Source organism: Bifidobacterium sp. RTP21102st3_E2_RTP21102_210122 (assembly GCF_040916945.1).
Taxonomy (GTDB): Bacteria; Actinomycetota; Actinomycetes; order Actinomycetales; family Bifidobacteriaceae; genus Bifidobacterium; species Bifidobacterium longum.
In genome coordinates this window covers 63273-120943 of sequence record NZ_JBCPAN010000003.1, presented here as the reverse complement: position 1 = coordinate 120943, position 57671 = coordinate 63273, and the positions used below count along the sequence as shown (strand labels likewise).

49 protein-coding genes (1 of these 49 only partly in view) are annotated in these 57671 nt (G+C 61.2%); 18 read left to right on the top strand and 31 right to left on the bottom strand.

The annotated features are described in order from the left end of the window. From AB5287_RS04355 to AB5287_RS04265, 19 genes are all read right to left on the bottom strand, one after another. Positions 1-301, bottom strand: partial view of a prephenate dehydratase domain-containing protein gene (locus tag AB5287_RS04355; protein ID WP_008783121.1) — the 5' end (the start) only. It extends 677 nt beyond the left edge of the window; 301 of the gene's 978 nt are visible here — the first part of the coding sequence; its start codon is at positions 299-301; its stop codon lies beyond the left edge, outside the window. Between the two features lie 79 nt (positions 302-380). Next, positions 381-827: an alcohol dehydrogenase gene (locus AB5287_RS04350; protein ID WP_007052607.1), complete on the bottom strand. Its 447-nt coding sequence runs from the start codon at positions 825-827 to the stop codon at positions 381-383. Between the two features lie 99 nt (positions 828-926). Beyond that, a complete protein-coding gene (gene typA / locus AB5287_RS04345) occupies positions 927-2858 on the bottom strand; it encodes a translational GTPase TypA (RefSeq protein WP_007052606.1) in 1932 nt (643 codons plus the stop codon). 314 nt (positions 2859-3172) lie between these two features. After that, positions 3173-4522, bottom strand: coding sequence for an MFS transporter (locus AB5287_RS04340; protein ID WP_007052605.1), 1350 nt, complete (start codon positions 4520-4522; stop codon positions 3173-3175). A gap of 31 nt (positions 4523-4553) precedes the next feature. Next, positions 4554-5801, bottom strand: a complete 1248-nt coding sequence (locus tag AB5287_RS04335; protein ID WP_007054451.1) for a cysteine desulfurase family protein — start codon at positions 5799-5801, stop codon at positions 4554-4556. A 2-nt stretch (positions 5802-5803) separates the two neighbouring features. Then, positions 5804-6697: a carboxylating nicotinate-nucleotide diphosphorylase gene (gene nadC / locus AB5287_RS04330; protein ID WP_007052603.1), complete on the bottom strand. Its 894-nt coding sequence runs from the start codon at positions 6695-6697 to the stop codon at positions 5804-5806. 3 nt (positions 6698-6700) lie between these two features. Beyond that, positions 6701-8332, bottom strand: a complete 1632-nt coding sequence (gene nadB, locus AB5287_RS04325) for an L-aspartate oxidase (RefSeq protein ID WP_007052602.1) — start codon at positions 8330-8332, stop codon at positions 6701-6703. Between the two features lie 91 nt (positions 8333-8423). Then, complete coding sequence (nadA, locus tag AB5287_RS04320; RefSeq protein ID WP_007052601.1) at positions 8424-9704, bottom strand: quinolinate synthase NadA; 1281 nt, start codon at positions 9702-9704, stop codon at positions 8424-8426. Positions 9705-9763: 59 nt separating this feature from the next. Next, the gene (locus AB5287_RS04315; RefSeq protein ID WP_007052600.1) at positions 9764-10591 is read right to left on the bottom strand and encodes an NUDIX domain-containing protein; all 828 of its coding nucleotides are present in this window, start codon (positions 10589-10591) and stop codon (positions 9764-9766) included. Positions 10592-10722: 131 nt separating this feature from the next. Next, positions 10723-11439 carry an SMC-Scp complex subunit ScpB gene (scpB, locus tag AB5287_RS04310; protein ID WP_368220739.1) on the bottom strand — a complete coding sequence of 239 codons (717 nt, stop codon included), beginning with the start codon at positions 11437-11439 and terminating at the stop codon, positions 10723-10725. Between the two features lie 12 nt (positions 11440-11451). Further along, positions 11452-12366, bottom strand: coding sequence for a ScpA family protein (locus AB5287_RS04305; RefSeq protein ID WP_368220737.1), 915 nt, complete (start codon positions 12364-12366; stop codon positions 11452-11454). Positions 12367-12384: 18 nt separating this feature from the next. Beyond that, positions 12385-13224 carry a ParA family protein gene (locus AB5287_RS04300; RefSeq protein ID WP_007052597.1) on the bottom strand — a complete coding sequence of 280 codons (840 nt, stop codon included), beginning with the start codon at positions 13222-13224 and terminating at the stop codon, positions 12385-12387. Between the two features lie 261 nt (positions 13225-13485). Beyond that, positions 13486-16332, bottom strand: coding sequence for an ABC transporter ATP-binding protein/permease (locus AB5287_RS04295; protein ID WP_007054447.1), 2847 nt, complete (start codon positions 16330-16332; stop codon positions 13486-13488). A 127-nt stretch (positions 16333-16459) separates the two neighbouring features. Further along, positions 16460-17386 (bottom strand): site-specific tyrosine recombinase XerD, encoded by a 927-nt coding sequence (xerD, locus tag AB5287_RS04290; RefSeq protein ID WP_012471804.1) that lies wholly within the window; start codon positions 17384-17386, stop codon positions 16460-16462. Between the two features lie 69 nt (positions 17387-17455). Beyond that, positions 17456-17839, bottom strand: coding sequence for a 50S ribosomal protein L20 (gene rplT, locus AB5287_RS04285; RefSeq protein WP_007052594.1), 384 nt, complete (start codon positions 17837-17839; stop codon positions 17456-17458). Positions 17840-17891: 52 nt separating this feature from the next. Further along, entirely contained in the window at positions 17892-18086 is a 195-nt protein-coding gene (gene rpmI / locus AB5287_RS04280; RefSeq protein WP_007052593.1) for a 50S ribosomal protein L35, read from the bottom strand. Then, positions 18067-18789: a translation initiation factor IF-3 gene (gene infC, locus AB5287_RS04275; protein WP_032682519.1), complete on the bottom strand. Its 723-nt coding sequence runs from the start codon at positions 18787-18789 to the stop codon at positions 18067-18069. The genes rpmI and infC overlap by 20 nt, the downstream gene beginning before the upstream one ends. A 284-nt stretch (positions 18790-19073) precedes the next feature. Next, entirely contained in the window at positions 19074-20057 is a 984-nt protein-coding gene (locus AB5287_RS04270) for a spermidine synthase (protein ID WP_225090007.1), read from the bottom strand. Then, positions 19993-20208: a hypothetical protein gene (locus tag AB5287_RS04265; RefSeq protein WP_131223952.1), complete on the bottom strand. Its 216-nt coding sequence runs from the start codon at positions 20206-20208 to the stop codon at positions 19993-19995. Before AB5287_RS04265 ends, AB5287_RS04270 begins: the two co-directional genes overlap by 65 nt. A gap of 101 nt (positions 20209-20309) precedes the next feature. Between AB5287_RS04265 and AB5287_RS04260 the strand changes: the two genes are divergently transcribed. The 3 genes from AB5287_RS04260 to ybaK all read left to right on the top strand — a co-directional run bounded on the left by AB5287_RS04260 (position 20310) and on the right by ybaK (position 22937). After that, positions 20310-21035, top strand: a complete 726-nt coding sequence (locus AB5287_RS04260) for a thiamine diphosphokinase (RefSeq protein ID WP_007054441.1) — start codon at positions 20310-20312, stop codon at positions 21033-21035. 240 nt (positions 21036-21275) lie between these two features. Continuing rightward, on the top strand, positions 21276-22334 hold the full coding sequence (gap, locus tag AB5287_RS04255; protein ID WP_007052589.1) for a type I glyceraldehyde-3-phosphate dehydrogenase: 1059 nt from the start codon (positions 21276-21278) through the stop codon (positions 22332-22334). Between the two features lie 93 nt (positions 22335-22427). Further along, positions 22428-22937, top strand: a complete 510-nt coding sequence (ybaK, locus tag AB5287_RS04250; protein WP_007054439.1) for a Cys-tRNA(Pro) deacylase — start codon at positions 22428-22430, stop codon at positions 22935-22937. 39 nt (positions 22938-22976) lie between these two features. Here ybaK and AB5287_RS04245 read toward each other — a convergent pair whose 3' ends face one another. Beyond that, on the bottom strand, positions 22977-23990 hold the full coding sequence (locus AB5287_RS04245; protein WP_254992155.1) for a 4-hydroxy-3-methylbut-2-enyl diphosphate reductase: 1014 nt from the start codon (positions 23988-23990) through the stop codon (positions 22977-22979). Positions 23991-24259: 269 nt separating this feature from the next. Here AB5287_RS04245 and AB5287_RS04240 point away from each other — a divergent pair, with 269 nt between their 5' ends. Both AB5287_RS04240 and AB5287_RS04235 read left to right on the top strand, forming a co-directional pair. Then, complete coding sequence (locus AB5287_RS04240; protein ID WP_007054437.1) at positions 24260-25216, top strand: aldose 1-epimerase family protein; 957 nt, start codon at positions 24260-24262, stop codon at positions 25214-25216. A 124-nt stretch (positions 25217-25340) separates the two neighbouring features. Next, entirely contained in the window at positions 25341-26285 is a 945-nt protein-coding gene (locus tag AB5287_RS04235) for an aldose 1-epimerase family protein (protein WP_007054436.1), read from the top strand. Positions 26286-26550: 265 nt separating this feature from the next. On the opposite strand, the gene AB5287_RS04230 is transcribed toward AB5287_RS04235, so the two are convergent. Continuing rightward, positions 26551-26871 carry a hypothetical protein gene (locus AB5287_RS04230; protein ID WP_007052582.1) on the bottom strand — a complete coding sequence of 107 codons (321 nt, stop codon included), beginning with the start codon at positions 26869-26871 and terminating at the stop codon, positions 26551-26553. Further along, complete coding sequence (locus AB5287_RS04225) at positions 26871-27659, bottom strand: sigma-70 family RNA polymerase sigma factor (protein ID WP_007054434.1); 789 nt, start codon at positions 27657-27659, stop codon at positions 26871-26873. Before AB5287_RS04225 ends, AB5287_RS04230 begins: the two co-directional genes overlap by 1 nt. Positions 27660-27797: 138 nt before the next feature. Between AB5287_RS04225 and AB5287_RS04220 the strand changes: the two genes are divergently transcribed. Together AB5287_RS04220 and AB5287_RS04215 are read left to right on the top strand one after the other, a co-directional pair. Then, positions 27798-29351 carry a UDP-N-acetylmuramoyl-L-alanyl-D-glutamate--2,6-diaminopimelate ligase gene (locus AB5287_RS04220; protein ID WP_007054433.1) on the top strand — a complete coding sequence of 518 codons (1554 nt, stop codon included), beginning with the start codon at positions 27798-27800 and terminating at the stop codon, positions 29349-29351. A gap of 121 nt (positions 29352-29472) precedes the next feature. Continuing rightward, entirely contained in the window at positions 29473-30468 is a 996-nt protein-coding gene (locus tag AB5287_RS04215; RefSeq protein ID WP_115797243.1) for a GNAT family N-acetyltransferase, read from the top strand. A gap of 118 nt (positions 30469-30586) precedes the next feature. Here AB5287_RS04215 and smc read toward each other — a convergent pair whose 3' ends face one another. Together smc and AB5287_RS04205 are read right to left on the bottom strand one after the other, a co-directional pair. Next, entirely contained in the window at positions 30587-34264 is a 3678-nt protein-coding gene (gene smc, locus AB5287_RS04210) for a chromosome segregation protein SMC (protein ID WP_007052576.1), read from the bottom strand. A 60-nt stretch (positions 34265-34324) separates the two neighbouring features. Then, positions 34325-35920, bottom strand: coding sequence for a folylpolyglutamate synthase/dihydrofolate synthase family protein (locus AB5287_RS04205; RefSeq protein ID WP_007058593.1), 1596 nt, complete (start codon positions 35918-35920; stop codon positions 34325-34327). 1254 nt (positions 35921-37174) lie between these two features. Between AB5287_RS04205 and AB5287_RS04200 the strand changes: the two genes are divergently transcribed. The 3 genes from AB5287_RS04200 (at position 37175) to AB5287_RS04190 (ending at position 40495) form a co-directional block, all read left to right on the top strand. After that, positions 37175-38026 (top strand): hypothetical protein, encoded by an 852-nt coding sequence (locus tag AB5287_RS04200; RefSeq protein ID WP_007057256.1) that lies wholly within the window; start codon positions 37175-37177, stop codon positions 38024-38026. A 303-nt stretch (positions 38027-38329) separates the two neighbouring features. Next, positions 38330-39925, top strand: a complete 1596-nt coding sequence (locus tag AB5287_RS04195; protein WP_015713723.1) for an aminopeptidase P family protein — start codon at positions 38330-38332, stop codon at positions 39923-39925. Positions 39926-39973: 48 nt separating this feature from the next. Beyond that, on the top strand, positions 39974-40495 hold the full coding sequence (locus AB5287_RS04190) for an NUDIX domain-containing protein (RefSeq protein WP_007054427.1): 522 nt from the start codon (positions 39974-39976) through the stop codon (positions 40493-40495). Between the two features lie 49 nt (positions 40496-40544). Here the strand turns inward: AB5287_RS04190 and AB5287_RS04185 are convergent, their stop codons facing one another. From AB5287_RS04185 to nagB, 6 genes are all read right to left on the bottom strand, one after another. Then, positions 40545-42254, bottom strand: coding sequence for an ABC transporter ATP-binding protein (locus AB5287_RS04185; protein ID WP_013410742.1), 1710 nt, complete (start codon positions 42252-42254; stop codon positions 40545-40547). A gap of 3 nt (positions 42255-42257) precedes the next feature. Next, a complete protein-coding gene (locus AB5287_RS04180; protein ID WP_007052567.1) occupies positions 42258-43427 on the bottom strand; it encodes an ABC transporter permease in 1170 nt (389 codons plus the stop codon). A 1-nt stretch (position 43428) separates the two neighbouring features. Then, positions 43429-44520 carry an ABC transporter permease gene (locus AB5287_RS04175; protein ID WP_007052566.1) on the bottom strand — a complete coding sequence of 364 codons (1092 nt, stop codon included), beginning with the start codon at positions 44518-44520 and terminating at the stop codon, positions 43429-43431. Between the two features lie 164 nt (positions 44521-44684). Beyond that, positions 44685-46319 (bottom strand): ABC transporter substrate-binding protein, encoded by a 1635-nt coding sequence (locus tag AB5287_RS04170; RefSeq protein WP_368220728.1) that lies wholly within the window; start codon positions 46317-46319, stop codon positions 44685-44687. Positions 46320-46598: 279 nt separating this feature from the next. Further along, positions 46599-47882, bottom strand: coding sequence for an N-acetylglucosamine-6-phosphate deacetylase (locus AB5287_RS04165; protein WP_065444256.1), 1284 nt, complete (start codon positions 47880-47882; stop codon positions 46599-46601). A 55-nt stretch (positions 47883-47937) separates the two neighbouring features. Further along, entirely contained in the window at positions 47938-48750 is an 813-nt protein-coding gene (nagB, locus tag AB5287_RS04160; protein ID WP_007052563.1) for a glucosamine-6-phosphate deaminase, read from the bottom strand. Positions 48751-49087: 337 nt separating this feature from the next. On the opposite strand from nagB, the gene AB5287_RS04155 reads away from it, so the two are divergent. Beyond that, entirely contained in the window at positions 49088-50212 is a 1125-nt protein-coding gene (locus AB5287_RS04155; RefSeq protein WP_368220726.1) for an ROK family protein, read from the top strand. Positions 50213-50351: 139 nt separating this feature from the next. Here the strand turns inward: AB5287_RS04155 and AB5287_RS04150 are convergent, their stop codons facing one another. Beyond that, the gene (locus tag AB5287_RS04150; protein WP_041473870.1) at positions 50352-51266 is read right to left on the bottom strand and encodes an ROK family protein; all 915 of its coding nucleotides are present in this window, start codon (positions 51264-51266) and stop codon (positions 50352-50354) included. Between the two features lie 226 nt (positions 51267-51492). Here AB5287_RS04150 and AB5287_RS04145 point away from each other — a divergent pair, with 226 nt between their 5' ends. The 7 genes from AB5287_RS04145 (at position 51493) to AB5287_RS04115 (ending at position 57604) form a co-directional block, all read left to right on the top strand. Then, a complete protein-coding gene (locus AB5287_RS04145) occupies positions 51493-52707 on the top strand; it encodes an ROK family transcriptional regulator (protein WP_011067997.1) in 1215 nt (404 codons plus the stop codon). Positions 52708-52779: 72 nt separating this feature from the next. Continuing rightward, positions 52780-53676: a carbohydrate kinase gene (locus tag AB5287_RS04140; protein WP_007054420.1), complete on the top strand. Its 897-nt coding sequence runs from the start codon at positions 52780-52782 to the stop codon at positions 53674-53676. A 76-nt stretch (positions 53677-53752) separates the two neighbouring features. Continuing rightward, positions 53753-54142, top strand: a complete 390-nt coding sequence (locus AB5287_RS04135; RefSeq protein ID WP_007054419.1) for a VOC family protein — start codon at positions 53753-53755, stop codon at positions 54140-54142. A gap of 107 nt (positions 54143-54249) precedes the next feature. After that, positions 54250-54360 carry a hypothetical protein gene (locus AB5287_RS04130; protein ID WP_007054418.1) on the top strand — a complete coding sequence of 37 codons (111 nt, stop codon included), beginning with the start codon at positions 54250-54252 and terminating at the stop codon, positions 54358-54360. 66 nt (positions 54361-54426) lie between these two features. After that, positions 54427-54729 carry a hypothetical protein gene (locus AB5287_RS04125; RefSeq protein WP_007054417.1) on the top strand — a complete coding sequence of 101 codons (303 nt, stop codon included), beginning with the start codon at positions 54427-54429 and terminating at the stop codon, positions 54727-54729. A gap of 274 nt (positions 54730-55003) precedes the next feature. Further along, a complete protein-coding gene (locus AB5287_RS04120; protein WP_196003722.1) occupies positions 55004-56302 on the top strand; it encodes a glycoside hydrolase family 125 protein in 1299 nt (432 codons plus the stop codon). 66 nt (positions 56303-56368) lie between these two features. Continuing rightward, positions 56369-57604 (top strand): AGE family epimerase/isomerase, encoded by a 1236-nt coding sequence (locus AB5287_RS04115; protein WP_015713728.1) that lies wholly within the window; start codon positions 56369-56371, stop codon positions 57602-57604. The last annotated feature ends 67 nt before the right edge of the window (positions 57605-57671 follow it).

The following is a 57671-nucleotide window of genomic DNA, read 5'->3' as shown; positions in this document are numbered from 1 at the left end:
TGTGGCCGCGCACGGTGAAGGCGTTGAAGGCCACGTCCACACTGATCCGGGCGAAGCCGGCCGCGTTGGGGGCGTCGATCAGCGCGTCGAGATTCGGGACCACATAGCCTTCGACGTTGTTTTCCCATGCGATGACGCCCCAGCCTTGGCGCGACTGTACGGCCTGCATGATCGCGGGCACGTCGGGCAGAGCGATGAGGTCGAAGTCGCCGAGTGTGGCGAACTGGTCGGCGGCCGTCATTGCCGCCTGATGGGTGAAGGTGCCCTCCGGGCCCAAGTAAAACAGTTTCATGCGTGCCATAAAGTTCTATGGTAGCGGCCGTAATCCCCTACGCCCGCCGATACGCGACGCATTCCCGGGAATGTATCGCCATATATAGTTACGCGCGCGATTCAGAATGAGTGGGAATGACGAACCAGCGGGCGGGAAGAATGAGCAGGACGACTTGGACCAGTATCAGGCCGTACAGCCAGATGTAGCCGGCATGTTGGGAGAAGAACGGCATGTCGCCTTGGAATCCGGCGACGATGAGCGCTTTGCCGGATGTGGTGGTCAGCGCCATGCCCCATGCGGTCAGTGAGGAGGCGATGAGGTGCAGGGCCAGTCCGACCGCGCCCATGCGCGAACGGGCGCACCATGTCGATAGGCCGATCAGCAGAAACGCCAGCACCAGACCATACGGAATATTCAGTTCCGCACCCATACGGTGGGCGAACGTGCCCACAAAGGCGGAAGCCACGCCCGCCGCAATCGTGATCAACGATTTGACCAGCGCGTTCTGGCGATACGACCACGGACGCAATTCAGTAGTGCTCTTCACAGTCATGCGTTTCAGTATAGGTGGGGATATGACTTGGTGAGGAATAAACTTAGCTCCCCTCAGAGAGGGGAGCTAGAGAGAATGGTCGGCTACAGCCGCACCAAATCACTTACCCTGCTGGGCGGCGTTCTGGCGGCGCTGCTTGGCGCGCCACTTGTACCAGTCCTCACGGCCGAGGATGATCTTGCGCACGCGGATGGACTCCGGGGTGACTTCCACGCACTCGTCCTCGTTGGCGAAGTCCAGGGACTCCTCAAGGCTCATCTTGATCGGCGGGGTCAGGGTTTCGAGCACGTCAGCGGTGGAGGAACGCATGTTGGTCATGTGCTTGGCCAGCGTGATGTTCACGTCCAGCTCGTCGGGCTTGTTGTTCACACCCACGACCTGGCCTTCATACACCGGGGACTGCGGTTCGACGAAGAAGTTGCCACGGGCCTGCAGACGCTGCATGGCGTACGGGGTGGCGATACCCTTGCGATCGGAAACCATGGAACCGTTCTGGCGAATGGTGATGGCGCCAGCCCACGGCGCGTAGCCGGCAGAGATGGAGGAGGAGATGCCGGTGCCACGAGTGGCGGAAAGCAGCGCGGTGCGGAAGCCGATCAGACCACGGGACGGCACGGTGAACTGCAGACGGACCCAGCCGGAGCCGTGGTTGGTCATGCCATCCATACGGCCCTTACGGTCGGCCATGAGCTGGGTGACGGTACCCATGTACTCTTCCGGCACGTCGATGGTGGTGTTTTCCATCGGCTCGTTGATCACGCCGTCGATCTTCTTGGTGACCACCTGCGGACGGCCGACGGTCAGCTCGTAGCCTTCGCGGCGCATCTGCTCGGCAAGCACGGCCAGCGCCAGCTCGCCACGGCCCTGGACTTCCCAAGCGTCGGGACGGTCGGTGGGCAGCACCTTGATGGACACGTTACCGATGAGCTCGCGGTCCAGACGGTCCTTGATCATGCGGGCGGTGAGCTTGTGGTCCTTGCCCTCGGTGCCGGCCAGCGGGGAGTCGTTGGTGCCGAAGGTCATGGAGATGGCCGGATCGTCCACATGGATGAGCGGCAGCGGCTTCGGGTCGTTGGGGTCGACGATGGTCTCGCCGATCATGATGTCGTTAACGCCGGCAACGGCCACGATGTCGCCGGGGCCTGCGGATTCGACCGGGATACGCTCGAGGCCCTGGGTGCGCAGCAGTTCGGAGACGCGGAAGTTCTCGAGGGAGCCGTCCACACGGGACAGGCCGTAGGTCTTGCCCTTCTCAAGGGTGCCGTTGTAGATACGGACCAGACCGAGTCGGCCGAGGAAGTCGGAGGAGTCGATGTTGGCCACGTGAGCCTGCAGCGGGGCGCCCTCCTCGTATTCGGGGGCCGGGATGGTGGAGATGATGGTTTCGAACAGCGGCTCGAGGTTGTCGTTGTCCGGCAGGCCACCGTCGGCGGGCTGGTTCACGGAGGCGTAGCCGGCCTTGGCGGCGCAGTAGATGACCGGCATTTCAAGCAGCTGGTCAAGGTCCAGGTCGATGCCCTCGTGCTGCACGTCGTCGGCCAGGCCGAGCAGCAGGTCGGAGGTTTCGCCGACGACCTCTTCGATACGGGCGTCGGGGCGGTCGACCTTGTTCACGCACAGGATGACCGGCAGCTTGGCTTCGAGGGCCTTGCGCAGCACGAAGCGGGTCTGCGGCAGCGGGCCTTCGGAGGCGTCCACGAGCAGCACGACGCCGTCAACCATGGAGATGCCGCGCTCGACCTCGCCGCCGAAATCGGCGTGGCCGGGGGTGTCGATGATGTTGAGGGTGATGCCCTCCGGGTGGCCGTACTTGGCGGCCAGCGGACCGGTGTATTCCACGGCCGTGTTCTTGGCGAGGATGGTGATGCCCTTCTCGCGTTCCAGATCGTTGGAATCCATTACACGATCCGGCACTTCCTCACGCTCGGAAAACACGTGCGACTGCTGAAGCATGGCATTGACCAGGGTGGTCTTGCCGTGATCGACGTGAGCCACAATCGCCACATTACGGATATCTCCACGAACCGCCATCGAAACCTCTCTTAATACTGATTCTTTTGCGTAATCGTTCGGTACTTGCGTTCTCGAGTACTTAAGTACTTACTCTGAGGTGTTTATTCATACCTACACACAAACCGTCACGATGGTACTCGCACACCTTGACTATGTCGGAACATAGAAAAGCACCTCACAACGGCAGAACTCCCGCGTCTCGACGAACCCCTCGCGGGATTTCTGCCGTTTTTACGGCCTTCAAACGGCAGAACCCCCGCGTCCCTTTCGCCGGGACGCGGGGGTTCTGCCGGTAATCAGGCAAATATCTGTTCTCCCGTCATCGACTTCCGTCAGTCTTCGAGATCGAGGCCTTTGCGTTCGGGCAGGCAGAGGGCGGCGACGCAGGCGATGATGAAGGCGGCGGCGAAGATGATGAAGGCCACGGCCTTGTTGCCGCCGGACAGGGTCAGGAACCACGGCATGAGGAGCGGCGCGATGATGGCGGCGATGCGGCCCACCGCTGCGGCGGCACCGGCGGCCGCGCCACGCAGGCGGGTCGGGTAGATTTCCGGGGTCACGGCGTACAGCACGCCCCACGCACCGAGGTTGGAGGCGGACAGCAGCATGCCGAACACGAGCACGAGGGCCACAGATCCGGCCTGCGAGAACGCGAAGGCGGCCACGGCGGAGACGGCCAGGAAGATGCTCAGCGTCTTGCGGCGGCCCCAGACCTCCACCAGCCAGGCGGCTAGGAAGTAACCGGGCAGCTGGGCGATGGAGATGGCGAGCGTGTAGCCGAATGACTTGGTCAGGGAGCCGAACTGGTCGGCGAGCAGCGACGGCATCCATGTGAACGCGCCGTAGTAGGAGAAGTTCACGAAGAACCACGTGGCCCAGATGGCGATGGTGCGGGCCAGGTACTTGGAGCCGAACAGTTCGCGCGTCTTGATCTTCGGCAGCGGCTTGCCCTTGGGAGAGGTTACCGGGGCTACTCCCCCGGCTTCCTCGAAGTAGCGCACGGCCTTTTCGGCTTCGTCTTCGCGACCCTTGGCTTCGAGGAATCGCACGGATTCTGGGATGTGCACGCGGGTGACGATTGCGTAGAGCAGTGGCAGCGCGCCGATGGCCAGCGCCCAGCGCCAGCCCCAGTCGCCGGTGTTCGGGATCACGAAGTAGCCGATCATGGCGGCGACGATCCAGCCGACGGCCCAGAACGATTCCAGCAGCACAGTCATGCGGCCGCGCTGTTTGGTCGGCGAAAACTCGGAGACCAGCGTGGAGGCGACCGGCAGTTCCGCGCCCAAGCCCAGTCCGATGATCAGTCGGGCGCCGAGCAGCATGCCGAGTGACCAAGATAGGGCCATGGCACCGTTGGCGATGCCGAAGATAATCAGTGTGGCGGTGAACACGGTTTTGCGGCCCACGCGGTCGGCGATGAAGCCGCCCACTGCCGCGCCGATGGCCATGCCGACGAAGCCGATGGACAGCACCCATGACTTTTCGGTCGGGGTGAGGTTGAAGTGCGGGTCGGCGGCGATGGCGGCGACTACGAAGGAGACGAGGCCGACGTCCATGGCGTCGAATGCCCAGCCGATGCCGGAGGCGACGAGGAGTTTGCGGTGCGCCTTGTTGAAGGGCAGCCGGTCGAGGCGCTCGTTGCGGGTGAGCTGCGCGGGTTGCGCTGAAGTGGTGGTGCTCACGTCGTTTCCTTTCTGGTAAGTGGCGTCAGATTTAATGGCGGGTCAGGTCGGTGTAGGACTCTTCGATGGCCAAGCTGATGCGTTCGACTTGTTCGCGGGTCAGCGGCTTGCGGAAGGTCATGCGTAATGCCGATTTGGCGATGGACGGTTCGAGGCCCATCGCCAGCAACGTGGCAGGAATCTCGTGGCGCCCGATGGCGCAGGCCGAGCCGGATGAGGCAGCGATGCCGCGCGCGTCCAGGTCGACGAGCAGCGCTTCCCCGGTGACGCCGGGGAAGATGAAGGAGGCGTGACCGGGCAGACGGCGTTCGGGGTCGCCGGTCAGGTCGGCGCGAGGCGCGACCCGGCGAACCGCGTCGATGAGCATGTCTCGGGACGCGACCAACTCACGGTACTGCGCCTGCATGCGCGCATTCGATTCGTTGAGTCCGATGGCGAGCGCCACGGCACCGGCCACGTTCTGCGTGCCAGAGCGCAGGCCGCGTTCCTGCCCGCCTCCGGACAGCACCGGTTCGATGGGTGTGCGGCCGCGTACCAGCAGCGCTCCCAGACCTTTGGGGGTGCCGAATTTGTGTCCGGATACGGACAGGGCGTCCACATCCCAGTCACGAAAACGAATCGGAATCTGCCCGGCGGCCTGTACGGCGTCTACATGGATGGGCACGCCGTGCGCGTGGGCGATGCGGACCAGTTCCTCCACGGGTTCCACGGTGCCGACCTCGTTGTTGGCCAGCATGGTGGAGACCATCGTGGTACGTTCACTGGCCTCGCCGTCGAGCTCGCGTTCAAGTGCGTCGAGATCGAGATGTGCTTGCGCATCCACGGGAATGCGCACGACTTCGAAACCGAACCATTCGTGCAGCCATGCCGCCGATTGGGCCACGGCCGGGTGCTCGATAGCGGAAATGATAATGCGCGGGCGACAATTTGCCGGCTGTTTGCCATCGGCTTCGGCGAATCCGCAGACCGGCCGCAAGCCCAGTTTGCGCATGCGCGCCATGGCGATGCCTTTGATGGCCAGATTGTCCGATTCGGTGCCGCCTGAGGTGAAGATCACGTCATCCGGCCGGGCGCCCAATGCCGCGGCAAATGATGCGCGAGCCGCGTCCAGCGCGCGGGCCGCGGTTTTGCCGGGCTGGTGCACGCTGGCCGGATTGGCGTAGGCCTCAGTCAGGAACGGGGTCATGGCCTCGATGACTGCCGGGCTCACTGATTCGGTGGCGGCGGCGTCCAGGTACAGTTCGCCGGGTTCACCGGATGCGTTGGGGGTATCGGCCATGACTAGTTCCAATCCAATCCGAGGTCGATGCTGCGCACAGAGTGGGTGAGCGCGCCCACGGAGATCACGTCCACGCCGGTGACGGCCACGGCTGGCACTCGCTCCAGGCTCATGTTGCCGCTGGCTTCCACGATGGCCTTACCGTCGATGAGCTCCACGCCGCGACGGGTGTCGTCGAGCGAGAAATTGTCCAGCATGATGGTGTCCGCTCCGCCGGCGAGCACGGCGGGAATCTGGTCAAGGCGGTCGACTTCCACTTCGATATGCGTGGTGTGGCCCACCTGTTCGCGCACGTGGCGGATCGCGCCGGCCAGGTCGATGCCGCGCGCGGCGAGCGCCGCCAGATGGTTGTCCTTCATCATGACCGCGTCGGACAGTCCGTAACGATGGTTGTGGCCGCCGCCGCAGACCACGGCGTATTTCTCGAACGGGCGCAGGCCGGGCGTGGTTTTGCGCGTATCGACGATGCGGGTGCGCTCGTAGCGGCGCGGCCGGGTGACGGGTCCGTCATAATCATCGCCGTAGATGGCGTTCACCGCGTCCACGAAGGCGGCGGTCATGGTGGCGATGCCGCTCATGCGCTGAGTGAAGTTGAGGGCGATGCGCTCGGCGGTGAGCAGGTCGCGTACCGGGCCTTTCACGGTGGCGAGTATCTGGCCGCGCTGGAATCGCTCGCCGTCCTTGATGGCGGCGGTGACGGTGACGGCCGGGTTCTGTGCGGCGAAGGCTGCGGCGAACACGTCGATGCCGCTCATCACGCCGTTTTCGCGCGCGGTGAGGTGGGCCGAGCCGGTTTCGTCCGCGGGGATGGTGGTCTCGCAGGTGATGTCGCCGTAGGGCGCGTCTTCGGCGAGCGCCGCTTCGACGGCGACGCGGATGATGTGTGATGTGAGCATGGGTCAGTCCTTGATGTAGGCGACGGAGTGGGCCCAGTTGTCGACTGGCTCGCTGTGGTCGGTGCGGGCGTGGGCGCCTCTCGACTCGGTGCGGGCGAGCGCGGCGGTGGCGGCCACATAGCCTACGGTGAGCATGTTGCGGTTCTCCAAAGCCTCAACGCTGCTTGCAGCACCATCGGCGTTTACATCAGCCTGGGCGTTTGCGGCGGCGAGGCCTTGGCCGAGTTCGGCGATGGCGGTTTTCAGTCCGGCCTCGTCGCGCAGCACGCCGACGCCATGCCACATGGTGTTCTGGATGCGGGTACGATTCCACACCTTGTCGGCGGCGGTATCGTCAGCAGCAGCCGTAGCGGCAGGGGCGGCCAGCGCGATCGGCGCATGGTCGAACACGGAACCGGTGGCGGAGTTCAGGAACGGTTCGGGTGCCCAGACCGCGTCGTCACCGTCCGCGACGGCGGCCAGACCGGCGCGGCGTCCGTAGACGAGCCCCTCGAGCAGCGAGTTGGAGGCAAGACGGTTGGAGCCCATGACACCGGTACGAGCGCATTCGCCGGCCGCATACAGGCCGGGAATGGAGGTCCGGGCGTTCAGATCGGTGCGAATGCCTCCCATGTAGTAGTGCGCGGCGGGCGCCACCGGAATCGGCTCCTTGCTCCAGTCGAAGCCAAGCGAACGCGTATAGGCGTCGATGGTCGGGAATCGGTGGGCCAGGAAGCTGGCCAGGTCGGGGTTCTCGCGGGCCATCGGCGAGACGTCGAGCATCACGGGCTTGCCGCCTTGCGCCTGCATCACGCGGAAGTTCTCGCGGGCCACGACGTCACGCGGCGCGAGTTCGGCGCGCGGATCGATGTCCTTCATATACCTGTGGCCATGCTCATCCAGCAGCACCGCACCTTCGCCGCGCACGGCTTCGGAGACGAGGAAGTGCTCGCCCACGGCCATGGCGGTGGGATGGAACTGGTAGAACTCCAGATCGGCGACCTGGGCACCGGCACGCCATGCGACGGCGAGGCCGTCCGCAGTGGCGACCGGCGGATTGGTGGTGTACGGGTACATACGGCCTGCTCCACCGGCGGCCAAGATCACCCGGTCGGCGGCCAGATCCTTGTCCTGCCCGTCGATCAGCAGGTGGACGCCGGCGATGTGGCCGCCCCGCACGATGAGATCTTTGAGGAAGGCGTTCTCGATGATGTGGATGCGCGGGTTCTTGCGCACCATGGCGGAGACGTCCAGTTCAAACACTTTGCCGGTGGCGTCTCCCCCGGCATGCACCACGCGGGCGCGCGAATGAGCCGCTTCCAGGCCGCGCAGCATGTGTCCATGCGCGTCGCGGTCGAAGTGGACGCCGGCCGCGGCGAACTCGCGGACGCGCTCCGCACCCTCACGGGTGAGGATGTCCACGGCCTTCGGGTCGCACAGGCCGTGGCCCGCGGCCATGGTGTCGGCGGCATGCAGCTTCGGGTCGTCGTCGGAGAAGATGGCTGCAGCGATGCCGCCCTGCGCATGATAGGTGTTTGATTCCACCAGTTCGGCCTTGGTTACCAAGGTCACGTCGTGTCCGGTGCCGGCCACGGCCAGTGCCGCGGACAGTCCGGCGACGCCGGCGCCCACGACGACGATTTCAGTGTTGCTCATTGTGTTGCTTTCCTCTGTTTTTGCGTCATCTGCTCCCTTCAGTCCGCTACGCGGACAGCTCCCCTCATGTACGAGGAGCGCCAGGGACGAATCACGGGTGAACGCGCAGCATGCGCTCCAGTGCCACCTTGGCTTCGCGGGCGGTGTCTTCGTCCACGGTGATGCGATTGACCACGTTGCCGGCTTCGAGGTTCTCCAAAGCCCAAGCCAGGTAGGCCGGGTGGATGCGGTACATCGTGGAGCAGGGGCAGACCACGGGGTCCAAGCAGAACACGGTCTTGTCCGGGTACTGCGCGGCCAGACGGTTCACCAGGTTGATTTCGGTGCCCACAGCAATGGCGGATCCGGCGGGCGCGTTGGCGATCTCCTTGACGATGTACGCGGTGGAGCCAGTACCGTCGGCGGCATCGACCACCTGCATCGAGCACTCGGGGTGCACGATCACCTTGACGCCCGGGTATGCCTTGCGGGCACGTTCGACCTGTTCGACGGTGAAACGCTGGTGCACGGAGCAGAAGCCCTTCCACAGAATCATCTTGGCGCGGGCGTAATCGGCCGGATCGGCGGCGCCGCCCTGTGCCTTGAACGGATCCCACAGCGGCATCTCGCTCAGCGGAATGCCCATCGCGCGGGCGGTATTGCGGCCCAGATGCTGGTCCGGGAAGAACAGCACGCGCTTGCCGCGGGCGAACGCCCATTCCAGCACGGCGTGCGCATTGGAAGAGGTGCATACGATGCCGCCGTTGCGTCCGCAGAACGCCTTCAGCGCGGCGGATGAGTTCATGTAGGTGACCGGAATGATCTGCTGCAAGCCATCGGAGTCCGGCTGGGTGCCGCAGATCTCGCCGAGCTGGTCCCAGCATTCCTGGACCTGGTCGATGTTGGCCATATCGGCCATCGAGCAGCCGGCGGACAGGTTGGGCAGGGTCACGCTCTGTTCGGGCGTGGAGAGGATGTCGGCGGTTTCGGCCATGAAGTGCACGCCGCAGAACACGATGTGGTCGGCGTCCGGGCGTTCGGTGGCGTTCTTGGCCAGCTGGAAGGAGTCGCCCACGAAATCGGCGTGCTTGATGATCTCGTCACGCTGGTAGAAGTGGCCCAGAATCAACAGTTTGGAGCCGAGACGCTGCTTGGCGTCGGAGATGCGCTGCTGCAGTTCCTCGTCGGAGGCCTTGCGGTATTCGTCCGGCAACACCTGCTGGCGCGGCGCGTTGGCGGGCAGACGGTCGAGCATCGAGGCACCGGGACCGTAGCTGGGTGTGGTGGTGTCGAAGTGCCATGGGTCCTGGGTCAGTCCTGCATCGCAGGTGCTTTGCGCGCCCAGCTTGGCGATGATCTCGTCAACGGACGGCGCAGTGAATAGTGCGGTCATAGTGGTTCCTTTCCTATATACGTCTGTGATACCGGCCCGAAGCGGGTCGGCGGGAAAAATCAGATGCGCGCGGATGGGATCAGCGCGTCGAGAGCGTCTTCACGCTCGCCTTGTCTGGACAATTCCACGATGTCGTCACCATCGGATTCGTGGGGCGTACCGTTCTCGACAGGTCGTTTGGGGATGTAGCGGTAGACGGTGGCCGGTCGTTGGCGGCCTTCGCGCATCTTCTCCCCGGTGTCTTCAAGGTCGCCCGAGGCAAGCATTTTGCGGCGGAAGTTCGCCAAGTCGAGGGGTTCGCCGCCAATCGCCTCATAGACGCCGTGCAGTTGGCGCAGGGTGAACGTGGGGCCGAGCAGTCGGGTGGCCACGTCGGAGTATTCGATTTTGGAGCGCAGGCGGAGCAGCGCGTAGTCGATGATCTGGCGATGGTCGAACGCCAGCTCGGGCAGTTCGTCTTCGGGGAACCATCGTACGTTGTCACCGTCCTCGAAGCCCGCGGCCTCGGTCTGGCCGACGAGCGCCCAGTACACGACGGATACCATGGGCAATCCGCCATGGGACCGGGTCGGGCCTCCAAAGGTGTACAGCTGTTCGAGGTATCGCGGGTGCAGGTCTGTGGTCGATTCGAGGGCCGCGTAGGCGGACTGTTCCAACGACCGGTCGGAGCGCAGGTCACCGCCGGGCAACGCCCAGCAGCCCAGGAACGGCTGACGGACGCGCTTGACCAGGGGCAACCAGAGACGGGAATGGGCCGAGTTCGCGGCGTTGCCGGAATCGGCGGCACTGTTGCCGGTATCGTCTTCCGGGCCGAGTGCCAGAATCACCACTGACACGCCGACCTGTGGCGGTGCGCTGCGGCGCTCGGACACATTGCCGAATCCCATGCCATGCCTCTTTCCATACCGGTTGTTCTCCCTGCATTGAGAGCATAGCACTACTTATAGTCACAATGACCATAAATCACATATCGGATGGTCTAGCGCACGAATATTGGTCAGGCAGCGGGCCCCAATCGCTACGAAATCACGTCCGTATCTTCCGATTTCGACTGTGTCATTTCGGCGACGGACGGGAGGAATGGCGCTAGGGAGGGTAGTTCGTCGAGACTCTTCAGACCCATTTGGTCGAGGAAGAATTCGGAGGTGACCAAGAGGGCCGCGCGGGATTCGGGGTCCACGCCGTCTTCCTTGATAAGGCCGCGTACCGTGAGCGAGCGAATCACTCCATCGGAGTTGACACCGCGGATCGCGGCCACTTGGGCTCGGGTGACGGGTTGGCGATAGGCCACGATGGCAAGCGCCTCCAGTGCGGCCTGACTGAGTCTCGCAGTCTGGCCGTCGGTGACGAATGATGAGACGACCGGCTCGAACGCGGCGCGACTGGCGAACTGCCAGCCACGAGCGGTGCGGCGCAGTTCGAAGCCGCGCGGGCGGATGTCACGGGATTCATCGCCCTCATAGTCATCGTGCAGGGCTCGCAATACCTCTTCGACTGTGTTGCGATCCAATGCCAAAATACGGGCCAGCTCGGTGGCGGTCTGCGGCTGGTCGGCGACCATCAGAATCGCTTCCAGACAGGCGGGCAGCCCGCCGGGAAAATCGTCTACCGCGAAATCCACGTATTCGGGGTGAGTCTCCTCCACTCCCCTCACCGCGGCCTTTGCGGATTCAGCCGTCGATTCGGCATCCGCCATGTGTTCGGTTGTATTCGTTGCGTCAATCTGTTCAGTCACCAATCGCCGTCCTTACGCAAAATCACCTTCGGAAATGTTCACGTCGCTCATCGTTTCGGCTACGCCGGGTACCCACCTCAGGTGCAGTTCGGCAAACGGACCATCTTGCTGATACTGCAGCACACCTTGTTTGAAGAACACGAGCACGGCCATGAACCGAGCCACCACCTCAATACGAGAAGTGCAGTCCCGGGTCAATTCGCTGAACGATATCGACTGGTCGCCCTTGGATTCCAATGCCGCGATCAGCCGGTCGCGCACCACCAGCGATTGGGCCCGCAGATCGACCAACGGCACGTGCAGCTGATGGATCGACACTTCGGAGGCGGGCGCGTTGGCGATGACCTGGGCGGCCAGTCGGGCGAGTTCGAGCGGAGTCAGCGTCCATACCAGCTCAGGCAGCATGGCGGCAATGCCCTCGTCCATGGCCGCCGGGTGCGGGAATCGGCCGGAGTTGGCGGCGATACGCGCCCGGAAGTCACCTGCGGCCTGCTTGTAGGCGCGGTATTGGAGGAGTCGGGCGAACAGCAAATCGCGTTCGCGCAGCACTTCGAGGCTCTGCTCGTCGTGCTGGCTGTCTTCGCCGCCGGGCAGAATCGCCACGATTTTGGCCTCGACCAGAATAGAGGCGATATCGAGAAAGGCGCTGGCCTCATCCATGTTTTTTGTGAAATCGAGCCCGCGCACGTATGTCAGGAATTCCTCGGTGATCGAGGAGAGGGAAACTTCGGTCAGCTCGAGTCTGTTGTTGGCGATCATGCCGAGCAAGGCATCAAACGGACCGGAATAGACTTCGAGGTTGACCCGGAAGCCGGAAGTGGCGGATTCCTCCGTGCTGATTTCGGCTTCCGCGGAGCTCCCCTCAGCCTCGCTACGCGAGCCAGCTTCCCTCAGAGAGGGGAGCCGAGAAAGGGAAGTCTCATTCATCGTTTATCGAAACAATCGTTACGCCACGATGCCGCGAGCAATGAGCTCACGTGCCACCTCACGGTATTCCTTTGATGTCTTGTGCTCAGGGGCATAGACCACCACGGGCGCGGCGGCAACCGTGGAATCGGGCAGTTTGATGGAGCGGGAGATGAACGTGTGGAACACCTTTTCGCTGAACGCCTCGTAAACGCGCTGGCAGACCTCTTCGCAGTGCAGTGTCTTGGTGTACATGGTGATGAGCACGCCATCCACTTCCAATGCGGGATTGATGCGGGACTGCACTTTTTCGATGGACTGCATAAGCAGGGCCACACCGCGCAAGGCGAAGAATTCGGCGGCCACGGGAATGATCACGCCATCAGCTGCGGCAAGCGCGTTCACGGTGAGCAGGCCGAGCGATGGCTGGCAGTCGACGATGATGAGATCGTATTCCGACTTGAGCTTGCGCAGCACGCTGTTCAGGATCTGCTCTCGGCCCACTTCGGTGACCAGCTGGACCTCGGCGGCGGACAAATCGATGTTCGCCGGAATCACATCGATGTTCTCGAATGCGGTGTGCTGCACCACATCATGTGGGTCCACGGAAATATCGAACAGCGCGGTGTAAATCGTGTTCTCCACGGTATTCGCGTTGACGCCCAGTCCCACAGTGGCGGCACCCTGCGGATCGAAATCGACGATAAGCACGCGGCGGCCATACTGGGCCAACGCACCGGCAATATTGATGGAGCTGGTGGTCTTACCTACGCCACCCTTCTGGTTGCACATGGCAATGACACGCGCCGGACCGTGCTGTTGCAGCGGTTCGGGTGCGGGGAAGGTTTCGTATTCACGTCCAAGCAAATCGGTAGGCATACTGTCTACCTTATCAACATCCGGGTTCGCTGGGGGTGCAACGACATACGTTCCTGTCATAGGCAGCGTTCCTTGACGGAATGCGCTGTCTTTATCGCGGGTATCTCGCCAGTCGTCCATCGTTGCCCTCGCCCCCTTTGTCGGGAATACCTGCTCGCCCATCCTAATGTACTCGCCGGGCTCGCCTCGGAACACCGTTTTGCCGCTGGTATTCCAGTGTTCCGAGGTTTATGGATCTCGTCTCGTACTATGTCGATGCGCTTACTCGGTGCGCAGTGCGGTGGCCGGGTCTTGCTTGGCTGCCTTACGCGAGGGAATCAGGCCGCCGATCAGCGTGAGCACCACGCTTAGGATCACCAGCACCACGCCACCGGTCACCGGCAGGGCGGCATTGACGTCCGCATTGCCGATGAAGTGGTGCAGCACGGCGTTGATCGGAATATTGAGCAGCACGGTCAAGCCCACGCCCAACAGGCCGGAGCATAGGCCGATGATGCCGGTCTCCGCATTGAACACCTGGGATACGTTGTGCTTCGAGGCACCCATTGCGCGTAGGATGCCGATTTCCTTGGTGCGCTCCAGCACCGAAATGTAGGTGATGATGCCGATCATGATCGAGGAGACGATCAGCGAGACGGACACGAACGCGATAAGCACGTAGGAAATCACGTTGACGATGGTGGTCACCGAACTCATCATGAGCCCAACGTAATCCGTGTAGGTGATCTTGTCTTTCTTCGAGACGGTGTTGTTGTAGTCGGTGATCGCGTCGGCGATGTGGTCCTTGTCTTCGAAGCTGTCGGCGTAGATGTTGATCGAGCTGGGCGCGTCACGACTCACCACACCGAATGCGGCGAGGTTGTCGTCGTAGGTGCCGGTCGACACGTACTGGTCGTAGATCGCGACAAGCACATCGTTCGAAGCCGTGGCGATATACGCGTCGAAACTGTCGGCGAGCTGCTGTTCGCTCATCGCGGCCATGGCGGCGGCCTGATCGCCGGCACCCGCCGCGCCAGCGACACCTGCAGCACCAGCACCAGCGGCGTCCGATGCGCCCGTGCCGGACTGCTGCCCGGCGCTCATCATCGACTTGGCCATGTTCGCCTTCTGCGTCACGCCCAGCGAAGCCACGTAGGTGCGCGCGTCGGCCACCTTGGTGGCATCGTCCGAGGGCGAGAACGTCATGCCGTTGAGCACGTTCGTGTTCGGGTTGGCCTTCTGATCGGTAACGATGGCGCTGGAGGCCGCACGGTCGATCAAATCATTGGTCAGAGCGCGCGCGTACCCCACACCAGCGGCCAACGGCGTGGCCGAAGCATCCTTCTTCGCCTTGACGACGCCCACCACCTTGAGTTTGGTGGCCGTTTCGAGGCGCTGTTCGATTTCGTCCTTGTCGTTGCCGATGAAACGGTAGTGGCCGTCATCGCCCTTGACGTACTGGTCGGATGCCGGAATCATGTACAGCGTCTGATCGAGGGCCTTAGCATAGTCGATCTTGTCTTGTGGAGTGCTGACCTTGTCGCCGGCGTTGAGCTTGGACATCATCTCGTGGTAATCGGAGGCGGGCAGCAGGCCGAGCTCGTACAGCGTGGTCAGCGGCACGCTGTTGTTGTCGTCAAGCACCAGCACCACTTCATCCTTGGACTTCGGCCATGAACCGTTGACCACCTGGTAGTTGTCGGTGATAACCTTGCCTACGAGCTTGCTGTCGTCCGCTCCCGGCATGATCTCGTTGAACGAGTCGGGCGCGGCGTTCTCATCGGTTTTGCCGGTCAGCATCGACATCTGCTGCGAGGTGATCGACGAGGTGCCGGACATGCCGGACGAGCTTGTGGACGCCATCTGCGAGGCCATCGAGGCAGAGTCGCTGGATCCGATCGTCACGCCGTCCGCATTGACCAGCGTGCCGTCGGGGTCGTGGTCGAACACGGAGAATTTCACGTCATATGTGTACTGGATGCCGGTGGAACCCACATACTGGTGAATCTCGCTCTTGGAATTATCCAGGTATTTCTTGAAGCGGGTCAGGTTGTTTTCGGTAATCGAACTGGTCAGGCTGGACGCCTGCTTGACGCTGCGGTCGTCCGGGTAGATGCCGTCGGTTTTGTGCGTCTTGCCGCCATATCCGTCATCGCCGCCCATCTGTCCGCCCATCATGCTGCTCAGGTCGAAGGTCTGGGAGTCGACGGTGATCGGGTAGGCGGTCATCGTGTCACGCTGGATGTCACTGATGTATGTGTTCACGCCAGTCGACACCGATAGAATCAGCGCGATGCCGATGATGCCGATCGAGCCGGCGAACGAGGTCAGCAGGGTGCGCGCCTTCTTGGTTTTCAGATTGTTGAAGCTCAACGCCAGCGACGTGGCGAACGACATCGACGCGCGGCCCATCGTCTTGTACACGGCCGGCTGTTCGGCCGTCTCGTCCACGACGAACGGGTCGGAGTCGGAGCGGATCACGCCGTCGCGCAGGTTGACGATGCGCGTGGCATATTGTTCCGCAAGTTCGGGGTTGTGGGTGACCATGACCACGAGGCGGTCCTTGGCCACGTCCTTGAGCAGGTTCATGATCTGCACGGACGTGTCCGAATCGAGCGCGCCGGTCGGCTCGTCGGCCAGGACGATGTCCGGGTCGTTGACCAGTGCGCGGGCGATCGCCACGCGCTGCATCTGGCCGCCGGACAGCTGGTTTGGCTTCTTGTTGATGTGTTCGCCGAGTCCGACCTTCTCCAGCGCCTTGCGCGCACGTTCGCGACGGTCGGCCTTGCCGATGCCGGAAATCGTCAGCGCGAGTTCGACATTCGACAGAATCGTCTGGTGAGGGATCAGATTGTAGCTCTGGAACACGAAGCCGATGGTGTGGTTGCGGTACGAATCCCAATCGCGATCCTTGTATTGGCGCGTCGAGATGCCGTTGATCACCAAATCGCCGTCGTCATACCGGTCGAGGCCGCCGATGATGTTGAGCAAGGTGGTCTTGCCGGAACCCGAGGGACCCAGAATCGCGACGAATTCGCTGTCGCGTAGGTTCAGGCTGACTTTGTCAAGCGCCTGCTGAACGAAATCACCGGTTTTATAGCGCTTCGAGATCGATTTGATCTGCAGCATGAATACCTCTTCCTGGCTGACGGTTCGCTGTTATGTACTGTATTGTCACGCCTTGAATTTCCGGCCGACTTTGGTGCTCCCCCGCCGCGATTCCGCTATGGGCGGACGCGTCGCAAAATGGTGTGTCTCACCGCGCTCTGGGATGTGAGGTCAGATACGTTTCGATCAGGGTTTCAGGGCTTACGTGCGTGTAGATCTGCGTGGTGGTCACGCTGGCGTGCCCGAGCAGTTCCTGCACGGTGCGCACGTCCGCGCCGCCTTGGATCAGGTGCGTGGCAAAGGAATGGCGCAAGGTGTGCGGATGGAGTGGTTTGGTGATGCCGGCCCGCTCCCCGGTTGCTTTGACGATTTCCCATACCGATTGCCGCGAGATGCGCTTGCCGCGTTTGTTGAGAAACAGTGCGCGCCTCTCGGGAATCTTGGCGCTGGAGCGCTGTTCCAACTCGCCACGCCCCGCATTGAGGTATGCGGTGATGGCCCGGCATGCGTAACTGCCCAATGGCACAAGCCGCTGCTTGGAGCCCTTGCCCATGAGTCGCGCGATGTGCTCGTCCAGGTCGATGTCGTCCAGATTCGCACCGGTGGCTTCCGAGACGCGGCAGCCGGTGGCGTACATGAATTCGAGCAGGGCCTTGTCCCGTAATACCACCGGATCGGTTGAGCCGCCGACTGCCGCCGCGTCGAGCAGACGGGTTACCTCGTCCACGGTGAGTACGTCGGGCAGGGTGCTGGCGCCTTTGGGCGCCTTGACTGCGGCCGAAACATCCGCCGTCACCGCGTGCTGACCGAGCGCGAAACGGTGGAATTCGTGGATCGAGGCCAGTCTTCGGGCTTTGGAGCGGGCGGACTCCCCCGCCTGGTCAAGGGCGGCGATGTAGTCTTCGACGTCTTGTTTGGTTATGGCGTCCGGTTCGTGGATGCCGCGGGTTTCGAGCCAATCAATGTATTTGGCGATGTCGGATTCGTAGGCGGTGACGGTGGCCGTGGCGAGCCCTCGCTCCACGCCGATGTGGACGAGGAACTGCTCGGTGAGTCTGGTGAATCCGTTGGTCATAGTGCCCATGGTACAAAGAAACCCCGCTCGGAAGCGGGGTTTCTAGTGTGAAGTCACGACTTCAAGCAATCAGGCCTCAACCGGAGCGTTGACGTCCTCAGGCAGGGCGGCCTTGGCGGCGTCCACGATGGTCTTGAAGGTGTCCGGGTCGGAGACGGCGATCTCAGCCAGAGCGCGACGATCCAGCTCGATGCCGGCGAGACGCAGGCCCTGGATGAAGCGGTTGTAGGTGATGCCCTCAGCGCGGACGGCAGCATTGATGCGCTGGATCCACAGCTTGCGGAAGTCGCCCTTGCGAGCCTTGCGGTCACGGAAGTTGTAGTTAAAGGAGTGCAGCAGCTGTTCCTTGGCCTTGCGGTACAGGCGGGAGCGCTGGCCACGGTAGCCGGAAGCCCTCTCGAGAACAACGCGACGCTTCTTGTGGGCGTTCACTGCGCGCTTGACACGTGCCATAATCTATTCCTCAGCTTTCTAAAGTCTTGTTATTTCCGGGTAAGCCCTATGCTCACTTCTGCAGAAGCTGGTGCAGCTTCTTGGCCTGGCCGCCGCGCAGCACATCGTCGGCGGACAGTTCACGGCGCTTGCGAGCGGACTTGTGCTCGAGGTTGTGGCGCATGGCGGAACCGACATGCTTCACCTTGCCGGTGCCGGTGATCTTGGCGCGCTTGGAAGCGGCGGAATTAGTTTTCATCTTCGGCATTGCTGCCCTCCTTGCTGGTTTGCTTCTTGTCGGAAGTCTTCTGAGAAATCGCGGACTGCGCGTCGGCCGCGGCCTGAGCCTGAGACTCCTGCTTGGCCGCGAGACGAGCCGCCTGGCGAGCCTGACGCTCGGCGCGGGACTCGGCGCCACGACGACGCTGCTCGGACTGGGTGTGCACCTTCTTGCCCTTCGGCGCAAGGGTCATGATGATGTTGCGGCCCTCCTGCTTCGGCTTGGACTCGACGGTGCCGTATTCCTCGACATCGTCGGCCAGACGCTGCAGCAGTTCCACGCCACCAATCGGGCGGGAGATCTCACGACCGCGCAACATGATGGTGACCTTGACCTTGTCGCCTCCGTTAAGGAAGCGGGTCACATGGCCCTTCTTCACGTCGAAATCGTGGTCGTCAATCTTCAGGCGGAAACGAATCTCCTTGATTTCCGCGGTGCTCTGGTTGCGGCGAGCTTCACGAGCCTTGATCTTCTCGTTGTACTTGAACTTGCCGTAATCAATGAGCTTGGCGACCGGAGGCTTCGCGTTCGGGGCCACCTCGACGAGATCGAGGTTTGCCTCCTTGGCCAGGTTCAGCGCGACGGAAGTCGCGATGACGCCCACCTGCTCGCCCTTCGGGCCGATCAGGCGTACCTGCGGGACGCGAATCTCGTCGTTAATACGTGGTTCGTCGCTGATGATGACTCCAATCCTCTACTTCAATTCCGTGGCGAGGGCCTTTGCTGGAGTCCTGTTCAATGCTTTGGGTTCATGGCAAGCCAAAGCCCGCGCCAATATGCGCTCAGCTTCTGCAGACGCATATCAGTTCTTTGCGTCATTCCTGATTACGCGTTGTATATCGCAATCGCTAGGCTGTTTGCCTTGAACCCGAGGCCTTGAAAGGCTTCCAGGTGGGGTTGCCCCGCTTTCTTGATTTCTCAAGCCAAATAGAAAGTCTACCATACGCCCGGACATTCGCGGTCCGTGTGTCGAACCTACTGCACGGCGCGCAGCAGACCGCCGAAGCCTTCGTCTTTGAGAATCTGCCGATATGGGCCGGCCTCATCGGCGATGATTTGATCGATGGCATGCATGCCGAGTACTTCGACCGGCGCCTTGTCGTCGGTGAGAATAGTCGACGCTGAGTCCGGTTCGTTCACCTTCCGGAATCGAGAGGCGACCTCTTCCATATACCATTCGAGATCTTCGCTGCCGGTGCGCTCGTAGGTGGTCTCACGCAGGTTGAGCGCCTTGGAGGCCTGCTGCATGGAGTTCTCTTCGGAGCCGGAACCCGGCTTCTTGGCGAACAGTTCACGGTTCGTGGTGTTCGGCACGTCGGCCGTCAGTGTGTTCCCATTGCCGAACACGCTGGCGATGGTATCGCTCAACGCCTCGTTGATCGAACCTTGGCCGTCCGAGATCATGTTCATGTTCACCACCATCACGCCGCCGGGGTTCAGGTGCTCTCTGACCATGGTGAAGAACTCGGTGGAGCTCATCTGGAAGGGAATGGTGATGTCCTGATACGCATCGACCATGATCACGTCGTACTTGTCATGCGAGGCGGCGAGCCAGGCTCGGCCGTCATACGTGGTCACGGGGATGTCGGCGGGCTCATCGAAGTATTCGCCGGCCAGATCGGTGATCTTCTGGTCAATCTCCACGCCGGTGATGTTCATTTTCGGATAATACTGCTTCAGCTGGCGGGCGTAGGTGCCGGTGCCCATGCCGAGGATCAGCGCGGAATTGGCATTGTCGGCGAGCGCCGGCGCAGCCAGGGCCGTGTCGTAGTACATACCTGTCAGTCCTTTGTCTTTCATCGTGACGGACTGCACGCCGAACAGCACGTTGGTGGACAGGATCGTGCGGTCGGAGAGGTTCTTGACCTGCAGGTAGTTGTAGATGGACTCGCCCTCATAGGCCAGGTTGGTTTCCCAGAACGCGAAGCCGGTCAGGGGCGAGACGCAGGACGTGGCCACGAAGATCACGGCGCTGACCACGCAGGCGATGCGCTTGGCCTTGATCGAGATGAAGTAGATCAGCGGACATGCCGGAGAAGAATTCGGTGATGTAGAGGAATATCTTTGATTTGAGAATCGGCCGTTCGCTTGCCTCGGTGATCTGTGCCATCGCTCCGCTCCCCTGCCTGTGCGCCTATCGACTACTGTTCTGATGCGTAGCCTATCAGCATTTTCCCGGCCGATGGGTGGATACCGGCTACAGTAGGCATCATGACTCAGGTATGCGTGATTTTCGGTGCGGGCGAATACTATGCGGGCACGCCCGTGGTGCCGGCCGGCGCGTATGTGATTGCGGCCGATGGCGGGCTCGACCATACGCGCCAGTTGGGTATCGTGCCCGATGTGGTGGTGGGCGACTTCGATTCGCTGGAGGGCCGGCCGCCCCGCACCGATGTGCGCACCATCGCGCTGCCCGCGCTGAAGGACGATCCGGACATGCTCTCCGCGCTGAAGGTCGGTTGGTCGGCGGGTTGCCGCGAATTCCATGTCTATGGCGGTTTGGGCGGCCGCATTGACCATACGATTTCCGGCATTCAACTGATGGCATTATTGGCCCGGCATGGGGCAAGCGGGTATCTGTATGGTGATGGGCTCATCGTCACGGCCATCACCGATGGTAGGCTTTCGTTCCCCGCGCATCCGGTGCCCGAGGACGGCCGCATGGTGTCTGCGTTCTCCCACTCCGATGTTTCGCTTGGCGTGAACGAGCCGGGGCTGAAATATGAGCTTAAAGACGGCACGCTGACCAATACGGTGGTGCAGGGGGTAAGCAACGAGTTCCGCGACGGCGTGGACGCGGCCATCAGCGTGGAGCACGGCACACTGATCGTCACCTTCCCCATCGAGGTGGCGTTGCCTCAGGTGAGTCGATTCCACGAATTTGGCGGCGATATCGGCGAGCTGGACACCGCAGTGTCCAAGCTGCTGGTTCGCTGACTTGCATGCCGCGCGCTTGCTCATGATGATTCGAGACATTCCTCCAAAGGAGAGGAAAAATCACATGTCGGTTGCGGGCAATCCGAATTGTGAGCGCTCACAGAAAATACGGCATTTTTGCCCAAAACGCACGCTGAAACGTTGCCATGTGTACAGAGTCGGCATTACAGTAGCAACTGTTGGTAAACAATGGCCCGGTGTGCCAAAGCGCGCCAAGGCCACCCTACAAGGGAGAATTACATGACAGTTAAGATTGGTATCAACGGCTTCGGTCGCATTGGTCGTCTCGCCTTCCGTCGCATCTTCGAGCTGCAGGCTCGCGGCGGCCAGGCTGGTGACATTGAAGTTGCCGCCATCAACGATCTGACCACCCCGGCTACCCTGGCTTACCTGCTGAAGTACGACAGCACCCACGGCACCTTCCGTCATGACGATGGCACTCCGGTTGACGTCAAGGCCACCGAAGACTCCATCATCGTCGACGGCAAGGAATACAAGGTCTACGCCGAGAAGGACGCCAACAACATTCCGTGGGTCAAGAACGACGGTGTTGAGTACGTGCTCGAGTGCACCGGCTTCTACACCTCCGCCGAGAAGTCCCAGGCTCACATCAACGCTGGCGCCAAGAAGGTCCTGATCTCCGCCCCGGCCAAAGATGACACCACCCCGACCGTTGTGTTCGGCGTGAACCACGACATCCTCAAGGCTTCCGACGTGATCGTCTCCGCCGGTTCCTGCACCACCAACTCCATGGCCGCCATGGTCAAGCTGCTGGACGAGAAGTTCGGCATCAAGGCCGGCTTCATGACCACCATCCACGCCTACACCGGCACCCAGATGCTGCTCGATGGCCCGCGTGGCACCAAGACCGGCCGCAACCTGCGCGCCGCCGCCATCAACACCATCGCCCACTCCACCGGCGCTGCCAAGGCCATCGGCAAGGTCGTTCCGTCCGTGAACGGCAAGCTGCAGGGCCACGCCCAGCGCGTCCAGGTTCCGGACGGCTCCGTCACCGAGCTGACCACCGTTCTGAACACCGAGACCACCGCCGACGAGATCAACGCCGCCTTCAAGGCTGCCTTCTCCGACACCGATTACTACGGCTACAACGATGAGGGCATCGTCTCCTCCGACATCCTCGGCGACACCCACGGTGGCGTGTTCGACCCGACCCAGACCGACGTCAACACCATTGATGGCGTGACCCTGGCTCGCACCGTGTCCTTCTACGACAACGAGTACGGCTTCACCTCCAACATGATCCGTACCCTGCTGTACTTCGCTGAGATCTCCGAGTGAACCATTGCGGTCTAGGCCGCTACGGTTCGTTTGAGAACTAAGCTGTGAGACCCCCGCCTTGTGCGGGGGTTTCTTCGTAGTAGAACGGTAATCATGGCAAAGAAAAGCAAGCATGATAAGGGCGCGGGTTCCACTCCGGCGACAGTCCAACTGGAGAAGGCGGGCGTGGAATTCCACGTATACGAATACGAGCACTCCAACGACCATATGGATGACGGCTACGGCGTGGAGGCGGCCACCAAGCTCGGCTTCGACGAGCATCAGGTGTTCAAGACGTTGATGGCGGACACCGGTGCCGAACGCGTGGTGGGCGTGGTACCGGTGAGCGGTCATATGGATTTGAAAGCCTTGGCTGCAGCCGTAGGTGCCAAGAAGGCCTCTATGGCCGATCCCAAGGTGGCGATGCGTGAATCCGGTTATGTGGTTGGCGGCATCTCGCCGTTAGGCCAGAAGACACGTCATAAGACTGTGTTGGATGAAAGCGCCCTGCAATTCGACCAAATTCTGGTCTCCGGCGGCAAGCGAGGCCTGTCTGTGGGCGTGAATCCACAGGACCTGCTCAAGGTCTTGAACGCCGTTGCCGCACCAATCGGCACGTGGTGACCGTTCTTGGCTCCCCTCACGGAGGGGAGCCAAGAATGACTACTTCTTCCTGCGCAACTCCGCCGGCAGCACAAAGTGCATGTTTTCTTTGATGGTTTCGACGGACTTCATACCGGTGAAGCCCAAGTTTTGCAGAGCGTCAATCACACCGGACACCAGTTCGTCCGGTACGGAGGCACCCGAGGAGATACCTACGGATTCCAGACCCTCGAACCATGCCGGGTCAAGCTCGCTGGCATCATCCACGCGATACGCTTTGCCGCGCTCCCCCAAGCCCTCCTGCGCCACCTCCATCAGTCGCACGGAATTCGAGGAGTTGGCCGATCCGACAATCACCACGCAATCGGACTGCTGGGCCACCAGTTTGACCGCAGCCTGACGATTCGACGTGGCATAGCAGATATCCGAACTCGGCGGCTCTTGAATCCAAGGGAATTTGGCCTTCAGCGCGGCAATGGTATCGGCGGTCTCGTCCACGCTCAACGTGGTCTGCGAGAGCAGCACCAGCTTGGTGTCGGGCGCAAAATCCAGCGAATCGACATCCGATTCATGCTCGATCAAGTGCACGTGTTCGGGGCTCTCCCCCACTACACCGACCGCTTCATCGTGACCTTTATGCCCGATATAGACGATTTCATACCCCTCGCGCACGAAACGCAGCACCTCACGGTGCACCTTACCCACCAGAGGGCAGGTGGCATCCACCACATGCATGCCACGACGTTCGGCTTCCGCCTTCACTACCGGAGATACGCCATGGGCGGAAAACACCACCGGAATACCCGCTTGGGCAGCAGCATCCGGAATCTCCGCCAATTCCTGGACGAACACCGCGCCTTGCCCGGCCAAGTCCTCGACCACATGCTTGTTGTGCACGATCTGCCGGCGCACATATACCGGGGGCAGCCCATCCTCGCGCGTCCGCTTTCCGGAAGCCTCCGCGGCTTTGAGAATGGTCTGTACGGTAAGAATCGCACGGTCCACACCCGCGCAGAAGCCTCGCGGATCAGCGAGCACAACGCTTTTGGTCATCGGAACCTCCTGAACGTCAATAGTGTTTTCCAGTGTAAGGCAGGGATTACAGGAATCTGCCGTCACAACTTTTCCGCGTCTCCCACAAATCACCGGTTTCCAAGGAATCCACGTGCTTCTCGCATGATGGTGTGAGACTCGTCACTCCACGTATTGCTACCGTGTTTATACGAATTGTTTATTATATGCCGCATATCGCCAATCCCCGCCTCGATAGAGGAGACGCGCTAGACTGGGGCCAGCGATAGCAGGAGCTACCGGCCCACCAACCTCACTACGGGAGTGATTCCATGACGAGTAAAACACCACGCACCGGAAATCAGTATTCGATTCACTATGGCGATTATTCCGCCGTCATCTGCGAACTCGGCGCCAAGATTCGCCGATTCGATTATCAAGGCAAGGAAATTTTCTGCCCGTTCGGCGTCAACGACCTGACCCCCACCTGTAACGGTTATGTGCTGGCCCCGTGGCCAAACCGCATCGAAAACGGCGAATACGATTTCAATGGCAAGCATTACTGCGCGCCGGTTAACGAATATCATCCCGCACCGCGCAACAATGCGAACCACGGATACGCCTACCACTACATGTGGAAGCTTGAATCGTTGACCGATAGCGCCGTGACGCTTTCGCTGCGCTTCCCCAACTTGGACGGATACCCGTTCGATGTGACCGTGACCGTCACCTACGAACTCGGCGACAACGGCATGACCGCGACCGTCAATGCCCGCAATGATGGCGACGAACCGGCACCGTGGGCTCTCGGCCTGCATCCGTGGCTGGCCAACGGCAAGCAGGGCGCAACTGCCGCCGAACGCGATGCCGACTCCGCCGCCTGCCACCTGCAGATTAAGGCCGCCAGTCATGTGACGGTGAACGAGGCGCTGATTCCCACCGGCACCGAACCGGTTACCGGTATCTACGACCTGAACGATGGCCCGACGCTCGAAGGCCGCGCCTTTGATGATGCCTGGGTTGACGTGGAGCGTGCCGCCGATGGTACGACCACCACCACATTCACCCGCCCGGACGGTATCGAAGTGAAAATCATTGGCGATGAGACGATTAATGCTTGGCAGTGCTACACCGCCACTGGCGCACCGTTCGCCGAGCATCCGTATGGCATCGCCGTCGAGCCGATGACCGCCCCGGCCAATGCCTTCCGCACTGGTGACCACTTGGTGACGCTCGCCCCCAACGGCGACTACACCACTGTGGTCCGCTACGAAGTAGTCCAGAAGTAGTTCTGTTACGCTGGCTCCCCTCCAGAGGGGAGCCAATTTTTTATCCTTATGTGCCGCCGCGTCTTGGGACTTATGCGATACGATTGTGAGCGATAACAATTTGTTCCACAAAGGAGTGTGCACTATGGCTTTGAAGCCTCGCACTGGTAACCAATATGTCATCTCGTCCGGCGAATGGAGTGCCGTCGTCACCGAACTGGGTGCCAGCCTGCGCGAGCTGAAGTGGCGCGGCGAAGACCTCATCGTCCCCTTCGACCCGAACAAGGTCATTCCCTGCTGCAACGGCTGGGTGCTGGCACCGTACCCGAACCGCGTGACCAATGGTCAGTATTCTTTCGATGGCGAAGACTACCAGATGCCGATCGACGAGTTCGACCGCCAATCCTCCCTGCACGGCTATGCCTACCGCTACATGTGGGAGCTCGTTGATTTGCAGGAATCACACGTGACGCTCTCCTGGCGCTCCCCCGACATCGCCGGCTACCCGTTTGATATCACCATCACCGCCACTTATGCACTTGACGAGAACGGTCTCACGGAAACCTTCACCGTGCACAACAACGACAGCGTGAAGGCACCGTGGGCATTTGGCATCCACCCGTGGCTGGCCAACGGCAAGCACGCCACCGGTCAGGCCATTACCGCCGACAACGAGCCCTGCCGTCTTGAGCTGCACTGCGACACCCACGTGACCGTAGACGAACACTTGCTGCCCACCGGTGAAGAGCCGGTTTCCGGCATCTTCGACCTGCGCGATAACCCCACGCTGGAGGGACGTGGCTTCGACGATGCCTGGACCGATATCACCAACCGCGGTGAAGACGGCAGCACTTCCGCCGTGTTCACCCGCCCCGACGGCATCAAGGTCACGCTGACTGGCGACAAGACCATCAACTCCTGGCAGGTGTGCACCGGCAACGAAATCGGCGAGAAGGCTCGTCAGGCCGGCGTGGCCGTCGAACCGATGACCGCCTACGCCGACGCCTTCCGCACCGGCAAGGATCTGGTTGTGCTCGAGCCGGGCGATGACTACACCACCGTGGTCACCTTCCACGCCGAACAAATCTGAAAAACCGAATAGCCAAGCCTGACGCTCATCGCCACATGGACACCCGTGTTGCATCACGTCGTGCTCATGTGGCATAATTCCGAAGGCTTATTTTTTTACTGCAGCAAAGGAGTCCATCATGGGCATGCGCGGACGTAAGCGCAAGAATCGTCGTAAGAAGGCCGCCAACCACGGCAAGCGTCCTAACGCCTGATTCTTCGCGTTTCTTATGGAACGCTCAAGGTCCGTCTGATGATACATCAGACGGACCTTGTTGTATATGTCGTTACTTATCTTCGCCGCAGCAGTGATCAAGCGTGGCCTTGAGCCGGGCCATCAGACATTCGGGTGCCACATCCGGGCGCAAGTAGGCACGCAACGCGGCAATCAACGCCTGTTCACGCTCGTCGCAGCAGGTACGGGGGTCAAAACAGTCGCCCTCCGTAACGATATGCACGTCCGCCTGGACCGACGCAGAGGCCGAGCCGGTATCCACTGAACGATGATGCACCGCCGTGATATGCACTTCGGTCTGGCTGACCATGCCATCGGCCCCCGTACGGGTTATGGAGATATGGCGAGTACGCTCTACCGGCTGATCGTTCATCAGATCTCCTTTCCCGAAAGCTTGCTTGACTGTTGTGGCGTGCGGGCGCCAGTCGCATGACTATGTCTCACTGCGGCTTGCGTGTCGCCATTGCTACCAACAGTTTGTTCACTACTTCCATTATGGCCGGAATCGGCGATTCGACCAACGTTTTCGCCCAACTTCGCGGATGGTGAACCAGCCGACGAACCAGTCACATACCCGCGCTCTTTCGCATACGAGGCGAGCTCACGCTTGAGTTGCGTGCGGGCGCGATTCAGGCGGCTCATCACCGTGCCGATTTTCACGCCCTGCTCATCGGCCACCTGCTGGTAGGACTTGCCGTCGATGGCGGCGTCGATGAACACCTGCCGGCGTTCCGGCGAGAGTTTGGCGAGCGCGGCCATGATTTCCTCGGGCGCGAAGGCGTCCAAATATTCCTCTTCAGCGGACTTGAGCCCGTCCGACGTATGTTCGGCGGCATCGTAAATGTCCCAGTCGTCGTATTCACCGGTGGAGTCGTTGGCACGCTGCGGGCGCCGCTTGGCCTTGGCATACTGGTTGAAGTAGGCATTGCGCTCGATGGTGGTCATCCACGCCTCGAAGTTGGAGCCCGGCTGGAATGAGTCGAAGGCCTTGAACCCGCGTTCGAAGGTGTCCTGGACCAGATCCTGCGCGTCATCGGGATCGTTGGTCAGCCTCATCGCCTGCCGGTACAGTGCATTGACGGCGGGCATGGCGAGCTGTTCAAATCTGGCGCGCTTGGCTGCCATGGACTCGCCCGATCCGGCTGACTGCCCGGATTGCATAGTTGCTTCGCTTGTCGTCACGTTTCACCATTCTAATCAAATCATGTGCCCATATCGTGGTCGATGACGTGTGAGCCACAACACGCTGCACCCCACCTGTAGAATGGCGTATCGGCTAGATAATAGGGAGTAACAATTATGGCTTTGACTTTGGCTTCGGCCGCTGACCTGCTCAAGGAACACCATCTGCTGCGTGAAATCATCCAAGGGGATGTCTGGACCGACGACCCGGCCCGTATCGCTTCGGCGGATGAGCCGTTCGCCGGCATCACCTACGACACCCGCAAGGTCACGCCGGGCACCCTGCTGTGCTGCAAGGGCCAGTTCAAGGCCGAATATCTGAACGGCATCGACGAAGCCGGCCTGGCCGCATACGTGGCCGAAACCGAGTACTCAGCCGCAACCGCCACCCCCGGCCTGATCGTCAACGACGCACGTAAGGCGATGAGCCTGCTGTCCGCCGCGTTCTACGGATATCCGCAGAACGAGCTCACGGTCATCGGCGTCACCGGCACCAAGGGCAAGACGACCACCTCGTACTTCACGCAGGCGCTTATCAACGCCGTCTCCGGCGGCAAGGCCGCATTGTTCTCCTCGGTCGATAATTGCCTTGACGGCCACACCTACGTCGAATCCGATCTGACCACACCCGAATCGATGGACGCCTTCCGCATGATGCGCGAGGCGGCCGATAACGGTATGAAGTATCTGGTGATGGAGGTCTCCTCCCAGGCGTACAAGGTGGACCGCGTCTATGGCCTGACTTTCGATGTGGCCGCGTTCCTGAACATCTCCCCCGACCACATCAGCCCGATCGAACACCCCACGTTCGAGGATTACCTGTATTGCAAGCGCCAGATCATCGTCAACGCGAAGTCGCTGGTACTCGGCGCGGACAGTCTGCACGCCGATCTGTTGCGGGAGGACGCGGAGGCAGCCGGCATCGGCGTGACCACCTTCGCCCTGCATGACGCGGATAATGCCGGCACCAGTGCGGACGTCGTCGCCTGGCCCGCCGACCCGGCGCACGCCTCCTTCCACATCGCCGACGGAGATCAGGCCCTTGGCGACTACCATCTGTCCATCGATGGCGACTTCAACTACCTCAATGCGGCGGCAGCCATCGCCATCGCCCATGCGGTTGGCGTATCGCTCGATGACGCCGACGCACTGCACGCCATCGAATCCGTACGTATCGCCGGCCGTATGGAACAGTTCCGCGACCCGCAGTCAAACACGCTCGCCATCGTCGATTATGCGCACAACTACGCATCCGTCACCGCGCTGCTTGACTTCGTCTACGAGCGTTGGGGCGAGGAAAACCCGCGTATCACGCTGGTGACCGGATCGGCCGGCAACAAGGCCTACGATCGTCGTAAGGAAATCGTCGAGGCTGCCGAGAACCGTATCGCGAACTTCATTTTCACCGCCGAAGATACGGACACCGAGCCGATCATCGACATCTGCATGGAAATGCAAGGCTACATCACGAACAAGGATGTGGTCTCCACGGTGATTTCCGACCGTCTGACGGCCATCACCAACGCCATTTACGATGCCCGTGCGCACGCCGACCGATTCAACATCCTGCTGATCATCGGCAAGGGCAACGAGCGTTGGATCAAGGACCATCGCAAGCATGTGCCGTTCGACGGCGACGATCACGTCGTCGAACGCATGTTTGGCTTGTGACGGGATTCCGGCCAATCAAATCCTGATCGGATCCCGATTAGCCCACATCAGATCACGCGCAATACGACCAAACCAGAAACACGACATACGGATACAAACGAAAAAGGATAGCTGAATCGTAATGATCACGTTGGAGAAAGTTGACGGAGCCACACTGGAAGCCGAAGCCGAGAAGGCCGGCATCACGTTGCCTATCGAACAGACCAAGGTTTGGTCTGGTTTTCAGGCGGATATCGACGGACGCACACCATGGGGCGATTATCTGATCAAGCGTGATGGTGAATTGGTCGCCGTGATCTCTTTTATCGATTTTGAGACGCACGGTTATCATTATCTGCGCTCGATGCATGGGCCGGCGTGGGTCGCCAAGCCCACCGAGGCTGAGGAGCGCGAGGTCGTCGACGCCATCGTGGACACCGTCAAGAAGGCCGACAAGAGCATCGCGTTCCTGCGTATCGACACCTGGTTCGCCGATGGTACGGAGAAGGTGCTGTCCACAGTGCCGTACGACCAGACCGTGGTCATCGACATCACCGGTGGCGATGATGAGATTCTGGCTCGGATGAAGCGTCGTGGACGCCGTGACGTGCGCAAGTCTCTACGTGAATGCCCGGCCGAGGTTGCCGATGAGACGGATAAGGCCCTGACCGATTTCTCCGAATATTACGATGTGATGGTCGAAACCGGCCAGCGCGATGGATTCACGCCTGCTCCGATGAGCGACTACTCCGATATGATCGGCGCGTTGGGTGCCGATCATTGCCGTGTGTTCGCCGCACGTATTGAAGACCGTGTGGTGGCATGGTCGATTGTCACCGTGAACGGCACGCATGCGGTGCGCTACTATGCCGGCATGCGCAACGAGGTTATGCGTCTGCATGTGACCGACAAGCTGCTGTATTCCGAATGCTGCATCCTGGGCTCGCAGGGTATTACGGAATACGATCTGATGGGCATCGGCTCCGATTTCGCGCCGTCGCTCAAGGGGCTTAACGAGTTCAAGTGCAAGTTCACCGAGGAAATCACCCCGGTGGCCCCCGCCCGCGACGTACCCATCAAGAAGGTCTTCTACAAGACGCTGCAGACTGTGCAGGGCGTGCGCAAGGCATTACGCTAATACCACCCCGCTCCCGCTGGTGGGAGCTGTCGAGCGAAGCGAAACTGAGGGTGGTCTTTCGAGATGGACCACCCTCTGTCACCTGTGGCGCCAGTTCCTACCAGCAGGAACCATTCATTTATCGTTCGAGTTTTTGGCTCACCACGGCTGTTACGCCGTCGGCTCGCATGGTTACGCCGTAGAGCGCGTCGGCAATCGACATGGTGCGTTGCTGGTGAGTAATAATGATGAGCTGCGCATGGGCGCGTAGCTCATTGAACGCATTAATCAAACGGGTCAGGTTCACGTCGTCCAACGCGGCCTCGACCTCGTCCATCACATAGAACGGGCTGGGGCGGGCGGTGAAAATCGCGAACAGCAACGCCAGCGCGGTCAGTGAACGTTCGCCGCCGGACAGGAGGCTCAGCTGTTTGACACGCTTGCCGGCCGGGCTGGCCTCGACCAGTACGCCGGTGGTGAGCATGTCTTCCGGGTTTTCCAGGCGCAGTCGCCCGGTGCCGCCTGGGAACAGCGTGGCGAACATCTGCTCGAATGCCTCGGCGGTATCGTCGAACGCGGATTTGAATACCTGGACCATCGTGGAATCGAGATCCTTGATGAGCTGCATCAAATCGTCACGTGATTTGACCACATCGTTGCGCTGATCATTGAGATACTTGTTCCGCTCCTCAAGCGCTTCGAATTCCTCGGTGGCCAAAGGGTTGATCTTGCCGAGTGCGGCCAGATCGCGGCGAGCCTTATCGAGACGCTTCTTCTGCTCCTGACGGTTATACGGCACGGTCTTAAAGCGGTCGGAATCGCCGTTGGTGCCGGTCTCTCCCCCGGTTTCTCCCTCTTCGGTCTCAGCCTCAGCTTCCGTCTCATCCAACGGCACAGGGTTGCCCTCATCATCCAGCACGGGCACCGGCTGTTCGGGGCCGTAATCACTAACCAATTCCTCCAAAGTGAGACCGAGTTCGTCGGACACTTTTTGCATGAGCTGCCCGGATTCGGCGGCCAACCGTTCGCGGTTTACATCCAAGGCATGTTCGCGCCCGGTCAGATCGGTGACCTTGGGCTCGATCTGGTTGCGCTGCGCGCGCAGGGCCTTGAGTTCCTCGTCATGGCTGGAGGCGGCGGCCTGCAGCTCGTCTCGTTTGGCGGCCACGTCATGCAGCGTATGCTCTACCATGGCGGCCACTGCTCGCGCGTCATCGGCCACGCCTTGCAGGTGTGCGGCCTGCTCGCGTCTGCGATCGTTCAACGCCTCGATGCGGGCGCGGCGTTCGGCGGTTTCTTTGGCGTTGTCCCGCAGCAGCCCGGCCTGTCGGCTCAGTGACTCCCCTTTGCGGCTTGCTTCGGTCCACGCGATTTTTGCGGCGACCTCATGCTCGCGAGTCAGGTTCAGTTCGCGCTCCAGCGTGCGTTCGCGTTCATCGAGTTCGTCGAAATCGGCATGTTCCGCTGTGGATTGCTGGGCCGATGCCAAAGCGCGATTGAGGTCGTCAAGCTTGAGCTGATGCTCGTTGCAATTCTCTTGGGTCTCGGTGATTTTCCTATCCAGCTGCTCGAGCTGACGGGTGAACGATGCGACGCGATCTGTGGCGGATTTCAGAGATTTCTCCGCCTGCTGGGCTTTGAGCCGGGCTTCGGTGCGTTTGGCGGATTCCTGGTCGACGAGTCGAGCCGCTTCATCGCGCTTGGTTTTGGCCTCGGCCACTTGCTCAGCCATTCCGCCGTCTTGGGCGGTCAACTGTTTGACCTGTGCCAATGCTTTGTCTCGGCGGGCGGCCAGAGACAGGTCCGATTGAGAGATTGAAGAGCCGCCGACCGCCGCCACGCCGTGTGTGAAGGTCTCGCCGTTCTTGGTGACGGCCCGCATGGCTTCGCCGAATGCCACAATCTGTTGGGCTTCGTCGGCGGTGCCGGCCGCGGCTACATCAGCCAGCAGGAGACGCACGGTGCGCACGACCGCTTCGGCCTGTGCCGGGTTCTCGGCATCCGGGTTCGCGGTGACGAGTGCTGCCAGCGCGTTGCCCGATTGCGGGGCGGCCCCCGCGTTCTCGGCGCTACTCTCCTCCGACTCCGTGCCCGGCTCTGTGGCGGGATCGCCGGCAATGCTCGCGGTCAGCACCACGGCTTTGCCGAGCTTATCTTCCCGAGCGCGTTCGAGGGCGTGCAACATGTTGCCTGCCGCGGGTACCACGATGGCGCTGGCATACTGGTCGAGCGCGTGGGCCACGGCTTCTTCCCAGCCTTCGGCCACATGGATGAAGTCGGTGAGTCGGCCAAGCGAGGCCACGTCCGTATCGCGCTCCAACGATCCGGAGGCATTGCGGCTGTCTAGCGTGTCGGCAAGCGCATCGGCCTTGGATTTGAGCGAGATGATCTTGGACTGTATCTCGCGCTGCTTATCGGCGCGTTCATTCAGTCGTTCGCGGCATTCGGCGAGCGTTGCACGTGCGGCGTCCAATGCGGCACCGTCATCGTCGGCAATGGAGTCCGCTTCGCTGCGCAATGCGTCCAGCTGTTGCTGGGCATCGTCGCGCTGGGAAGTCAGCGAGTCGCGTTGGGAGGCGTAATCCTTGGCGCGGCTGGTCGCCAGTTGTACGGCGGATTCCTCGCGGGCGATGAGTTCGCGCAGTCGGGCGATTTGCGCATCGCGTTCCTGTGCGGTTTTGCGCAGTTCCGTCAAGGTCTGGCGGACTGAGGCAAGCTTTTTCTCGTCGTCGGCGCGTTCCTCGGTGGCCTTGTCGAGTGCGATGCGCGCATCGGCCACGGCCTTGGTTTGTGCCGCTGCCTGAGACTCCAGTTCCTCGGCTCGTTTGACAAGCATGCCGGGATCCTCACCGAAGTTGGTGACGATCTGGCCGGTGAGTGACCGGCTGCGCTCTTCGGCCAACTGGGCGAGCGCGTTCAGTCGTTCGCGGGTCTGCGAGAATTCATGCCAGTATTGGTTGGCCTTGGCGATGGCCGGACTGGATTCGGAGCTCAACGCCTCGACCTGTTCGATGCGTACTTTGACTTGGGCGAGTTCACGTTGGGCGACGGCCAGCTGGTTGCGCACAGCGCCAAGTTCTTGACGTACCGTGTCGCGACGGCTCATCGAGCGTTGAGCGTCTTCGGCGTACAGGCGGGCTTGGGCGTCGCGTACGGATATCTGAATCGCGTCGGCGCGCCGGGAGATGCGTGCCTGGCGTCCGAGGGGGCCGAGCTGACGGTGAATCTCCCCCAGCAAATCGTCGAGTCGGCTCAGGTTCGTTTCGGTATTGGCCAGCTTGCGCAACGCGCGTTCCTTGCGCTTGCGGTGCTTCAGGATGCCGGCGGCCTCTTCGATGAACGCACGGTGGCCGGACGGGTCGGCCTTCAGAATCGCATCCAATCGTCCCTGGCCTACGATCACGTGCATCTGCTGGCCAAGACCGGTATCGGAGAGGAGTTCCTGAATGTCGAGCAGGCGGCATTGCGAGCCGTTGATCGCGTATTCGGAGCCTCCGTTGCGGAAGATGGTGCGGGAGATGGTGACTTCCGTGTAATCGATATCGAGCGTGTGATCGGAATTATCGATGGTCAGGCTCACCTGTGCACGGCCTAATGGCGGGCGGGAGGACGTGCCTGCGAAAATCACGTCCTCCATCGAAGTGCCGCGCAGGTTTTTGGCGCCCTGCTCACCCATTACCCAGATCAGGGCGTCGACGATGTTCGACTTGCCCGAACCGTTGGGGCCGACCACCGCCGTGATGCCGGGCTCGAAGCGCAGCGTGGTGACGGAGGCGAAGGATTTGAATCCGCGGAGGGTGAGTTCCTTGAGATACATGGCGTGAGACTGTTTTCCGTATGCCGGGTGTCCGGGTATCCGATATGCCTTGGATGCGGGTTACCGGACGTCGGCGGAATCGTCGGTGACGGCGCCTGTGTCGGCGCTGGCCGTGCCGGTGCCGGCGTTACCGGCGTCACTGGCCTGTTCCTTGCCGAGGCCGAGGACGTCGAACACGTCGAAGTCGTCCGGGCTCACCGAATCCTCGAGGTTGTCGGCGGCCTCATCCTCGGCCTTGTCTGCCGGCTGATCCGAATCGTCCGGGTCAACCGCCGGCTGATGAACGGCCATAGCCTGCCTCATCGTGGGGCTGGCATGCTCCTCAAGCATCAGGCGTGCGTCGCCGGCGGTGACGAAGCTGCCGCAGATAAGCACGCCGTGGCCGTAGCCCACGCCCAGCTCGTCCTCGGCATCGACCATATTGACGGCGGTCTGAATCGCGTCAGGCAGGTTCGCTTCCTTGATCACACGGTCACGACCGAACACGTCCACGGCAATCTTCTCAAGCTCGTCGGCCGGCATCACACGCTCGCGCCACGAATTCTCGGTGACCACCACGGAGCTCAGGATCGGCTCCAGAACACCCAGATATTCCTCGACCTGCTTGTCGCGCATCATGGCGACCACACCGACCAGCTGCTTGAAGTCGTAGCTTTCCTCGATGGCCTTGCGCAGGGCTTCGGCGGCATTCACGTTGTGTCCGCCATCCAGAATGATGGTCGGTGAGGTGCGGATCTGTTCGATGCGTCCGGGAATCTTGACCGAGCTCAACGCCTCGCCCACCAAGTCGCCGTCCAGCGGACCGTTGACCGGAATCACCACTTCAGAGGCGGCAAGCGCGGCAAGCGCGTTGTGGGCCTGATGCTCGCCGAACTTGGCGATCGGCACGCCCTCGTAAGTGCCGTTGGGCGTGGTCAGGGTGGCGACCTGGCCGCCGACTGCGGCCATACGGTCGGACACGGTCATTTCGTAGCCGTCGCGCACGAGCATGGCGTGGTTGCGTTCGGCGGCTTCGGCGAGAATCGGCATGACGGCTTCCTCATGCGGCTGCGGGCCGATGATGGCGGTGCAGTTCGGCTTGATGATGCCGGCCTTCTCGGTGGCGATCTGTTCGACGGTGTCGCCCAGCCACTGCATGTGGTCCATGTCCACCGGGCCGATGATGGCCGCATCCGCGTTGAGCACGTTGGTGGCGTCCCACAGGCCTCCCATGCCGACCTCGACGATGGCCACGTCCACGGGCGTGTCGGCGAACTTCCAGATGGCCATGGCGGTGAGCACCTCGAAGAAGCTCATCTTCGGCTTGCCTTGCTCCTCCATCTTGGCGTCCACCAGGGCCACGAGATCCTTGGTCTGATCCCAGATGTCGATGAAATCGTCGTCGGACAGCTGCTGGCCGTCGATGGCGATACGCTCGTTGATCTTCTCCAGATGCGGCGACGTGTACAGGCCGGTGCGCATACCGTAGGCACGGCAGATGGCCTCGGCCATGCGTGCGGTGGAGCCTTTGCCGTTGGTGCCGGTGATATGAATCACGCGGAACGACTGCTCCGGGTGGCCCAGGATGTCGAGCATCAGGTTCATCCGGTCGAGATCCAGATTGGTGGTGTTATGCTCCGGCGGGCGGCTCATGATGTCCAGTTCGACGTCCCGCATGCTCTCATTGTTCCGATTCGGATGCTCGAATGACATATCCTCTTCTAACCTCTGCTCGTGTTGCTGTTGCGCCGTTCGGAGTGCGTATGCCACTTACGTGTTCGCGCCATTCTCGTCATGTCTACGCATGCCCGCATATATTCCGCTTCCGCATGCGCAGGAAGCTCCCCTTGCACAGGTTTGCTCTGCATGATTCGGGATTCTTGCCTTCACGCGTGGAGCCGCACTCCCTCAATTCCCTCTATCCTAGCCGCCGGGGTGGTTTATCGTGCGCGCACAGTGAAACCGTCTCATATGTCGCCGCCGCGCGGGCAGTCTCTACCTGCAGCCACGCACAGTGAAGCCGTCTCATATAGTTGCAATGCGGCTCTTGCCGTCGGCATCTCATTCTTAGTCGGCTGCAATCCAAAACTTGTATGTCCGGCGACGCTGATGCTATTCAGCGTCGGTACAGTGCCAGCTTCTGGCGGTACACCGACGCTATGATGCTCTTGCGAGTCGGTGGCTGGCCAAAACCTGGATTAATCCCGACTCCATCGCCTCTCAGTGTCGTCTCCTCGCCAAGGCATGCCATTCTGCCGTCGTTGAGAAATTTCAATGTCGTCAATCGACCATGTCTTGCCCCGGAAACGACTCTCACAAACGTCCTCTACATCATCTTTTGAACTCGCAGAGGCTCATTCACTGTTATGACTGCTCTCACCGTCGGCAGCCGTCCAAGCCCTGGATCTATGCCGCCAATAAATTGCAGCAAATCGTCGGCCCCGATACAACCATTGGACTCACGCCGACGCTAGATTCCACACTCAGACAGAAGCCAGCCAATATCTGAACCAGCACCGACGGCGTACAAAGCATAAGCACCGTTAACCGTCAATTCGCCGCCCTCTACCAGCTACATCCGCCTTCGCCGATGATATCTTGTTCGAATCCCCAAAGCACGTTGTTCGAATGACATTACTGATGGTGGATAAGTTTTGTGTGTTATCCACTATTCCGAATTAGCGGCCTAATACCTTGAAATTATCGGGAGTATCTCGCTCCAAGACAGCCAAGCTCCGAGGCTAGAACCACAATGGCTGAAATTCATACTTACGCTGCTTCGTTCCGGCTACGCTCGACGTCATGAAGACACACAAAGCAGTGGCCTCGCTCATATCAGCCGCGCAGAATGAGCTGAGATGCGTCTATTCAAGAAATGAAGCGGAACAGACCGCTCTACGCCGCCGTGCCCAGAGTGGTGAGTTGTTGAAAGTGTATGACGGCATTCCCAGTCTTTATGCAAATACTGCATACTGGGATGGTTTGACGCCGCCGGAGCGAACGTTGCATATAGCCCGCGCTCTTGCGCAAGAGCATCCTCAGTGGGTTTTTGGCGGCTTGGTGGCAGTAAGTGCCTATGGATTCGAACATCAATGGCATTTGCATGATGACTGCATAACCATCGTGACTTCCGATCATGGATCTCGTCAATGCCATCAGCGCTTACGACATGTCTATATGCCCGATATGAACAATCCGAAGACACATTACGAGGCCTCCGGCCTATCCCTGATATCACCGGCTAGAACCTTGGTCGAGGCCGCTATAGACCTTGATTTTCGGTTTGCGTTACCGATCTTTGACTCGGCCCTTGCCAAGGGAATAACCAAGGAAGAGATAGCCGCCGACTGCGTTCAATGGAGAATCGATTATGCCCGAGTATTCCGCCTGCTGCGCTATGCAAACGAAAGGAGCGAGAATGGCGGAGAATCCCTCGCGCGAGGCACCATCATCGAAGATCGCTTCCTCACGCCGCGTATTCAGGTAACGGTGACCGACCCACAGACGAATACCGAGTACCGCGTTGATTTCGTATGGAAGCTCGATGACGGGCGCGTGATAGTGGCCGAATACGACGGCACACAAAAATACGTGGACCCAGCCATGACCGATAACCGCAGCATTCAGGAGGTGGTGGCCAAGGAACGCGCACGCGACGAGGGACTGAAACGAGCCGGTGCCACCGAAATCGTCCATTTCACATACGCCGACGTCATCGAACGTACTCCGCTGCGGGTAAAACTGATCAAAGCCGGGGTGCCTCAGGTGGAGACCTCCGCATAGCAGTGAGTCCCGCGACGCGATAAACCTTCATCGCATGGGTTCACATGGATTCAGCCCACAGAATATGTCAATATCAATCGGCAAGCTCCAGCCCAAGCCCATGCCCCTCTCCTTCCCTACCGAGAACAATAAACGGGCCCGCATTCCAGCCCGCCGCACTCGCCATATGGGCATGTCCGGAAGACCGTCCAAATTCCGTACTTGGTTTTACCGTCAGCCGTCAATCGTGGCACATCGCATAAAGCCGACTAATATGAGGTGGGAATCGATGATTCGACAACAACTACATACAGGAGAGTGGCAATGGGTGAAGTGATCACCGCCAAGGACAAGGAATACGAGGCCGAAGAGCGCGCTACGGCACCGGGCGCGAACCAGTCGATGAGCGACCGCGTGAACAACCGCTCGCTGCGCCCGCAGTCGGCCGCATTCAAGGAGTTCATGAAGTCCGGCTGGGCCGACGATGATCCGGAGATCAATCCTCTCGAATCCTCCAAGTTCACGCCAGCCCGCCTTGAGGCGCTGGGCAAGGCCTTCCCGGGCGAACGTCTGGTCATTCCGGCCGGCCAGCCGAAGGTGCGCAACAATGATTGCGATTACATGTTCCGCCCGGACACCACGTTCGCCTACTACACCGGTCTGGGTTCCGATTACGAGGCCGGCGCCGTGCTGGTCCTGAACCCGGTCGACCCCGACTCCCCCGAAGCCGCCGCCGGCAAGACGCACACTCCGGAACTGTTCGTGGCGCCGCGCGCCGACAACTCCACCGAGGACTTCTTCATGTCCGCCCACTACGGCGAATACTGGGTTGGCCCGCGTGCCGGTCTCAAGGAGATGCAGGCGATGACCGGCATCGAAACCCACGACATCGCCCAGCTGGCCGACGCCCTGTCCAAGGACGTGGGTGCCGAAGCCGGCGCCGTACGCGTGCGCGTGGTCAGCGAAACCGACCCGCAAATCACTTCGATGGTTGAATCCATCCGCAAGGCCAACGGTTTCGCCGATCCGGACAAGAACTCCGCATCCGACGACAAGCTGCACGAGTTCGCCGCCGAGGCACGCATGGTCAAGGACGGCTACGAAATCAACGAAATGCGCAAGGCCGTGGACGCCACCAAGCATGGCTTCGACCGTCTGCTCTCCGCACTGCCGGCCGCGCTCGACAAGCCGCGCTCCGAGCGTATCCTCGAAGGCGCGTTCAACGCCGTGTCCCGTGAACTGGGCAACGCCGTCGGTTACGACTCCATCGTGGCTTCCGGCCCCCACGCCCCGATTCTGCACTGGATGCGCAACACCGGTGTGGTGAAGACCGGCGACATGCTGCTGGTGGATGCCGGCGTTGAGGTCGATTCCCTGTACACGGCCGACATCACCCGCACCTTCCCGACCAACGGCAAGTTCACCGACTTCCAGAAGCGTCTGTACCAGGCCGTGCTCGACTCGCAGCAGGCCGGTTTCGAAGCCGCCAAGCCGGGTGCCACCTACTCCGACATCCACCACGCCTGCATGCGTGTGATCGCCGAGCGTCTGCACGATTGGGGTCTGCTGCCGGTGAGCGTCGAGGAGTCGCTGTCCCCGCAAGGCCAGCAGCACCGCCGTTGGCTCGCCTGCGGCGTGGCCCACCACTTGGGTCTTGATGTGCATGATTGCGCGCAGGCCCGTTTCGAGTCCTATCAGGGCGCGAAGATCACGCCCGGCATGATCTTCACCATCGAGCCCGGTCTGTACTTCCGCGAAGACGACCTGCTGATTCCACCGGAATACCGCGGCATCGGCATCCGCATCGAGGACGACGTGCTCATGACCGAGAACGGCCCCGAATGGATTTCCGCCGGCATCCCGAAGCAGATCGACGACGTCGAAGCCTGGATGGCCGAGCAGGCTGCCCAAGCGAAGTAACCTAAGCTCCCTCTGATGAGGGAGCTTCTTTTCTACTAAGGAGGCAATGTGTCCACTCCGGAATTTGTGTTGGAATTGCGTAAGAAGATCGGCCATGATCTGTTGTGGCTCAATGGCGTGACCGGTTGTGTACTGAACGAACATGGTCAACTGCTGTTGGGCCGTCGTTCGGACACGGGCGAATGGGCGATGGTCTATGGCATCAACGAGCCGGGCGAACAGCCGGCGGACACGGTGGTGCGCGAAATCAAGGAGGAAACGGGCATCGATGCCCTCGTCACCGATTTGGTGGCCGTCACCTCGTCAGACAAGGTGCTGACCTACGCCAATGGCGACAACACCATGTACATGGATCATTCGTTCCTGTGCGCCCTGAAGCCCGGCGGCAATGCCGAACCATTCGTGGGCGACGAGGAAAGCCTGAGCGTCGGTTGGTTCGATCTGGATGACCTGCCCACTCCCCTGGCGGCCAGCACGAGCGAGCGGCTGGAGCTGTTCCATACTTACATCGAGAACAAAAAGCACGGCGACGCCCACGCCCTGTTCCAGTTCGATGGGCAGCAGTACTAGCGGATATAAAGTTAGCTCCCTCTGACGAGGGAGCTCCAATGCTATGCGATTACGCCTCTTGGGCTAGGAGCTCGTGGAGGTGGGCGCGGTGTTGCTGCTGTTCGCGCGGGTCGGGCACGGGCAGGGAGGCCAGCAGCTTCTTGGTGTACGGGTTCTCCGGGTGCTGCATAATCTGGCCGGCATCGCCGTGCTCCACGATCTGGCCCTTATGCATCACCATGATGCGGTCGGCAAGCATGTCGACCACCGCCAAATCATGGGTGATGAACAGGCACGCGAAGCCGATTTCCGCCTGCAGTCGCTTGAACAGCTCCAACACCTTGGCCTGCACCGACACGTCCAATGCAGAAGTCGGCTCATCGGCGATCAGCAGCGACGGCTTCAACGCCAAACCACGCGCCAAAGACGCCCTCTGGCGCTGGCCGCCGGACAGCTCATGCGGGAAACGGTTCATGTAGGCGCGCGGCAGCTGGACCATCTCCAGCAGGTCGCCCACATAGTTCTTGGCATCGGCCACAGAACCGTACTTGCGGTGCACGAGCAGCGGCTCGGCCACATTCTCCGCGATGGTCATCAGCGGGTTGAACGAGGAGCCCGGATCCTGGAACACGAAACCAATGTCCGCGCGCTTGGGCTTGAAGTCACGCTCCTTGACGCCGTTCATCTCGATGCCGAGCACGTTCAGGGAGCCGCCGGACACCTTCTGCAGGCCGGCGATGGCACGGCCGGTGGTGGACTTGCCGGAACCGGACTCGCCCACCAGGCCCAGCACTTCGGAGCGGTGGATGGTGAAGTTCGCGCCGTCCACGGCCTTGAAGTCGGGCTGCATGAGATGGCCCGGGTACGTGATGGTCAGGTTCTTGGCCTCGACGGCGATCGGCTGTTCGCGCCAATCGGCCTTGCGCTCGATCGGCTTGTCCTCGCGGTCGCGCACGACCAGCTTCTGACCGATGCGCGGCACGGCACCCAGCAGTCGCTTGGTGTAGTCGTCCTTCGGATGGTAGAAGATCTGCTCCACGTCGCCCTGTTCGACCACGTGGCCGCGGTACATGACGACCACCTGGTCGGCGATGTCCGCGATCACGCCCATGTTGTGGGTGATGATGAGCACGGAGGCGTCGAACTCGTCACGGGCGAGGCGCAGCAGGTCGAGAATTTCGGCTTGCACGGTCACGTCGAGGGCAGTGGTAGGCTCGTCGGCCAGAATCAGACCTGGGTTCAGCACCAACGCCATGGCGATGACGATGCGCTGCTTCTGGCCGCCGGAGAACTGGTGCGGGTAGTAGTCCACGCGGGTTTCGGCATCCGGGATGCCGACCTTCTTCAGGATGTTGATGGCCTTGGCGCGCAGTTCCTTCTTGTCCTTCATGCCGTGGGCGCGCAGGCCCTCTTCAATCTGCCAGCCGATGGTGTACACCGGGTTCAGCACCGAATTGGGCTCCTGGAACACCATCGCGGCCTCGGAACCACGCACTTCGCGCAGCTGTTCGCCGCTCAGGGAGAGCACGTCCAGCGAATCGGAACCATCGCGCTTGGACAGGTAGACGGCACCGGAGGTGGTGGCCGTCTCCGGCAGCAGCTTGATGATGGAGCGCGCGGTCACGGACTTGCCGGAACCGGATTCGCCGACCACGCCGACCACGGTCTTGCGCGGAATGGTGAAGTTCACGTCCTCGACGGCCTTGATGGAGCCGGCGTCGGTCATGAAGGAGACGGACAGGTCCTTGATATCGGCGAGATTCTTGTTGTTTTCGCTCATCTCTCACTCCTTGCCTTCCGGCTTGCCCTCGCCGGTCCATTCGGAGGCGACGATGGTCGGGTCATGGTCGGTGACGGTGGCCGGCGGGTCGACGTTCGCGTCGAGTTCGGCAATCACCTCGTTGCGTGCGGTCGGCTTCTCGTTTGGGTCGACGGACGTGTCTTCGATCGATCCGACCACTTCGCCGGCGGACTTGCGGGCGCGCAGACGCGGGTCGGCCAGATCGTTGAGCGATTCGCCCACGAGCGTGATGCCGAGCACGATGAGCACGATGGCGATGCCCGGGAACACGGCAGTCCACCAGATGCCGGCGGTCACGTCGGAAACCGAGCGGTTCAGGTCGTAGCCCCATTCGGCGGCGGCGGTCGGCTCGATGCCGAAGCCGAGGAAGCCCAGGCCGGCGAGGGTCAGGATGGCTTCGGACGAGTTCAGCGTCAGGATCACCGGCAACGTGCGGGTGGAGTTCTTGAACAGGTGCTTGGTCATGATGCGCCAGGTGGAGGCGCCGACCACGCGCGCGGACTCGACATACGCGGATTCCTTGATGCGGATCACTTCGGCGCGAATTGTGCGGAAATACTGCGGGATGTACACCACGGTGATGGAGATGCCGGAAGCCAGAATGCCGCTCCACAGGCCGGACTGGCCGTGGGAGATCATGATGGCCATCAGAATGGCGAGCAGCAGCGAGGGGAAGGAGTAGACGGCGTCGGCGATCATCACCAGAATGCGGTCCACCCAGCCACCGTAGTAGCCGGAGACCAGGCCGAGCAGCACGCCGGCGAAGATGGAGAGCAGCACGGCCACGACGATGGCGATGACGGCGGTGCGTGCGCCCCACACCACACGGGAGAACACGTCGAATCCGGCGGCGGTGGTGCCCCAGATGTGTTCGGCGGAGGGTGCGGCCTGCGCCGGGAAGGACGTGCCGTCGGCGGCCTTGATCTGGGCGTGGCCGTAGGGGGCGATCAGCGGGGCGAAGAGGGCCACGAGCAGGAAGAACGCGGTGATCGCGAGACCGGTGATCAGCATGCCCTTCTGCCAGCCGACCGCCACGCGCAGTTCCTTGATGATCGGGATCTTGGTCCAGAACGGCGTCTTGGTGCTGACGTTGAGCTTGGTAAGGCGGTCGTCACCGGGGACGGTGATCTTGTCTTGGGATGCGGTGGTCATCTCAGTACCTCACTCTCGGGTCGATAAGCGCGGCGATGACGTCGACGAGGAAGTTGACGACGGCCACGATGATGGCGATAAGGATCACGATGCCCTGCACGGCCACGAAGTCACGGGCCTTCAGGTACTGGGACAGCATGAAGCCCAGGCCCTTCCATTCGAAGGTGGTTTCGGTCAGGACCGCACCGGCGAGCATCAGGGCGATCTGCATGCCCATGACGGTGATGATCGGGATCAGGGCCGGTCGCCAGGCGTGCTTGTTGAGCAGGCGCTTTTCGGAGACGCCGCGCGAGCGGGCAGCCTCGACGTAGCCGGAATTGTAGGTGGAGATGACGTTGGTGCGTACCAGACGGATGAACACGCCGGCGGTCAGGAGGCCTAGGGCGACGGCCGGCAGCACGGCGTGGCGCAGCACGTCGACGAGCACGTTCATGTCGCCGAGCTGGATGGCGTCGATGATGTAGAAGCCAGTCGGCGATACCAGACGGGTGAACTGCATTTCGGAGTTCAGGTCGGAGCGGCCGGAGGCTGGAAGGATGTTGAGCCAGACAGCGAAGATGAGCTTCAGCACGAGGCCGAGGAAGAACACCGGGGTGGCGTAGCACAGGATGGCGAAGGTGCGGATGCCGGCGTCGGCGGCACGGTCGCGTTTGCGGGCGGCGAGTCGGCCTAGGCCGATGCCGACAATCAGCGCCACAATCAGGGCGAGGAAGGCCAGTTCGAATGTGGCGGCGCCGTAGTGCGTAAGAATGCTGATCACCGGCTGGTTATCGGTCAGCGTCGTGCCGAGGTCGCCGTGCAGCAGGCCGCCAAGATAGTCGACGTATTGCACAATCAGCGGGCGGTCATAGCCGGCCGCGTGGATGCGCTGCTGGAGTTCGGCGGGTGTCAGGCGGCCGCCCAAGGCGGCGGAAATCGGGTCGCCGGTGGCGCGCATCACGAAGAACACGATGGTGACCAGAATGAAAACGGTGGGAATAATGAGAAGGAACCTCGTCAGCACGAAGCGGAAGAAACTACCTGACAGTCGGTTCTTCTTCGTCTTGGCTTTCGCCGGAGTGGTGCTGGAGGTCGCTATGGCGCTGTCTGACACGCGATGCTCCTTGGTGTTGGTAATCGGTATATAAAGCAATAAAGGCTCCCCTCTCCGAGGGGAGCTGGCGGCGAAGCCGACTGAGGGGAGTCATACGAGTTGGGCTCCCCTCAGTCTGCCGTCGGCAGACAGCTCCCCCCTCAAAGAGGGGAGCTCATGCTGGATCAGCCCTTGGTGACGGAGGCATAGCGGAAGCGGAAGGAAGCGTCGAGGGTGACACCCTTCACGGAGGTGCCGGTGACGGCGACCTGGGCACCCTGCAGCAGCGGGATGGTGGAGAGGTCTTCGGTCTCGAGCTTCTGAATCTGCTTGAGGATGTCTCCACGAGCGGACTCGTCCTTCTCGCCGGCCTGCTTGACGATCAGGTCGTTGACTTCCTTGTTGGAGTAGCCGTTGTTCACGAAGTTACCATCGCGGAAGAACGGGGACAGGTAGTTGTCCGGGTCGGAGTAGTCCGGGAACCATCCAAGCTGGTAGACCGGGTACACACCGTCGGAATCGTCGGTAACCACACGATCCTTGTTGTACTGGGTCCATTCGGTGGACTGCATGTCGACCTTGAACAGGCCGCCTGCCTCAAGCTGGGACTTCAGGGCAGCGTACTCGTCGGCGGAGACGGAGCCGTAGTGGTCGTTGTTGTACTGGAGCTTGAGGTCGACCGGGGTGGTGACGCCGGCGTCGGCGAGGACCTTCTTGGCCTTCTCGGTGCTCGGCTTGCCGTTGCCGTCGCCGTAGGCGGACTTCAGCGTGTCATCGTGACCGGCCAGGCCGTCCGGGATGAAGGAGTACATCGGGGTGTAGGTGCCCTTGTAGACCTTGGTGGAGAGCTCTTCGCGGTCGATGAGGTTGGCGACGGCCTGGCGCACGGCCTTGGCCTTGTTGGCGTCGGCGTCGGGCTGGGATTCGCCGTAGGGCTGAATCTTGAAGTTGAAGGCGATGAAGCGCTCCTCACCGCCCGGGCCCTTGACGACCTTGACCTTGGAGTCCTTGGAGAGGTCCTCGATGTCGGTCGGGCTCAGGGAGCGGTTGGCCACGTCGATCTGGCCCTGCTGGACGGCCATCTTCAGGTTGGAGGCGTCGGCGAAGTACTTGACCTGCACGGCGGAGTTCTTGGCCGGGGTCAGGCCCTTGTAGGAGTCGTTCTTGGCGTAGGCGGCGGACTCGTTGATCTTGAAGGCGGTCAGCGTGTACGGGCCGGCAAAGGCCTTCTTGGAGACGATGGTGTCGGCGTCGGTGAGCTTGTCGGCGTCGAAGGTATCCTCATCGACGATCGGGCCGGCGGGGCTGGACATGACCTGCTTCAGAGTCACGTCAAAAGGCACGGAATCCTTGAACACCACGGTGGTGTCGTCCTTGGCGGTCACGGATTCGACGTTGGCGAGCAGGGAGCTCGGGCCGTTCGGGTCGTTGATCTTCTTGATGCGATCGTAGGAGAACTTGACGTCGGAAGCGGTCAGGTCGTTGCCGTTGGCAAACTTCAGGCCGTCCTTGAGCTTGACGGTGAATTCGGTGCCGTCATCGTTCCAGGTACCGTCATCGGCGGCGATGTCCGGGCTCAGTTCGGAGGTGTTGTAGTCCTGGGCGTACAGGAACGGGAACACCTGAATCTGCACGGCGTATGAACCGTTGTCGTAGGAGCCGGCGGGGTCCAGGCTGGTGATCTTATCGGTGGTGCCGATGATGATGGCGTTGCCGGAATCGGCGCCTGCGGCGGTGTCATCCTTCACGCCGCCGCAGGCGGTCAGGGATGCGATGGCGGCCACGGAGACGGCGGCGGCCAGAATCTTCTTGGAATTCAACAGGAATCCTCTCTCATAACTTGTTTCCACGTCATCACTGCGGGCGTGGATTACCGCCTGACTATGGTGCGGATGTGTTACCTCTGCGTTTCCATAGTCATCGACTTATGTTTCGCTTGTGGCGACCAAGGCCGGTTTTATGCGGTATCGAGCAGTATTACGGATTCTTGTATTACGACGTGAATAACGGTCACATGGTGAGACAAATATACTATCATCTCACCATGTGACCATGTTCGTAGACGAATGCCTTCCATTCGTCAACCGGTCGGCCTACTGCTACTTGAGCTTGCGGCCCGCGCACCACACCTGTTCGACCGTCCAGTCGGCCGGGTCCGCAAGGTTGAAATCGGCGGCGAAGCCGGGGGCGATGAGGCCGATCGGCACCCCGGTGACCGGGTTCGGCCGGTCGAAGCCGAACGCCTTGGCCGGCGTCAGAGTGGCCGCCTCGACCGCGTCCACCGGGCTGAAGCCCAGTTCGCACACCGCACGGCGCACGGCGACCTCCAGCAGCAGAGTGGAGCCGGCGATGGCGCCGTTGGAGACCAGGCGCGCATGCCCGCCGACCACGTTCACGTCCAGCGCGCCCAACTTGTAGGCGCCGTCCGGGCAGTCGGTGGCGGCCATCGCGTCGGTCACGAAGGCCGTGCGGTGAGGCGCGAACCGGAAGGAGAGGCTCACCATCGGATCCTGCACGTGGAATCCGTCGTTGATGAGCTCGATGGTGACGCGCGGGTCCTCCACCGCGGCCGGAATCGGACCGGGTTCGCGGTGATGCAGGCCGTTCATCGCGTTGAACATGTGGGTCATGATGCCCGCGCCCGCGTCGAAGCCGGCTTTGGCGGTCTCGTAGTCGGCGTCGCAGTGGCCCACGGCCGGCACCACGCCGGCAGCGGCGAACTGGCGGATGGCGGAGATGCCGTGGGGCAGTTCGGGGGCGATGGTGATCTGGCGGATGCAGCCAAGCTTGCCGGAGGCGGGGTCGGCACCGGAGGCCTCAAGCATCTTATCGACGATGTCAGGCACCGGATCCTTGAGACATTCCGGGTCATGTGCGCCCTTGCGGGCCAGGGCCAGGAACGGGCCTTCCAGATGGCAGCCTAGGATGTCGGGGCGGCCGGACTCCATTGTGGCGCGGACGGTGCGGATGTTGCGGCAGATCACGTCCACGGGGTTGGTGATCAGCGAGAGCACCTGGCGCGTGGTGCCATGCACGGCGTGGCCGGCCCGCGCCACGTCGATGCCGTCCGGCCCGTCATCGAAGCTCTTCTCCCATGCGCCGTGCGCGTGGATGTCCACGTAGCCGGGGGTCAGAATACGGCCTTCGGCGTCGATGACCGCGTTGCGATCGGCCGGGTCGAGCCCCACCGTGCGGCAGCAGTGCTCGAAGGTCCCCTCCCCCGTGCCGGCCGCCATGATGACGCCGGCGGCATCGGAGACGACCCAATATCCGCGCCGTTCGCCGCGCGCATCCACCTTGCGCGCGTTACGAATCGCCACCGGAGCCGGCTTGCCCTCCAGTGCCGCGGTCACGCGCGAGACTATCTCGTTCCTATCAGACATGTTGTTCTCCTTACCGCTCATGCGCTCCCGCTGGCGGGAGCCAGCACACGATAACTCAGATGCCCTGCCAGGCCGGCTTGTGGGTGTAGGCGTAACGGTAGTAGTCCTTGTGGCGCAGGCGGGACGCGGCCTCCTCATCCACGATAATCGTGGCGTGCGGGTGCATCTGCAGCGCGGAAGCCGGGCAGAACGCTGACACGCCGCCTTCCACCGTCTCCTCGATGGCTTCGGCCTTGCCGGCACCGAACGCCAGCAGCACGAGGTGACGGGCCTTCATGATCGTGCCAATACCCTGCGTGATGCAGTGGGTGGGCACTTGGTTGATGTCGTTGTCGAAGAAGCGCGCGTTGTCGATGCGGGTCTGTTCGGCCAAGGTCTTGACGCGAGTGCCGGAGGCCAGCGAGGAACCGGGCTCGTTGAAGCCGACGTGGCCGTCGGTGCCGATGCCGAGGATCTGCACGTCGATGCCGCCAGCGGCTTCGATGGCACGATCATAGGCCGGGCCGGCCAGCGCGACTTTGTCGCCGTCTTCGAGCGGAGTGCCATTGAGTACGTCGCCGGGCACATGGACCTTGGCCGGGTCCAGGCCAAGCGGTTCGACCACAGTGCGATGGATGGTCGCATGATAGGACTCGGGATGGGTCAGCGGCAGCCCGATGTATTCGTCAAGCGCGAAACCACGCACGCCCGAAACGTCAATGGCCTCGTCCTTGACGATCTTGGCGAGCGCCTGATAGGCGGCCAGCGGGCTGGAGCCAGTGGCCAGGCCCAGCACGGCGTCCGGCTTTGCTTTGATCAGGTCCGCCACGCAACGGCCGTAGATCTCGCCGGCCTCGGCTTCGTTCTTGACAATGATGATTTCCGGCATCGGTTTCCTCCAGTTCCGTGCGGCCCGCCCGATGCGAGTCGCTGTACCGCCGCCCGTCTTGCGGATAATGGCAACATCCTTGTCACGTCCGGGTGCCGCGCGGCGTTCCAACCACCGTTCGGCGTAGCGCCGATTGGTGATTCGCTATTTGTTAATGATACTAACAATTTTGGACCTTATGAACACTCACGGTGTTTCCTGACGCTTCACACAGGTACACTGGAATTTATTAGTGAAGTTTCATAACAGTTTCAACGACGAAATTGCGCTTCACCGTCTAAGCTGTGTATGGAACAACAATCGCCGTCCACTCGCTCACCATCAGGCAGGAGGAAACATGTCATATCTCGGTCTCAACACAACGACCGACGACCATGCGGCCAAGGCTTCCCCCGCCGATGTGCGCCGCAAGAACCGCCAACTTATCTTCAGGTTGTTGTTCCCCACCAACCAGTATTCGCGCGCCGAGCTCGGCCGACGCACCGGATTGAGCCGCGTGGCCGTTTCCGATGTGGTCGGTCGGATGCTGGAGGAAGGATTGCTGCGCGAGACCGGTCAGGCACCCAGCGGCGGCAAAGGCAAACGAGGCACACTGCTGAGCATCGATATCGATCGACTGCGCATCATCAGCATCGACCTGACGCAGGAGCACCTGCTGCACGGCGCAGTCACCAATCTGCTCGGCCAGCCGCTGCGTCACGCCGAAGTCACCCTGAACACCGGCTCATTCGTTTCCGTGGATGTGATCATCGAGCTCATTGAGAAGATGCTGGGCATGTCCGATGGCGAGGTCATCGGCATCGGAGTCGCCTCCCCCGGCGTGGTAGACAACGGCGTGGTCCGCTCCTCCACGATGCGCGGCTGGAACAATCTCGACCTGTCCACGCCAATCGCCGAACATTTCGGACTTGAAGTAAACATCAGCAACGACGCCACCGCAGCCATGCTCACCGAACGTTTCTTTGGCCAAGGCGGGCCGAATATGCTTTTCGTGCGCATCGAAAGAGGCATCGGTTCGGCGATTCTGCTCTCGGACACGCCGGTAATCGGCGAACTGCACGCGGCTGGCGAGCTCGGCCATATTTCCATCGATCTTGACGGGCCGCTGTGCCCTTGCGGCAAGCACGGTTGCTTGGAGACGATGATTTCCGGAACCGCATTGAAGAAGCAACTCAGCGCAGCAGACGTGGAGCAGCATCAGGGTATCCTTGCTCGGGCGGGCCGCTATCTTGGCCAAGCCCTGGCCATGCCTGTGGGCCTTTTGGATATGGCAGACGTATGCGTCTATGGCCAGCCGAACATCATCAACGCGACGTTCATCGGCGCGGCCCAGCAATATCTGGATGCCGCCACATCCTCGTCCTTCCACAAACACACGGTGATTCGGCGCTGCGAATGCGGACCTGACATCACCGTACAGGGCGAGGCCATCGCCGTGGTCTTCCAACACTTGGCCAAATAAAAGCCGGTCACCCCGGCAACGAAACGCGCAAGACCAAGCGCGGCACAGCACGACATAAAGCGATATAGGACTGCGTGGGAGATGGGGCCTCGGAGACAAATCTGAGGCCTCATCTCCCATGCCCCGGCACTATGCCAGGCTACGCCGCCATGGCGGCACCGATGGCTCCGACTGGTTGGCCGACAGGTGCCAGACGCAGCCGGGCCGGCAGGTCCAGCGTTTCGAGGAATCGGCATTGCGATTCGCGCCGGCGCAGCTCAGCCGTGATCACCTCGACCAATGGTTCGCCGGTTTTGGCCATGCCACCGCCCAAGATGATGAGTCGCGGATCAACGGACTGAGCCAGGATTTGTATGGTGTCGCCGATGGCGCGCACTACCATGTCCAGCACATCGACGGCCTTGGCCTCCCGCTTTTTCGCGCGACGAATCAGGTCGGGCATCGGCGGGTCGGCGTTGGGCCACAGACGCCCCACGGATGCGCCCGAGCAGACTGTTTCCAAGCATCCGTATTGCCCGCAAGGGCACTTGAGGCGATGAGGTTCGACTGGGATATGGCCGATTTCGCCGGCCGCGCCGCTATAGCCATGCATCAGCACGCCGTTTTCGACGATGCCCGCAGCCAGTCCGGTGCCGAAGTTCAGGAACGCAATGGTACCGGCCATGCCGTCCGCACCGCCCAATACGGTGGCCGCGCCGACGGCGGCGGCATTGACGTCGTTTTCCACATGGGCCGGCACGCCCGAACGCTGCGAGACCAACGGCCCCATATCCAGCGAGACCACGTCGAGATTCACGATATTGCCCACATGCCCGCTGGCCGAATCCACCGTGCCCGGGGTACCGACACCGATGGCCCTCACCTCGTCAAAACGCCCACCCGCTGCCTGATGTGCTACAGCGACGATGTCTTCGATCACGGCATCGTTGCCATGCCTGGCGGGAATACGGGCGGAACCCAATACCGTGCCCATTGCGTCAACCAGCACAGCTTCGATTTTTGTTCCGCCCACGTCAACACCGATTTTGAGATTGTTCATAGTGTTTTCAGACATCAGTCCTCCCCTGTTCTTCATCGAACGTTTCGCTTGATATCAGTGTGCATCCGACTATTGACAACCATCTTAACAAATTCCCCCAAGACGACACTCACATGCACGACACACCGAATGACATATTGATTGCGTCAATCAATTAACAGCGTTAATATCTTAATCAAGTTCAGATTCAAAGACGAGCGGAACAACTCGCAGCGGTACAGACAAGGAGGACTTAAGACCGATGGCAACAAACACCACCCATGCCACCTCCCAAGCCAGTGTCTCCGAATCCAACCGCTCCCGCATCGTCAAGCACCTGTATCACAACGGCATCAGCTCCCGCGCGCAAATCGCCAAGGCACTGGAACTCACCCCCGCGGCCATCACCAAAATCACCGCACGCCTTATCGAGGCCGGCATGATTGAAGAGACCGGCGATTTGGAAGGTTCCAAGAACCGCCGTTCCATCGGTCTCAAACTCGACACCACGCGGTTCCGCATCATCGGCATCAAATTCGCCCGCTCGCTGGTGCAGATCGGCGTGTTCGACCTGTGTGGCAACACCCTGAGCTTTGAAAACCTGCCCACGGTGTACGGCAACACCATCAACGACACCATCGTCACCATCCACCAGCGCGTCGAACAACTGCTTGACAACGACCCGTCCATTGTGGCCATCGGCATGGCGGTGCCCGGCCCCTACCTGCGTAACGTAGGCCGCACCGCCGTGGTGTCCAGCATGCAGGGCTGGCGCAAAATCAACTTCATCGACGAATTCGCCACCGCTTTCCGCGTGCCTGTGTTCATCGAACAGGACGCCCGCGCCGGAGCCCTCGCACATTATCTCTTCGACCCGTCGGTGCACGCCGACGGCAACCTCGCCTATTATCTGGTCGGCGAAGGCGTGGGCCTCGGCGTCATCGACAACGGTCGTCTCATCAACGGCTTCCTCGGTGCCGCCACCGAAATCGGACACATCTCCATCGACGTCAACGGCCGCCCCTGCGATTGCGGCAACGTCGGCTGCCTTGAACGCTACTGCTCCACCCCCGCCATTCACGACATGCTCATCGCCGATGGCACCGTGGTTCCCGGCGCGGCCGATATGACCCACACCGAAGCCGCCCGCGCCCTGTTCGCCAAAGCCGGCGACGGCGACGAAGCGTCAATCGCCATTGTCCGCGAAGTCGCCCGATACGTCGGCTACGGATGCGTCACCATCTTCAATGGATACAATCCTGAGCACATCATCATCGGCGACATCGTGTCCGAAGCCGGCCCGATACTGCTCGATGAGGTGCGCGCCACGGTGGCCGAACGGGCCATCCCCGAAATCAATGCCTCCACTTCCATCAGCCTATCCACCTTGTCCGCCGACGCGGCGGTCTCCGGTGCCGCAGCAGTGGCAGTGACCCAATTCCTCGAACACCCCTCGGTGTTCTTCGACGTCTCCTAAACCAAGCGCCGACATCACAAGATTTTCCATACGAAACACCCGATAAAGGAAACAAAGGAAAGGAAACCAACCATGACTACCCCGATCGTTCTGAGCCTCGGTGAACTGCTGTGGGACATGCTGCCGAGCGGCAAGCGAGCCGGCGGCGCCCCCGTCAACTTCGCCTACCACGCGATGAAGAACGGCACCGAAGGCTGGGCCATCAGCGCGGTCGGCGAGGATGAACTCGGCGACGAACTGATTGCCAAGGCCGACGAGGCCGGCATCAACACCGTCATCCAGCGCAACGCCTGGCCGACCTCCACCGTCGAAGTCGCACTGAAGAACGGTATCCCGGAGTACACCATCGTCAAGGGCGTGGCTTGGGACCACATCCTGTACACCCGCCAGCTCATCGACGTGGTCTCCAAGGCCGACGCCGTCTGCTTCGGCACCCTGGCCCTGCGCTCCCCCGAATCGCACGCCACCATCACGGAGCTGCTCAAGCACACCAAGCCGGGCGCGATGAAGTTCTTCGACATCAACCTGCGCGGCGACCACTACTCCAAGGAACTTATCGAGGAACTCCTCAAGGCGGCCACCGTCTTCAAGATCAACGACGAGGAACTCCTGCTGCTGCGCGACATGTTCGACATTCGCGGCACCTCCGGCGAAGACGCCTCCCGCTGGTTCCTCGAGGAATTCGACCTCGACTACGTGATTCTGACCGCCGGCTCCGCCTACTCCACCATCATCTCCCGCAAGGGCGAGGTCTCCACGCTGGACACTCCGCACGTCGAGGTGAACGACACCGTGGGTGCAGGTGACTCCTTCTCCGGCACCTTCACCGCACGCATCCTGCTGGGCGACACGCTCGCCGAAGCCCACCGCAAGGCCGTCAACACCGCCGCCTACGTCTGCACCCAGGCCGGTGCCTGGCCGCAGTACCCGGCCGAGATGCCCGACTACCTGGCTGAAATCGGCAAGTAATCCAAAACCACCTATTTTCCCGATGGCTTTGCCGTCCTATACCGGCAAAGCCATCCCGTTTTAAAAAGGAGTTACCATGTCCATTCGTGACACCGTCACCGGCGTCCAGCATGTCGGCATTCCGACCACGGATCTCGAAGGCACCATCGCCTACTACGAGCGTCTCGGCTTCGAATGCCTCGGCATCTATCCCAACGGTGAGGACCGCTGCACCTTCCTGCGCCTGAACAACCTGACCCTCGAGGTGTGGACCATGGATCCCACCCCGATGGAAAACGGTGCCATCAACCACTTCGCGCTGGATTCCACGGATATCGAGGCGTCCTTCGCTGAAGCGCAGAAGCTCGGCCTGAACTTCGCGGAAGGCTCCATCCAGCACATCGACACCTTCTGGAGCAACGGCATCCGTTACTTCAACGTACTGGGCCCGAACCACGAGGTCATCGAATTCTGCCAAATCATGTAACACCCTGATGGAACCCGGCAACAGGACTATCACTATTCACTAGTCATCATCCATTGATCGATCGATCTGTCATACGTCCATTTATAGAGAAAAAGGGAATACATATCATGGACAAGACCGCATCCAAGAACGTGGCGTGGGTGGAAAGCCCTGACGGCTACCTTGATCGCACGCCAGTATTGCAATTTTCAATGACTTCGGTGCTGTTCGCCTTCTAGGCCATCGCCGCAAGCCTCAATGACATTCTTATCACCCAGTTCAAGGCCGTATTCGACCTGAGCGACATGAAGACCGCGTTCGTGCAGTCCGCATTCTATGCCGGCTACTTCATCGTGGCCATCCCCGCCTCGCTGTTCATCAAGAAGACCAGCTACAAAATCGGCATCATGACCGGCCTGGCGTTCTTCGCGCTCGGCTGCTTCATCTTCTTCGTGGACCGTATCTCCGCCAGCTACCCGCTCTCGAAGGTCCGCGAGACTCGCGTGCTGACCGTCTACATGATTATCGGCTGCGTGATTCTTCTCGGCACCGCCTTCATCCTGCCCCGCCATCGAGCTGTTGGTCGTCGGCCTGTACTTCCTGACTGAATTCAAGCGCGACACGTACACCCCGCCCCAGCTCAAGGCCATGGACGAGAAGAACGAGGCCTGATTCCGCCCCCCTTTGTTCGTCATTCGTGTGACTTCACGAATCGACTGACCGCAACCGGTGAGATTCTCCGAACAGGAAATCTCACCGGTTTTTCATATGGTGCGCTCACACTCATGCTCTTCACATCCTTTCGCGTGTCATGAACTAAAGCGGTTTAGAATAATGCTGTTCCCTTGATACGTATATCCCTCAAACAAAGAAGTTGAATTTATGACGACCACCGCGATACCGAAGTCGGTCTCGGATTTCATGCAGCACATCACGGACCTGTGTGGCACCGAACACGCCGCCTGGGCCGAGAACTTCAATGCCTGCTTTGCCGACACCCTGACCACCACGGTCAAACGGCATGACGACGGCACCACATTCCTGCTTACCGGCGATATCCCGGCCATGTGGCTGCGTGATTCGACCGCGCAATTGCGCCCGTATCTGGCCCTTGCCGCCGAAGACAGCGATATCGCGAACCTGATCGCCGGTCTGATACGGCAACAGTTCCGCTACATCATCATCGACCCGTATGCGAATGCCTTCAACGAGGAACCGAACGGCGCCTCCTGGGACAAGGACGACCGGTCCGATTTCTCCAGCCCTTGGCTTTGGGAGCGCAAGTACGAGGTGGATTCGCTGTGCTACCCCATCCAGTTGGCTTGGATGCTGTATGCGAACACCGGCAACGCCGATCACTTCGATGCCGAATTCATTGCCGGCGTCAAGAAGATTCTTGACGTCTTCGAGACCGAGCAGCATCATGAACGCTCCCCGTATTTCTTCATCCGCGACACGGACATCCCCACCGAATCGCTGAGCAATAACGGCAAGGGGACGCCGGTGGCGTACACCGGCATGACCTGGTCCGGCTTCCGCCCCAGCGACGACGCCTGCACCTACCACTATCTGGTGCCCTCGAACATGTTCGCCGCCGTGGTGATGGGCTATCTGGAACGCATCTTCGGCGGTGAGATTCTGGATGACGCCGATATCGCCGCCCGTGCCGGCGAGCTGCGCCGCACCATCACCGAAGGCATCGAAGCCCACGCCAAAACGACGAACCGCAATGGCGAGACGATTTACGCGTTCGAGACCGACGGCCTGGGTCACGTCAATATCATGGACGACAGCAATGTGCCCTCCTTGATGGCGGCCCCTTACTTGGGGTACTGCGCACCGGACGATCCGACGTATCTGGCGACCCGACGCACGCTGCTCAGCGACGAAAACCCGTACTATTACGAGGGCGAGTATCTCAAGGGCATCGGCTCACCGCACACCCCGCCGCGCTATGTGTGGCCGATCGCGCTGTCTATCGAGGCGATGACCAGCGACAGCAAGGACTTCAAGGCGCATATCCTCGACCGTCTTGTAGCCACCGACGCCGGTACACATCTCATGCACGAAGGCGTCGACGTGGATGATCCGACCAAGTACACGCGCGAATGGTTCAGCTGGTCGAATATGATGTTCTGCGAACTGGTCATGGACTATTTCGGCATTCGCGTGAAACACTAAGACGTGCCCGCTGAATGCCCATTGCGCACCCACCGCATGTTCTCGTTAAGGAAAGGAACAATCATTATGACCAATAACCCACGGTATACGCTCGGCACCGAAGCCAACCGCATTTTCATGGCTTCCGAAACCTACGAGCTGCTGAAGTTCGGCAAGGGCTTCCCAGCGCCGGATGGCGGTTCCGGCTGGCTGAACGCCGACGGCACCCTCGACCCCTCCCACGGCGTCGAAACGTGGATCACCAGCCGTATGGCCCATGTGTATTCGATTGGTGCCATGCTCGGATACCCGGGTGCGGGCGAGCTGGCCGACGCGGCGCTCAAGGGATTGACCGGCATTCTGCATGACGACGAGCACGGCGGCTGGTATCCGCAGGTGTTCGCGGACGGCACCCATGCGCCGGGCAAGGTCTGCTATGCGCATGCCTTCGTGATTCTCGCCGCGTCCTCCGCCCTGCTGGCCGGACGTCCGGGTGCCAAGGAACTGCTTGACGAGGCGCTTGCCACGTATGACAAGCATTTCTGGGATGACGAAATCGGTTTGGCCGTCGATACCTGGAATACCGAATTCACCGAGCTCGACCCGTACCGTGGTCTCAACGCCAACATGCACACCACCGAGGCATTCCTGGCCGTGGCCGACGCCACCGGGAACAACACCTATCGCGTCCGCGCCGGACACATCATCGATCATGTGATCGGCTGGGCGAAGCACAACGAGTGGCGCATCCCCGAACATTTCAAGTCCGATTGGTCGCTGGACCTCGAATGCAACGTCGACAAGAAGGATGATCAGTTCAAGCCGTACGGCGCCACGCCGGGTCACGGCATCGAATGGGCCCGCTTGATCACGCAGTGGGCGTTAAGCTCCTTCGCCAACCTTGACGGCGCACAGCCGTACGTCGACGCCGCCGAGCATCTGTTCGCGCGTGCCGTGGCCGACGCATGGAACGCCGACGGCACCGTGGGACTCGCCTACACGACCGACTGGAGCGGCAAGCCCGTGGTCACCGATCGCATGCATTGGACGCTGGCCGAATCGTTGAACACTTCCGCCACGCTGTATGCGGCCACCGGCGAGGAGATGTACGCCAACTGGTACGCCACATTCGCCCAGTATGTCGATGAGCATGTCATCGACCACGAGGGCGGTTCCTGGTTCCATCAGCTTGACAAGAACAACCACGTGATCGGCACGGTCTGGCCGGGCAAGTCCGACCTGTACCACGCCTTCCAGTCCACGCTGATTCCGTTCTTGGACCCGGCCGTGTCCATTGCGACGGCCGTGAAGAACGCTGAATAATCGACAGCATCTAAGCCTCTATATCCTTTTTTCTTCCTCTTTCTCAACGGCGTTGGGCCCCGTGGAA

Bases quoted from the DNA above. Each gene is read 5' to 3' on its own strand.
- AB5287_RS04195 (WP_015713723.1), top strand. From the start codon at position 38,330: ATGGGTGAAGTGATCACCGCCAAGGACAAGGAATACGAGGCCGAAGAG.
- ybaK (WP_007054439.1), top strand. From the start codon at position 22,428: ATGGCAAAGAAAAGCAAGCATGATAAGGGCGCGGGTTCCACTCCGGCG.
- AB5287_RS04205 (WP_007058593.1), bottom strand. From the start codon at position 35,920: ATGCGGGACGTCGAACTGGACATCATGAGCCGCCCGCCGGAGCATAAC.
- xerD (WP_012471804.1), bottom strand. From the start codon at position 17,386: ATGACCAACGGATTCACCAGACTCACCGAGCAGTTCCTCGTCCACATC.
- AB5287_RS04180 (WP_007052567.1), bottom strand. From the start codon at position 43,427: ATGACCACCGCATCCCAAGACAAGATCACCGTCCCCGGTGACGACCGC.
- AB5287_RS04265 (WP_131223952.1), bottom strand. From the start codon at position 20,208: ATGGCACAGATCACCGAGGCAAGCGAACGGCCGATTCTCAAATCAAAG.
- AB5287_RS04215 (WP_115797243.1), top strand. From the start codon at position 29,473: ATGATCACGTTGGAGAAAGTTGACGGAGCCACACTGGAAGCCGAAGCC.
- AB5287_RS04335 (WP_007054451.1), bottom strand. From the start codon at position 5,801: ATGGCCGATACCCCCAACGCATCCGGTGAACCCGGCGAACTGTACCTG.
- AB5287_RS04350 (WP_007052607.1), bottom strand. From the start codon at position 827: ATGACTGTGAAGAGCACTACTGAATTGCGTCCGTGGTCGTATCGCCAG.
- nadB (WP_007052602.1), bottom strand. From the start codon at position 8,332: ATGAGCAACACTGAAATCGTCGTCGTGGGCGCCGGCGTCGCCGGACTG.
- AB5287_RS04240 (WP_007054437.1), top strand. From the start codon at position 24,260: ATGACGAGTAAAACACCACGCACCGGAAATCAGTATTCGATTCACTAT.
- nagB (WP_007052563.1), bottom strand. From the start codon at position 48,750: ATGCCGGAAATCATCATTGTCAAGAACGAAGCCGAGGCCGGCGAGATC.
- AB5287_RS04140 (WP_007054420.1), top strand. From the start codon at position 52,780: ATGACTACCCCGATCGTTCTGAGCCTCGGTGAACTGCTGTGGGACATG.
- AB5287_RS04295 (WP_007054447.1), bottom strand. From the start codon at position 16,332: ATGCTGCAGATCAAATCGATCTCGAAGCGCTATAAAACCGGTGATTTC.
- AB5287_RS04145 (WP_011067997.1), top strand. From the start codon at position 51,493: ATGGCAACAAACACCACCCATGCCACCTCCCAAGCCAGTGTCTCCGAA.
- AB5287_RS04135 (WP_007054419.1), top strand. From the start codon at position 53,753: ATGTCCATTCGTGACACCGTCACCGGCGTCCAGCATGTCGGCATTCCG.
- AB5287_RS04305 (WP_368220737.1), bottom strand. From the start codon at position 12,366: ATGAATGAGACTTCCCTTTCTCGGCTCCCCTCTCTGAGGGAAGCTGGC.
- AB5287_RS04225 (WP_007054434.1), bottom strand. From the start codon at position 27,659: ATGCAATCCGGGCAGTCAGCCGGATCGGGCGAGTCCATGGCAGCCAAG.
- AB5287_RS04155 (WP_368220726.1), top strand. From the start codon at position 49,088: ATGTCATATCTCGGTCTCAACACAACGACCGACGACCATGCGGCCAAG.
- AB5287_RS04125 (WP_007054417.1), top strand. From the start codon at position 54,427: ATGAAGACCGCGTTCGTGCAGTCCGCATTCTATGCCGGCTACTTCATC.
- AB5287_RS04260 (WP_007054441.1), top strand. From the start codon at position 20,310: ATGACTCAGGTATGCGTGATTTTCGGTGCGGGCGAATACTATGCGGGC.
- rplT (WP_007052594.1), bottom strand. From the start codon at position 17,839: ATGGCACGTGTCAAGCGCGCAGTGAACGCCCACAAGAAGCGTCGCGTT.
- nadC (WP_007052603.1), bottom strand. From the start codon at position 6,697: ATGCTCACATCACACATCATCCGCGTCGCCGTCGAAGCGGCGCTCGCC.
- AB5287_RS04315 (WP_007052600.1), bottom strand. From the start codon at position 10,591: ATGGGATTCGGCAATGTGTCCGAGCGCCGCAGCGCACCGCCACAGGTC.
- rpmI (WP_007052593.1), bottom strand. From the start codon at position 18,086: ATGCCGAAGATGAAAACTAATTCCGCCGCTTCCAAGCGCGCCAAGATC.
- AB5287_RS04235 (WP_007054436.1), top strand. From the start codon at position 25,341: ATGGCTTTGAAGCCTCGCACTGGTAACCAATATGTCATCTCGTCCGGC.
- smc (WP_007052576.1), bottom strand. From the start codon at position 34,264: ATGTATCTCAAGGAACTCACCCTCCGCGGATTCAAATCCTTCGCCTCC.
- typA (WP_007052606.1), bottom strand. From the start codon at position 2,858: ATGGCGGTTCGTGGAGATATCCGTAATGTGGCGATTGTGGCTCACGTC.
- AB5287_RS04130 (WP_007054418.1), top strand. From the start codon at position 54,250: ATGGACAAGACCGCATCCAAGAACGTGGCGTGGGTGGAAAGCCCTGAC.
- AB5287_RS04230 (WP_007052582.1), bottom strand. From the start codon at position 26,871: ATGAACGATCAGCCGGTAGAGCGTACTCGCCATATCTCCATAACCCGT.
- AB5287_RS04165 (WP_065444256.1), bottom strand. From the start codon at position 47,882: ATGTCTGATAGGAACGAGATAGTCTCGCGCGTGACCGCGGCACTGGAG.
- gap (WP_007052589.1), top strand. From the start codon at position 21,276: ATGACAGTTAAGATTGGTATCAACGGCTTCGGTCGCATTGGTCGTCTC.
- AB5287_RS04220 (WP_007054433.1), top strand. From the start codon at position 27,798: ATGGCTTTGACTTTGGCTTCGGCCGCTGACCTGCTCAAGGAACACCAT.
- AB5287_RS04150 (WP_041473870.1), bottom strand. From the start codon at position 51,266: ATGTCTGAAAACACTATGAACAATCTCAAAATCGGTGTTGACGTGGGC.
- nadA (WP_007052601.1), bottom strand. From the start codon at position 9,704: ATGACCGCACTATTCACTGCGCCGTCCGTTGACGAGATCATCGCCAAG.
- AB5287_RS04115 (WP_015713728.1), top strand. From the start codon at position 56,369: ATGACCAATAACCCACGGTATACGCTCGGCACCGAAGCCAACCGCATT.
- AB5287_RS04185 (WP_013410742.1), bottom strand. From the start codon at position 42,254: ATGAGCGAAAACAACAAGAATCTCGCCGATATCAAGGACCTGTCCGTC.
- AB5287_RS04120 (WP_196003722.1), top strand. From the start codon at position 55,004: ATGACGACCACCGCGATACCGAAGTCGGTCTCGGATTTCATGCAGCAC.
- AB5287_RS04300 (WP_007052597.1), bottom strand. From the start codon at position 13,224: ATGCCTACCGATTTGCTTGGACGTGAATACGAAACCTTCCCCGCACCC.